The organism is Paenibacillus sp. GCM10027628 (assembly GCF_042676385.1).
In the GTDB taxonomy this organism is placed as follows: domain Bacteria; phylum Bacillota; class Bacilli; order Paenibacillales; family NBRC-103111; genus Paenibacillus_E.
Genome location: NZ_JBHTHA010000005.1, coordinates 115,343 through 173,013, shown reverse-complemented (window position 1 = coordinate 173,013; position 57,671 = coordinate 115,343). Strand labels below are relative to the sequence as shown.

Sequence of the window (57,671 nt, the reverse complement as noted above, 5' to 3'; positions counted from 1 at the left end):
ACGACCGTCAAGAGCTGACAGTCTCGGTAGAATGGACTCCGACCATTGCACCTGGAGCTACGGTAACAGCTGGGGCAGCAACAGCAATAGCCGCTGGCACTTTAACGCTTCCTTTAACGGTAACCCAAAGCATTACTTTCCAAATTTGGCGCGATGTGGTTGGCGGTACGCTGTGTGGACAATATACCGATTCCAGAGCATTAAGTGTCCCGCTTGTTCTTGGAGCATCTGCCGCAGGCTTAACAGCCGCTACATCAATACCTACAACTGCATTAGCTGGTCTTTTGGCAACTAGCACGTTCGAAATAACTGACAAAGCAGCTCCAACGGGTACTCACACTTATATCTTGACAGCTACTGCAACGCCAGGCACACTCTTAACTGGTGGATTAACAGCTGCTATTGGAACTGTGATTCCGCTTCTTACTGCGCTTACGATCTCCACAGGAGCCGTTGGAGCACCAGTTGTCACAAGAGTTCACTATGACGGCGGCGTTATTGACGAGAACGATTAATAGTGCCGGTTAATTAGTGCCTGTCGCCTCAATCATCTCTTACGATTGAGGCCATTTTTACTTCAATTGTCCGGCATGTCCAATCAATAATCTCTCATAACTATTAAGGAGGAATGAAAGAATGGCAAGAAATGCAAGAGTGAAGTATCTGGATTTCTCAAACGGTGCAGGGCTTGTACCACCCCTTCCGGCGACTCTGACTGTAGGTGTCCCCGTTAATCTGGGTTCTGTAACTGTAAAAGGTGCCAACAGCAACGACCGTGAAGTTGTGACGGCGACGATCAATCATGTGATGGATCTTGGCGGAACGGCAACAGCCGGCGATTACCAGATCTCATTTCAACTCAGTCGGAAAGTGGGTTCAGGTGCAACGGTTCCTGTGTATACAACAACCGACGGAGGCAGCAACGCTACCGGCGTAGCGGCAATTCCTCCCGTAGATCCCAAAGGGACAACAACAACCTTTGTTTATGCTGAAACGGGTCTCTCAGGAAGTTCGATCACTTACTCGCTTACAGCAACTTTAACTGCTGCGGCCGCAACTGGCGGGACGATTGCCGTAAGTATTGTTAGCCCAGTCTTCCTGGTTGGCACGCTGTACGACGAAAACGAAGATTAATAGGATTGGAAGGGCATTCCGACGGTCGTGCAGACCGATAGGATGCCCTTTTAATTTCGTGAAAATCAGCTGTAATTTCAGCAGGCGCCACAGGAGAAGCAGGTGGATTATCCCAATACTGTCTCCTGGCTTTTTTGATTCATCAGGTATAACGGCAACTGGAATCACCCAAGCTCCTGGACCTCTTAAACTTAAAAACCATAATGTGGACCTTAGATACCGTCGATTGGCAAAACCCAAAGCCGGAATCTATTATCAAAAATCAAAAAATGGCATTAGACGGCATTGAAATAACGAAATGTTGTTGATGGTTTCTATATGCATCGATAATGTGAATAATCAAAAGAAGTTATTTCAGAGAATGGGATACTGAGGTTTCCGATTATTCCTTAAAAAAGCTTTATGTAGTGAAATCAGAGATTAGAGCCAAAATTAAGCTTTAAAGTAGTGCAAAGCAGTTAATCTAGTTGGTTACGGAAAATTTGATATACGTAATCGTGAAGCACCAAGGGAAGAAGTTCGAAAAACTGGTGAAGGATGAAAGTAACATACTAGCTTTTGTTCCGGACAAACTGACACGCAATCAGTCTGTCCGGTTGCAATTTTAAAGGGAATCGTATAGAAGAGGCTCATACTCATTAGGTTTTTTTCGTACCCGAAACGCGGCTAATCTGGAAAAGCCATCCCTTTCTCAAGCGTTCCTCATGACGAGAATACCCATTTCTATTTCTAACTATGCGATTTGCGTGATAATAAGGTGTGCAGAAACAGGCCGTGTTCCTCCAGCGAGAGGAGTGATGGTTAGTGCCGTGGAATTGCCGGCAGGATTTCGTACTGTGAGAATTGAATTGATGACTGTCGTTTGCACAAGAGCCATTTCTACGATCTGAGAAGTACCTGTTGCTCGCCCGACTACTGTATAAGCTAGGTCAGCGCCATTGAGAGTTAAAATCAGTTGACCTGCTTCAGTCACACTCACCTGAAACAAGACCTGATAGGTGCCAATTGCAGCCAAGTTAAAGGAACTGGGACCAATACGTAAAATAGTAGTCCCACTAGTAGGTCCATCTTGCGGAAAACTAACGTCTGTGCCGGGAGCCACAGTTGCTGCATTATCAGGAGGCATCAGCGCAAAAAAATCAGCAAAGCCTAATACGCCACCCGTTGCACCTGTTGCCCCCGTCGCACCTGATGGTCCTGTTGCACCTGTTGCTCCTGCAGGCCCTGCAGATCCTGTTGCGCCCGTTGCCCCCGCAGGTCCTGCAGGTCCCGTTGCCCCCGCAGGCCCTGCTGGTCCCGTTGCCCCTGTAGGTCCTGCCAGTCCGGCTTCGCCAAGTGCACCTGCAATTCCTGCCAGTCCAGTCGGTCCAATTGCACCTGCAATTCCTGCCAGTCCAGCCGGTCCAATTGCACCTGCAATTCCTGCCAGTCCAGCTGGTCCAAGTGCTCCTGCAAGTCCTTGCGGTCCAGCTTCTCCAATTGCTCCTACAAGTCCTGCCAAACCAGCTGGTCCAAGTGCTCCTGCAAGTCCTTGTGGTCCAGCTTCTCCAATTGCTCCTCCAAGTTCTTGAAGCAGTTGCTGTCCTTGTGGTCCAGGAGGTCCTGGAGGTCCAGTAGGGCCAGGAGGTCCAGGAGGTCCTGGTGGACAATTACATCTTCCCATAGTCTCATCTCCCTATTTTCAAACGTAATTTATCATATTAAAAGCTTAAAAAGGTAAACACAGCAAGTACCTATCAACTGAAAAATAGGCAAATAGAATAGTAAATTCGCTGATTTTCTGTTCATCTATGTTCTTGTCCTATAGCAATATGTCTATTCTTGCATTAGATAATAAAAAAGATCGAAGGCATGGGAGTGATGAGTTTGGAGAATCGCCCTTTAATAGGTATTCTGGTAACTAAAAGGAACAGTAGAAAAAGAATTTTGGAGCTTTATCAACGTAATCACAATCTAAACCTGAAACTTTACGCCTTTACGCCGGCAGATATTCTTTGGAAGGAACAACGTATTATTGGACTTAGCCTGACAAAGGGCATATGGAAACAAAGTTCGTTCCCTTTTCCTCATGTCGTTTATAACCGAAGTTTTAACAAAACATTAATAACCATTGAACGCTTGGAGAAGGCGATTGGCAGGAACAAATGTTTTAACAATATCAATTTTTTTAATAAATGGGATCTTTATAGCCTATTAAAACAGTCAAATCTTAATCCCTATGTACCAGACACATTTTTATATAATGAAGCGAATGTATCGGAACTATTAGAGAAATATAAACTAGTATACATTAAGCCTTCTTACGGATCTAAGGGGGAGTCTGTGTACCGGGTTGAACTAATGGATAATAGTGATATTCACATCTCTTTGCATAGCTCGGCACCCAGATATATTTGCAGAAAAAATGAAGGTTTTCAGGAGATATTAGATGAACTTCTCGGGCTAAAAGAATTCATAGTTCAGCAAGGGATTCGTATGAGTCAATTAAATCATAAGTATTTTGATATCCGGGTCCTTGTTCAAAAAGGTATTCTTGGAGAATGGACGGTTTCTGCCATAACATGTAGAGTGGCTCATGAACATTACTTTAACACAAGCATGTGTGAAACCATTTATGACTTTGCCAAAATTCTTCCGCGATTATTTACGCCGGAAACAATGAATGAAATCCTCCGGTCTCTATATGAGGTAAGTGTAAAGGCCGCAGAAGAAGCAGAAAATCATATGGGTTCATTGGGAGAATTGAGTGTCGATTTTGTATTAGACAAGCAAAGTAAGCTATGGATTATTGAACTTAATGGAAAACCCCAAAAAGATATATACAAAGATCTTAAGAGTTTTAAACGCAAAATTTATAGCAGACCATTAGAATATGCGTATTTTCTCTCTCAAACTTAGGCTCCACATAGGGATGTCTTTTCGAATATACCTATTACGAGGTGAGCATTTTGATTTCAGTTAGTCTTTGTATGATTGTTAAAAACGAAGAGGATATCATCGAGAGATGCCTAAATTCCGTTTGTGATGTCATAGATGAGATTATTATTGTAGATACCGGATCGACCGATCAAACCAAATCCATTGTACGAAAATACACGGAGCGAATTTACGATTTTGTTTGGGTTGATGATTTTGCAGTAGCCCGCAATTATGCTTTTAATCAAGCGAGTAAGGACTATATTTTTTGGCTGGATGCGGATGACATTTTGACGGAAAAGGATCGCATTAAATTTGCTGCTTTAAAAGAGACGCTTGATCATCGTGTTGATTCTGTCACGATGAATTATCACCTAGCATTCGATGAATTTGGTGAGGTTACGTCAAGCGTAAGACGCAATCGGCTAGTGAAAAGAAGCAATCAGTTCCAATGGATCGGCTCCGTGCATGAGTATCTGGAAGTGTGGGAATTTATCATAAATAGCGATATAGCTGTTACGCACAGCAGCCTTCATCATGACAATGATAGAAATCTCCGAATTTACGAAAAACGATTAAGCCTGGGTGGAAGACAATATTTCAGCTTGTGGAAAACTAGCGGATGCCTTTCATAAACTCGGAGATCAGCAAAACGAGCTTCTCTCCTCTTTAAGATCGTTTCAATTCGGTCCTCCTCGCCCAGAGTTTTGTTGTCGGTTAGGTTATCACTTTTTACAAAAAAACGACATGCAGACATCCATATTTTGGTATACGTTAGCTACTCAATTGGAACAACCTAAAGAATGCTGGGGATTTGTAAATCCTGTGTGCTCCACTTGGTAGCCCCACTTGCAGTTGTGCGTTTGTTACGACCGAATTGGCAAACACGAGTTGGCTTATCAGCATAATGAAGCTGCTCGTCGTTTTCGGCCAAATGATGAGCGTATCCTACAGAACAAGCGTTATTTGGAGTCCCAATTAGAGAGGAGTTAAGTGGAAAAAGTGAGGTAGGGTGCCTAAATGGCGGCTATTTCGTATTATCAGGTTAACCAGAAATAGCTGGTTGGCCTTTTTTTATGGTCGGTATAAGATGGCGGTAGCCCTAAAAAACCTCCATACTTTGTCCTGATCAATTATCACTTCTACGTTGTACATTATTATATTAGCAGATACATGTAGGAGGTGGAGAAACGGGCGCAACTAATACAGTTATTGCTAATGATCCTGTAGGGGTTACTCACCAGCTACTTGGTTAGGCGGAGTATTTGAAAAATGAGACCCGGGGAAAGAGAATTGCGGATCAAACTGGATTTATTAGACTCATTAGCACGCAGTCAACATGCCTTGTCCCGCATTATTGAGAGCGTGGCGCAATCCGTCGAAGCTTCCCCGTCACTAGCTAGACAAGTTGGAGAGAATCTCGCGTCCATCGTGAAGTATCAGCACATCCTGGCGAGGAAAATAACGGGTATCCATATCCGTGAAAAACAAATAGGGACTCCAGCGCCTCCGTGGTTGAATCCGCAGGTTGGTGCCCATCGGCGGTTCGCAAGCCCCCCTCCTAATCCAAAAATTAGATGAGGAGGGGCGTTTTTGTTTGTCCCGCTTATTTGTTAAATGGCCGAGTGTATACTTCTTTGCCCGTCGTTCCGCCCCATTTGGCAATGTAATAGTCGTGGTGAACCCTGATCGCAGATCGATATACTCTTAATCGGTATGGATCTGATTTGGTCGTCTGTCCGCCATGATGCGTCACAGGCAGATGCGTCCAAGGCACGCTGTAGCCTGCCAATTTCATTCTTCGGTAGTATTCGCAATCCGCGAAGAAGTTGGGCATGACCGTGTCCCATAACCCCACTTCCCGCACCGCTTTTAGGTTGAAGGCGCACAAGACATCGTATTGGGTTAAGGCCACCCCCCACTTATCTCCTCTTGCTTGCCACGATTCCAATATCTCCAAAAATTTCTCCGGTGTACCTTCGCGAGCTTCCGCGTCATTATGCATGAACAGGACGACATCGCAGCCTTCCTCCATGCCTCGTTTCAATAGGTAATTGAGCATTTGGGTAACGGATAGCGGGACGGGGGGTTCAACGATGTTCACTTTGCTGTGCAGCTCCAGTTCATCTCTGAGGTCCTGCGAATCCGAGTTATCGACAATAAGGGTATGAGGCCAGTAAGGCTTAATACTTTCGACAGCTTTGCGGAGGAGATCCGGACGATTGGCGTAACCGATACCGACTATATATTTCATAACACTTCTCCTTCTCATGTAATTTGTAATAATAGGTGGTGGTTATTTATCCATATGTCTCCATCGTATGACCATGTCCTCATTTTTGCTATAAACGAATTCATCAATCTGAACCTAGTCATTCGCCAATTTCTAGCCAAGCTGGGTTAATGCATATGAATCTGCTTATGGGTATTCATAGTATGGAAGCAGGTCGAGCAACACTCACAGAAAGGAGTGAAGGTGGAATGAACAAAGCGGCGAATAGCGTCAAAACCACACAGCCTTTGAAATCCTCACATAAACGCAAGCAGGCCATTCGCAAGGCAATTATCCGCTCTAAGGTTAAGCAAAGACGTTTGCTTAAGCTCAAGAGAGCGCTCCTGTCGAGACGAAAGAAAATAAAGCAAAGCTTATCCCTCAAGAAGCTTAGATTACGGAAAAGAAGAAAACACATCGCACAGGAAACGCCAGTCGGAACCCAAGAAGCGGTAGGAACAACTGAAGAAGCGCCGGAGCCTGCTGAACCCGGTGAAGCACAAGAACCTGTTGCAGCTTTACCTGCAGTGGACCTGAAGCCCGGCGTGAATCTTATCGGATATATCCGTACCGAAATCGGACTCGGTGAGGGGTGCCGTTTAATGGCAAAATCATTAGAAGCGGCTGAGGTTCCGTTTGGCATCATGAATTTTACGGATCCGGGAGCCAATTCAGCAAGAAATAATGATAGGACTTGGATTCATAAGGAATCGGAAAAAGCATCGTTCAAGGTGAACTTTTTTCATATGAACGCGAATAATTTACGGGCGGCATACGACAATCCGGTGCCTCCACTTGTAAGGGACGTGTTTCAACATCGGTTCAATATCGGTTATTGGGCATGGGAATTGCCTGAGTTTCCGGATGAGTGGTGCAACAGTTTTGAGTTAGTGCAAGAAGTATGGGCCCCATCGCAATTTATCGTCGATTCCGTTAAGCCAAAGTCTCCTCATCCAGTTGTAAGAATTCCTCATGCGGTCCATGTACAGCGTGCGAATTCGTTTGATCGGCGTGCGTTTGGCCTTCCGAATGACCAATTCCTCTTTTTGTCGATGTACGATACGCATAGCTTAAAGGAGCGGAAAAACCCTCAAGCCGTCATTAAAGCATTCAAGCAAGCGTTCCGGTCCAGCGATTCCTCCGTCGGTCTGGTTATTAAGGTGAATAATCCGAACTCCAAACCGGAGGATATGGAATGGCTGAAGCAGCAAACTGAGGGCTACTCAAACATTTATATGATTCATCAGATCATGGACCGCGATAAGGTAAATGCCTTAATCAATGCTACGGATTGCTTCGTTTCGCTGCATCGTTCGGAAGGCTTCGGACTTGTCATGGCTGAGGCGATGTTCTTGGGCAAACCCGTCATCGGCACGAATTGGTCGGGGAATACGGATTATATGCATGAAGGCAATGCATGTCCGGTAAAATACAATCTGATTCCGGTAGGCCAAGACGTTGGACCGTACAAAGCCCATCAGATTTGGGCGGATCCGGATATTGAACACGCCGCCTATTATATGCGCAGATTAGTACAGGACTCAGTGTGGAGAAAGTCGATTGCAAGTAACGGCAAACAAACGATTCATACGGAGTATTCACCTTTGGTCATCGGACAGAAAGTGAAGAATCGGTTGGTCGAACTTGGGCTTCTGTAAATCGGAGGTGAGCAGAAGATGATACGAAAGAAAAGCGTTGTGCTGGCGAAACCCCAAATTGGCATCTTAAAGAAAAGAAGTAAGAAAAGCCTCTCACTCAACATTTTAATTCCGCGAAAAAGAAGAAAGAGCTCGGCCGTCAAGTTGAGACTGCGCAGTAAATTCAAACCGGCCAAGAACAGTCAGAGACCGTATGCAAAGAATGCTGTGTCGCCAACCGCCCCGAGTATCATTCAAAACAAAGACGCTTCTTTTAAGCAACTCCCGAACCCCGATTCTACATCGGCGGAGCTGATGGAACAGACACAGATGGAACAAGGGGAATCGGGTGATCCGGTACAGGAGCAGGGACAGTTTCGACCTACTTGGTACGTAGTTGTCGTTGGATATGTCAATCGCCCGGATATCCTTTACCAGGCACTGGGCAGCATTCAATCTTTCTGGCCGTCTACCCTGGTGATCGATAATGCCAACGAAGCCAGCCTGATTAAGAATGCCGTCGAATTGCCCGTTAAAGTTTACCAACCCCCCGACCCGCTCTCGTACAGCCAAACATTGAATTTGATGCATCGCATTGCAGCCGAGAACGGTGCAGAAGTTTGTATCTTCATGCATCATGATGCGGAGCTGCAGCCGGAAATGGCCGACCGTTTGCTGAGTGCGCTGGAGGATCTCAGACGATCGGACCGCAGATGGGGGGCTTTCCGAACGGAATCAACCTCACTCACTGCGTATAACATGAAGGCGATCCGCACGATCGGTCCTATGGATACGATTCTGCCTCATGATTTTGCCGAGCAGGATTATTATCGACGCATGAACTTGCTTGGTTTTGACATTGTGGAAGATGCCACAATCTCGGTTGCGCATTGGAGCGACGTCAGCTCAACATATAAGTCGGATGAGGAGCTTGATTTTGTACGCAATAAAACGAGACCTTTTTATTTGAACTATTATCAAGATAAGTGGGGAGGTCCACCGGGCTCCGAAACGCATGAGCTGCTATTCGGGGAGTTCCCCTTGAACCCGGTTCCGAACTATTTATACAGATTTCAATGAGAACGACAATCGAGCACGGATAATAAGCTCTTGGCTGGTGTTTGTGATAGATGTACCAATTTACTCATATCGCAAAGAGGGCTTAAACGTATGCCGTGCCCTTCGTGATGGATGCTCATACAATGGGACGATAATGAACGGAATTCAGTATGGGAGGGTGTGGGCGAAAGTGCAGCGTGGAAAACGGAAGTTGCTGAAACCGAGAGCAAAATCTCGCCCCGTATTCAAACCTATAACTTTAAGGGAAAATCCAAAAGTATCTGTTGTGATACCGGCGATGAATGAAAGGAAAACGATCGCTGCTGTCATTCGCGAGGCACGTATGGTCCATCCTTCCACGGAAGTCGTTGTTGTCGTTAACGGTTCCCGTGATGGAACCGGGCACATTGCGCGCAGAATGGGTGCCAGAGTCGTTACGTTCAAGAAGCCGTTAGGGCACGATGTAGGGAGGGCGATCGGAGCGATGCACGCAAAAGGAAATATTTTGCTCTTCACCGATGCGGACATCGTGATTTCAGCGAGAGATCTAAAGCCTTTTATTCGTGCAATAGAGAGAGGCGTCGATGTAGCGTTAAACAGTTATACAGGCCATGTCCATACGGATCGGGTGCACCCTGTTGTATTAGCGAAGCATGCACTCAATCTTGCGCTGGCACGCCCTGATCTGCGAGGCTCTTCCATGACGACGATTCCACATGCAATAAGCAGAAAGGCGCTGGAGCGAATCGAAGCTCAAAATCTATCCGTGCCACCGCTGGCGCAAACCATCGCGATTCGTAAAGGTCTGGATCTTAAGAAAGTGCATGAAGTGGATGTGGGGCGGGTGAATCCGAGAAAAAGGAGAGGATTCAAAGTGGATCCGCTGCGGAATCTAATCGTCGGAGATCACCTGGAAGCCATTGAATGGTTGTTGAATGAGACGAACGAGCGAGGCCAGCAGACGGATTTATCCCGGGATCGATCTTTTGTGGGGTGAAGATATGAAGCGAAGAGGTATCCTTCTGAAATTCCGCAAGAAGAGTTCAGTAAGAAGAAACAGAATGCAATTGCCGTTGAACAGACGAAGACGGACTGCGCTTTCGCCCATCTTGAAGTTGTCCATTGGGCGAATTGGAAGAAGGTATGCGGCGCATCATCCGCTTCCTGAAGGGGAGCAGTCCCTCCCTTTTATTAACGCGCTGTGGTACTCCTACTACAGGAGGCACAAGCGACGTATTTCCAGAGTGCAGTATGCTGCATGTGCGGAAGCTTTTCTCGAAGGTTACTGCACGCAACTGGGTATCGACAAACCTGACGGCGTGCTGATTCCGACGACTAAGCAGGTGGCGGCTGTCATAACCGTCTTTAATGAAGAGAAGACGCTTGGAAAAGTACTGGAGCAATTGCGACGTCTTCCGCTGCAAGAAGTCATCGTCGTGATTAACGGTTCTACGGATAAAAGCTTTGCCATCGCAAGACAGAGCAGCCCGGCAACGATTATCCATTATCCAAACGCCTTTGGGCATGATGTGGGCCGATCAATTGGCGCTAGACTGTCGACTGCAGATATGGTGCTGTTTCTAGATGGGGATATTGTTGTCAAAGCTGAACAATTGATTCCGTTTATCAGTGCAATGGATCGTGGAGCGGATGTTGCGCTTAATGACCTGACTCCATTCATCGGACCATTCGCGAATCGCGATAGCGTAACGATGATGAAAGAATTTTTGAATACCATTCAAGGCAGGCCGGACCTCAAGTCGAACTCCATGACGGCCATTCCTCACATGCTTTCACGTAAAGCGATTGAGCGAATAGGAGCAGCCAACCTGGTCGTTCCGCCGAAAGCCCAGTCACTCGCCATTAAGCTTGGTTTAACGATATGCGCTCCCGCCAGTATCGATGTCATCAAAGAGAACAAGTTAACCCGGCTCAACACGGGTTCTTTCAACCCAGTCTCGAATCTGATCCTTGGCGACCATCTGGAAGCTATGCATATGTTAATGAAGATTCAAGACGGCCGGCTGGGTTTTGGGGATCCGATCAGGGAAAGATCCCACTTACGGAGGGATTAACATGAACGTCACCAGTATTATTATTCCGACTTACAATGAGAAATCCATGCTGAAGGAATGCATCCATTCCATCAGGAAGCACACGGATGTCCCTTATGAAATCATTGTAGTCGATAACGGATCGACCGACGGGACGACCAAGTTTTTACTTCAGGAAGCCATCCCCTTTGTCTCCAATTATGAAAATAGAGGCTTTCCCGCAGCCTGTAATGCGGGGATGAAGCTTTCGAAGGGCGACACTATTCTCCTGCTGAATAATGACGTTCTTCTTACTCCGAACTGGTTAAGCCATATGCTGAGCTGCCTTTATCACCAAAAAGATGTCGGCATCGTCGGACCCATGACCAATTACGCCAGCGGGAGCCAAAGAATTCAGGTGGCTTACACAAGCTTGGATGATATGATCCGTAAATACAACATTGAAAAATTAGGAACATATACCGAAGTTAAACGCCTGATCGGTTTCTGCTTCTTGTTTAAACGTGAAGTCATGCAGAAGATCGGACTGCTCGACGAGCGCTTCAGTCCGGGCCATTATGAAGATGACGATTACTGTTATCGGGCAAGACAAGCGGGCTACCGGCTTATGATAGCGGAGGATACGTTTGTTTTTCATCATGGCAGCGTCAGCTTTGGCAAGAAAAAGGAAGGGCAGTTTCAGCAAATTGTGGAGCGCTCCCGCTCCTTGTTTATTGAGAAATGGGGGGTGGATCCCAGTTCAATAAGCTGATAGGAAAGCGGTTCTCTCATCTATGAAAGCTGAAGAAAGGATGGCGTTGCTATGAAGGGAGTCATTCTTGCAGGGGGAATGGGAACACGTATGAGACCTTTAACGAAGATGATCAATAAGCACCTTCTTCCTGTCGGCAAATATCCCATGATTTACTATGGTATTGAAAAGTTGCGTGCAGCAGGGATTACGGATATTTTGCTGGTGACGAATAAACAATCGGCTTCCCTTTACACCGATTTCTTAGGCAGCGGGAAGGACTGGGGGGTTAAGCTTGCCTACACAATCCAAGAAGATGCGGGCGGCATTGCCGCAGCGCTGGCGCTGGCCGAAGGTTTCGTGCACCCGGGCGACAAACTGTTGGTTCTGCTTGGAGATAACCTGTTTGAAGAGTCGCTCTCCGACTATGTGAAACAATTCGAACTGCAGCCCGAGGTGGCCAAAGTGTTTTTAAAGCAGGTTGAGGATCCGAGGCAATATGGTGTTCCCGTTATGGACGAAGGGCAGATTACACGGATTGAAGAGAAGCCGGAGCATCCGCTCTCCTCCTACTGTGTCACGGGCATCTATATGTACGATTCTTCGGTGTTCGACATGATCAGGTTGATCAAGCCGTCCGAACGCGGTGAACTGGAAATAACGGACGTAAACAACTTGTATGCGGCCAAAGGCATATTGACCTATCACATTCTCACAGGCTGGTGGATTGACGCAGGTACGTTCCCATCCTGGTTCGAAGCGTCCGATAAATTGCGTCAATATTCGACTCTGAATGCGCATAGTCCGGGTGAAGAGTATTGAATAAGCTTGAATGAGGAGGATCCGTTTCATGAAAGTCATTTCTACAAAGCTGCCGGACGTTCTGCTGTTCGAACCGAGGTCACATATTGACCATCGCGGCTTTTTCATGGAAAGCTACAACCGACAAATGTTTGCAGAGCATGGCATCCATCATGATTTCATTCAGGATAATCATTCCTTGTCCGTTCAAGCCGGCGTTCTGCGCGGACTTCACTATCAGCTCGAGCCCAAAGCACAAACCAAACTGGTCCGCGTCTTGTTTGGAGCCGTCTATGACGTGGTCGTTGATATCCGCCAAGGCTCGCCAACTTACGGTGAATGGGTCGGCGTCGTACTGAGCGCTGAGAATAAGCGGCAGATCCTGGTACCGAAAGGCTTCGCTCATGGCGTCTGCACGATGGTTCCGAATACGCAGCTTCTATATAAAGTCGATCAATATTATTCGTCCGAACACGACAGAGGCATTCTGTGGAACGATCCGCAGCTCGGCATTGATTGGCCGGTATCCGATCCTATTTTATCGGATAAGGATCGTCAGCATCCGCCCTTGCAGCAAGCGGAGATCAACTATCGATAGACACCTAACATTCTCTTCCGAATAAACTATCATGAAGCTTTATTTTTTGAATTGAATGGAGGAGCGCTGAGTGGCAGATCGGTACCATAAAGAATGGTTTCAAGATATCGCGAGCCATTATGGATTGCGTATTCGCCGTATTAAATCATATGACTCCCTGTACAAAAAAAATGTGGTTTATCGCGCAACAACGGATAAAGGCAAATTCCTGATTAAACCTTTGAATACTAGAATGCAGAATAAATATTTAACCAAAGAACAACAAGCCGTCAAGCTCTTTTCATTTATTCGAAAACTTAGGAAACGCCATTATCCGAATTTCCCCGGTTGGCTAACAACCAGCTCTGGCAAGTACTATGTGAACAAAAATGGAAAGCCGTACTATATGACTGAATGGATAAACGGGCGCAGCATTCAAATCGATGCTAAAGATTATGAAGCCTTAGGCAAAGCGCTGGCTACCCTTCACACCATCTGCAAGGATCGCCTCCCGCCGATGTCCCCCTTTACGAGACAACAAATCAACCTATTTAAACGGGAGGAACGCCTCTTCCGACTCAGGTTGAAGAATGTTCAAAAGAAAAGATCGAGCGCCAAAAGATGGTTTGAGAAGCATGGTAACCGGTGTATCGAATTGGCTAATGAAGCATGGAGGATTATTGAAACCCATGATGTCAGAAGAATATTGTCCCATGAAAAGAATCACCCCGCATTAATTCATGGCGACGTCACGATCCCCAATATTGTTATTAATGAAAAAGGATTATTCCTGATTGACTGGGACTCTTTGAGGATGGGTTCAACCTATTATGAGCTTGCGAAAACGTTATCAAACACAACCTATTATAATCCGGATCTCCTCTCTGCCATGCTGCGCGCTTATGAAGAAGTAAAACCGTTAAAACCTGCCGAACGCTTATTAATAAGCGCTTTATTCCGTTTACCGCGGGAAGCCTGGATTGCAGTCCGGAACCTTACATTCGGCAGAAGTCAGCACTATTTCCGCTTGCTGGAAAGATCATGGGATATACGATTGCAAGCTATTCATACGGTGGATGAGTGGGCTCGGAAAAAATAACGTGGATCGGGTGATAGGAATGTTGGAACGATCAGATGTTGAACAAGAGTATGGCATCCATATCTTGGAACAAGTGAAGGTTCGAGACGTGTACCGGTTAATCACCCAAGACCATGGAATTTTGTGTCTGAAAAGCTACTCGATATCCAAGCGGGAGATCCGCTTTATTACGCAAATCTATAACCATTTGGAGAAAAACGGATTTATTTATGGTCCCAAAACGCTACTAACGCAGAACGGGCGCAACTGGATCACCAGAGATGGCGTTCATTATATGTTAACCAACTGGGTAGAAGGCGGTAGTCCGGACTTCAATCATAGAGACATGTTCAAAAAAGCGCTTCGGAAGCTCGCCCAGTTTCATCAAGCCGCCCAGGGGATGCTTGCCGAAGGTGCGCCGGAAGCAAGAACAAGGTACAACAAATTGGTTGAGCGAATGACATCGTACCAATCCCTACTGGATGAAAATCCGGATATGGATCATTTTATTACGATGAATCATAAGGCAATAGAGTATTTAGGCCATCCTAAAGTCATCAAAGCGATCGAACAAGAACAAGCCGCGGGTGCCTTCGTGCACGGAGACTTCAACTATCCGAATCTTGTTCTCGATGGGTCCGATTCCTTACATTTGATAGATTTCGAGAATACGTCACTGCATGTAAGGATGCTGGACTTCTCTCATATTTTGCATCGGAATTTTCCGTGGCAGGGGAAAGAAATATTGCATTGGGTCGAATATTATGATCGCAAGCGCTCGCTCAGTGCAGAAGATCTGCACCTTCTTTATGCTTTACTGCTGGTGCCGTACCCGATCATCAGGGAGTTGAAACGGATCAAGAAGGGGCAACATGTCAAAATTATGGTCCCGTCGGATGAACAAATCAACCATTATAAGAAGGAACTGAGAGCATTGCGATGATAGGGTCACTCCTGCTGGCTCGGCTATACGAAGAGACTAGCTGGAGTGATCTCACGGCGGTATTTCTAGTTATTAGTGGAAAATCATATAGCGTAGATTCCAATCTATACATCCCTCATTAACATTACGTATACATAGTGTATAAAACGTATAATGAGGCTTTGATTCCATCGAGATCAATATACCGGGAAGTGAGGTTGAATGTTGGATACCACTACGGCAATAACGTTAAGTATCTTCATGGTGACCCTTGTCTTCTTGTTATGGCGCCCCTGGGGCATGAACGAATCGATCCCTCCGGCGATCGGTGCCGCGATCATTCTTCTTGCAGGTATAGTCCCTTTCTCTGATATGGCTTTAATTTACAAAACGGTTAGCGGAGCTATTATCACGATCATATCGACTATCGTAATGTCCATTGTTTTGGACAGCATAGGTTTCTTTAGGTGGACAGCCTATAACTTGGTCGTGAGGGCGAAGGGGTCTGGTAAAAGGCTCTATTGGTACGTTACTCTTTTGTGCTTTCTGATGACTTTATTTTTTAACAATGATGGAAGCATATTAATTACTACGCCAATTATCATTTATATCACGACACTTTTAGATTTAAACATGCGTCAAAAGCTGCCTTATCTGGTTTCAGGGGCTCTCGTGGCAACAGCGTCCAGTGCCCCTATAGGGGTAAGCAATTTGGCTAACCTTATCGCGATGAAAATCGTCGGGCTCGACCTTAATTCGTATGCGGTTTTGATGTTTGTACCGGCGATGGTGGGGATTGGCAGCATATCGTTGATGCTGTATTTCTATTTCCGAAAGGATATTCCGCGGGAGATTCGCCAAGTGTCTACGGACAACACCTCTCCTTCTTACTTGAAAGTTCCTCGAGCGTATTACGATGCAAATACTGTAACGCGGATGGTTCAAGATCGCGAAGTCCGCAAGAAGCTGCCACCGCAGCACAGAAGTCCGTCAACGCCGCATTCTTCGAAGGAGGAGTACCGTACGCCACCGCCATCGCATCTCGCGGAGAGGAGGCATGGAGGACCGCTGAAGGCGTCTGCAAACGATGATCTGGGGATCCAAGAAACTGTAGACTGGCGATTGTTTCGAATATCGATAGGCATCGTAATTCTGATCAGGCTAGGTTTTTTCGTTGGTTCAAGCTTAGGGATTTCAATCGAATGGATTGCCATTACCGGTGCCCTGCTGTTGATAGCTCTGCGGTGGTATTTTACGGGAAGAGGCGTCAAGGATCTGCTCAAAAAAACGCCGTGGCACACCCTATTGTTTGCTTTCAGTATTTATGTGGTGGTTTACGCGCTGCACAATGTGGGGATGACGGCATGGATGGTAAACCAGCTGAAAGGAATTATGACGCAAAGCGAATTTCATACCGTCATGGGTTTTGGTCTGCTGCTCACTATCATGTCTACCTTACTGAATAATTTACCTTCCGTGATGATCGGTACACTTGCGTTGACAGAGATGGGATTGGATACGCATAGCTTGCAAATCGCGTATTTGGCGAATATTATCGGCAGCGATATCGGCTCTCTGATTACGCCTATGGGGACGTTGGCATCGCTCATGTGGATGTTTATTTTAAGAAAGAATAATTTGAAAATAACTTGGACACAGTATATCAAAATTACCATTGTGATCATTCCGCTCGGGCTTATAATCAGTCTGTTGAGCTTGTACGTTTGGATCCGTATCATTCGCTGAAAAAAAATATATAAATTTTTGTCTCTATGCTTTATTCGCCCATGCCATTTGTCTCCTCCGCGCATTTATTACATTGTAACGATAATGTAGGTGAAGGGAGATTACGCAGATGGCTGACTCATTCAAAAGAGCACAACATAAGTTTAAAAAACGGTCGAGGGAAGCTCGCAGAAATTTTAAGGGAGTAAAGGACAAAAAATTGGCATTTGGCTTAGTCCGGTTAATTAGAGGCCTAAAACAAATCAATACCAAATTAAACGTAATCAACGATAAAGTATCTAGACTCCTTAAAAAATAATGCAAGCGCGGAGCAACTTTCAATGATGTACCGGATGCGGTGTTCGTCGATCTCCTTGGGGTAAGTTCATGCCTCAACTCCGCATCCGGTAATCATTTTCATTCACTTCATCTTTATTATCCCCAATGAACCACCAATCCCGCATGTGTTAAGCCGCCTCCGAAACCATACAATAGCAGCGTATCTCCTGGAAGCACCTTGCCTTCCTTGATGCCCATATCCAGTGCCAAAGGAATCGATGCGGCGGAAGTATTGCCGTAATAAACCAGACTGTAAAGCGCTTTTTCAAACGGAATTCCGCTCTTTTCGCAGATCGACTCAATAATGCGGAGGTTCGCACTGTGGGGGATGAACCAGTCGATGTCGCTGAGCTGCATGCCGCTCTTTGCGAGCAGCTTATCAATGCCTTGCGGCACGGTTGTCACCGCGAATTTATAGACTTCCCGGCCATTCTGGACAAGTTTCCCGCTGCCGCCCAGCGGCAATCCATTCAAGTCTGATGCAAGGCCGGTACGATACACATGCTTGCCTCCGTTACCGTCCGAGCCGAGATAGTGCGTCAGAAAAGCGGGCCCCTCGTCTTCTCTTTCGACCATAACCGCACCGGCGCCATCTCCGAACAGGATGCAAGTGGAACGGTCGGTATAATCTGTAATCTTGGACACGGTATCTCCTCCGAGGACAAGCACTTTGCGGTGTACGCCTGCGGAAATCAGCGCACTTGCCGTGTGAAGCGCGTAGGTAAACCCTGCGCAAGTGGCGTTCAGGTCGTAAGCCCCCGTCGCGGGAATACCGAAGTGCGCTTGCACTAAGCAGGCTGCGGAAGGGAATGGAAGATCAGGTGTATGGGTAGCCACGATAATGAGTTCAACATCATCGAGCGCGGTCTGATACCTTGCGACCATGTCTTCTACGGCGCGAATACAGAGGTGGCTCGTATATTCATTGTCCGCGGCAATCCGGCGTTCCCGGATGCCCGTGCGCTGTACGATCCATTCATCGTTCGTATCAACCATGCGCTCCAGTTCATCGTTTGTTAAAATTCGATTCGGTACATAGCTCCCAATCGCCGTGATGCGGGCGTGCAGGGCTGATAGGTTTTCCATACGGGCTCACTCCTTGGAAAATAAATAGTATCAAGTATTAGGATCAGGTACTAATTTTACTTTAGATGAATCCCGATGCAAAGTCAATGGTCAGTTTATTTAGTATGGATTCGCGGAAATAGTTGATAATCCAATTTTTGAATCAGAGGTATTCGTCCAATTTTCACCAATGATAAGAGCATATGATTAAAGTACGGTTACAGGTAGGAGGATAGCTAATGTCAGTGATACTAGTAACTGGAGGTATGGGGTTCATAGGTAGTAATTTTATACATTATTGGCGAGACCGTCATCCGCAAGATCGCATAATCAATGTGGATTGGCTGACTTATGCGGGAAATCCAGATAACTTAGCTGCTATCGAAGAGCAAGCCGGTTATCAATTTGTGTATGGAAATATCTGCGATACGGCTTTGATCCATCGGATTATGGAGCAGGGTGTCGATGTCGTTGTTCACTTTGCAGCGGAGTCCCATGTAGATCGAAGCATTCAGAACCCCGGTGCCTTCGTACTTACCAATGTGCTTGGCACGCAATCCTTGTTGGAGGCGTCGCGGCAGCACCAAGTGAAGAAATTCATTCATATATCAACGGATGAAGTATATGGAACTCTCGGTCAAGAGGGGGCCTTTACAGAAACGACCCCGCTTGCACCGAACAGCCCTTATTCAGCGAGCAAAGCCGGTTCGGATTTGTTGGTCAGAGCCTATTATGAAACCTATGGCTTTCCTGCTGTCATAACTCGTTGCTCCAATAACTATGGACCTAGACAGTTTCCGGAAAAGCTGATCCCGCTCATTATTACAAAGGCGCTTCGCGATGAGTTCATTCCGCTTTACGGTGATGGATTACACGTACGCGACTGGTTATATGTGGAGGATCATTGTGCGGCTATTGAACGAATTATCGAGGAGGCTCTTCCCGGCGAAGTCTATAATATCGGAAGTCAAAACGAGCGGACGAACATAGAGGTTGTTCAGTACATTCTTAAAGAGCTTGGTAAATCGGATGATCTGATCCAATTCGTACCCGATCGGCTTGGGCATGATCGGCGATATGCCATTGATTCGGCGAAGATTCGCCGAGAACTTGGATGGACGCCGTCCTATTCCTTTGAAGCGGGAATGAAGAAAACCATTGCTTGGTATTTCCAGGAGCGTGGGTTGTCGGAACGAATTTCCGACGGGTCTTATCGCTCACCTAAGCGAGATGAATGGCCATGAAAGTGTTGATTACCGGAGCTGGAGGACAGCTGGGTTACGATCTCGCGCGTGTTCTTGCACCTATACACCAAGTTACGGCATGGACGAAGGAGCAATTGGACGTTAGCGATGAGAAGAAGGTAGCGGACATACTTGCCGGCGAAAGCCCTGATGTCGTCATTCATGCCGCAGCCTATACGAACGTAGATGGGGCGGAATCGGAGACTGAGCTTGCTTATCAAGTCAATGCCATCGGAACGCTGCATATAGCCCAAATTTGCGAGCAAATTGGCGCCAAACTTATTTACGTAAGTACGGACTACGTATTCGATGGAACGAAGGGAGCTCCTTATGAGGAAGTAGATGTTACGAATCCGGGTAATGTATATGGGAGATCCAAGCTTCTTGGAGAAAAATTTGTCAGCATGATCTGCACAAAGCATTTTATCGTGCGGACTTCGTGGTTGTACGGAACCAAAGGAACTAATTTCGTTACTAAAATATTGGAGAAGGCTTACACAGGCGGTCCTCTTTCCATTGTTGATGATCAGTTCGGTTCCCCCACGTACTGTTTGGACTTGGCCAGCTTCATAAGAGATCTCATGGAAACGGATAGGTATGGCATTTATCACGCATCCAATCAAGGTTCGTGTTCTAGATACGAATTTGCTTCTGAAATCTTAAAGTACGCTCAGATGGCTCATGTTCCTTTAGAACCTGTTCATTCTGATTTGTTTCAATCACCTGCCCCAAGACCCAAGTATTCGGCGTTTGACCATAAAGCGATTGCGGACAATGGCTTTACACCAATGAGGGACTGGAAGTCGGCGCTTCATCATTTCTTGCAAGTTGACTATATATACCCGAGGGCGGCAGAAGAGAGGGTGCGAGATGAGTAAGAGGATCAGGGCTGATCATGCGCTCGGCAGGAAGCGGGGATTTCAAACAGGTCAAGAGCATGGAGTCCGTATGGGGCGCTGCCAAGCGATTCTTGACGATGTTAAACCTGCTTCTCTACTACTGAGAGAAGCCAAGGTTTTATTTATTGCCCAAGGCTTCGAGGCCATCGATGGAGGCATTAGTCAAGCGCTGGAGCAGACGGTCCGCGAAGCTTATACGGGAACCGCTACTGATATGGTTCGCTTGGCGGAAGAGCTTCGACCTGATCTCGTTCTTGTTATGAATGGGCTGCATGTATTTCCGGCCGAACATAAAGACCACGTAGACCAAGTAAATCTTATGGGAATTAAGACTGCCATATGGTTCGCAGACGATCCTTATTTCACCGATTATACCGCTTCTCTCGCTCCCCATTATGATTATGTGTTCACGCATGAATTAAGCTGTCTGGCCTTTTATCGGGATGCTGGTTGTCGGCAAGTTCATTATTTGCCGCTTGCAGTCAATACCTCTGTCTACAAACCGCTGTATGTCGCTCCCGAATACCGCAGCGATATATGTTTTATTGGGAATGGGTTTCCTAACCGAATTGCTTTATTTGACCAGATCGCCCCTTTCCTGGCTAATAAAAAAGTGATTTTGGCCGGATCGCGCTGGGACCAGCTGCGTCATTATTCGCTTTTGGAACAAGGAATCAAACTTCAGTGGATTCCGATTGAAGAGTCAGTGAAATATTACAATGGGGCTAAGATCGTCTTGAATGTGCATCGGCATGCTTACGATGAAACTTTCAATAAAAATAGCAGAAACATCCCAGGTCACTCGATTAATCCGCGAACGTATGAAATTTCGGCATGCGGTACCTTGCAGATTACGGATTACCGACATGACCTGGATCGGTATTACACGCCGGGTCACGATATCGAGACCTTCGATAGTGCGGAGGAGCTCATTCAGAAAATGCTGCATTATCTGGTTCATGAAGAAGATAGAATGCGAATAGCCATGCGGGGCTTGCGAAAATCGGTTAGCGAACATACATTCTCGAATAGGCTGTTAAAGCTATTCGATATTGTGTTTGCTTAGAAAGGAGAAGCAGCGTGGCTATGGTGGATAAGAAAAAAAATAAGCAACTTGGATATACAAAAGGTTATGAGGCTGGATTTGCCAGCGGAGTTCGCTTGGGACAATGTGAAGCCGTTGTTCACAAGGCGCTGCAGGATCGTCCTCCAAGAAGATTTTGGGACGTGCGCGTGCTGTATGTACCATCGGGGAAAGGGTTTCCTTACGAGCCGCTGGATCATGCTATTATCAACAGTTTACGTCCTTTGGTTCGTGAATTAATCATTGGCAATGGCGAGAATGCACTGATCAAGTTCGGGGATCAGGAGGCAGGTTTGGAAAAACTTGCTGCGATTCACAGCCCTGACCTGATGATTGTGCTGGATGGGATGAATCTATCTCTAAAGATTGTGGATCGCATTCGCAAGAAAGGTATCCGAACGGCAATTTGGCTAACGGACGATCCCTATTACACGGATTTTACAGTATCCATGGTACCTCACTACGATTTCATATTCACACTCGAAATGAACTGCCTCTCTTTATATAAGGAATTGGGATGTCCGCAGGTTCATTATTTACCGCTTGCCTTTCAACCGGAAATATTCCGTCCGAAAGCCGTGCCCATTAGGCAAAAACGCGATATTTCTTTTGTCGGATCGGCCTATTGGAATCGGGTCGCCATGTTCGATCAGCTTGCTCCTTATTTGGCAAATAAGCACATCCTCATCTCCGGGATTTGGTGGGAGCGTCTGAAGAACTATGGTATGCTGGCACCTCAAATTCAGTTAAATACGTGGCTCGGACCGGAGGAAACAGCGAATGTTTATAACGGAGCGAAATTGGTTATTAACATGCACAGGTCCTATGACGATGCGGCTCATAATCGTAACAGCCGAAAAATCCAGGGGGCTTCGCCCAATCCGCGTACGTTCGAGATTTCCGGCTGCGGTGTCCTTCAGATAACAGATTTCCGCGAAGATTTGGTCCGTTTCTATACGCCAGACTATGATATTGTGACTTATAGCTCGGCGGAAGAACTGTTAGATAAGCTGGACTACTACTTGCAAAACGAAGAAGAACGTACGCAAATCGCTTTGCGTGGACTGTACCGGACAATGCGGGATCACACCTATGAAAATCGTTTATCTCAAATGCTGGATATCGTAGTTTCAGGCATAAACGATTCGAAATCTGCTAGAAAGTAGAGGTGCGTAGATCATGCTAAAGAAGAAAAAGGGGAACATGAGAGAAAGCATTCGGAAAAAGAAAAAAGGAACGCTGAAGAGAATGCAGCCGAAGAAGAAAAAACTGATTCCGAAGCGAAGACGACTGACAAATCGTTCAGCAAAAACGCTTCAGCGAAAGCATGAGCGTAAGCATAAGCATAAGCATGAGCGTAAGCATAAGCATAATCGTAAGCGCAATCGTAATCGAGAAGATAAAGCACACAAAGCCTCCAAAACTACCAGTGGATATAATAAAGCTTTCGATCAAGCTTATAACCAGGGTTTTGATGCGGGCTTCGCGCAAGGATACCTTCAGGAACAACAGCAGCTGGTGAAGCAGCTTGCCGGATAAAAGGCGAAATAGGAAAGCGACCTGTCTTGGATCAGCCAAGGAGGGTCGTTTTTTTTGAGGTGATCTTCAAAAAGGAAGCAAATGTACGAATGTACGAGGGTAACTGTCGTGCCCTTCATGAGACCTGTCTAATATATTGTACTACCCAGGAAATAGGAGGTGAATTCCATACCTGTGATAATGAAACGGGTATGTGCATATGTCGACTCCACCTAGACCGAGAGCGTTACTATTTTCACATATCTGTAATCCGGATCATATTACAGGAGCGGAGAAACTGCTGCTCTTTACAATCCTGGAACTCGGGAGGCAGTACGACTGCACCTTAGTGGTGCCGAGAGAGGGGCTTCTGGCCGTTGAAGCAAGAAAGCATGGCATCAAGACGGTCATTCATTCATATCCGCTTTTATACGCAATGTATCAACCATCGCCTGAGCTGCCGAGTATGTTACAAACGATGCTTAAAAAGCCTGAATACGGCTCTTTACTCGATATCCTTTTGCTGCATGAGCCGGATGTTGTCATCACGAATACGTGTGTCAACATTTTACCTGCGGTTGCTGCCAAGAAGCTAGGAATCCCAGTCGTCTGGATGATTACGGAGACGATCCAGCTGAATGAAGCTACACCGTACGCGGTTGGATTCGTAGATCAATACTCGGATTGGATTGTCGGCATCTCCTATGCCACTTTGGAGCTATTCCAGACGATAGGACTCGATCATAAAAAGTTTAACATACCCCCTTCTTGGCGAACGGATGAGTATGACGTCAATCAATGGCCGGCAAGAAGGCAAATCACACGTGCCGATATGGGTATTCATGATGACGAAAAACCTATTATTGGCTATATTTCTTCCGACATTTACGCAAATAAAGGACTGGATCACTTTATTCAAATGGCTATTTCCGTCTGCCGCACCAACAATAACGCCCATTTTATGATTGCAGGGAAACCGGCTGATCCCGCTTATATGGAATCCTGCATCCAAATGATCCAACTCTCCGGTTATTCATCTCACTTCTCCTTCTTCTCTTTTAACCGAGATATCCAATCTCTCTACCCGGCCATGGATGTAGTTGTGATCCCAAGTTTAATGAACGAGGGGTTCGGATTAACTGCTCTTGAAGGGCTGATCTTCGGTAAACCTGTCGTTGCATATCGTTCAGGCGGACTGAGCGAAATACTGAACGCAACAGGCAATGGCGCTTTTCTGGCTAACAAAGGTGATGTTCAAGACCTGACAGTCAGGGTTCAGCAGCTATTATCCGATCGCTATCTTCGTCAGGGGGTTGGAGAACATAACAGTCAGGTTGTTAGGAAAGTGTTCGGGCTTGAGGCTTATCAATCCAGGCTGGAACACTTCCTTTCCCAAATCGGACCCCGCATCGAAGCAAGAGCTATAGCCTTGCAAAGCGCACCCAGGTTTCCGGATGGTTATCTCCTGAAAGGGAAATCTTCGAATACGGTTTTCCTCGTGGAGCAGGGTAAGAAGCGCCCCTTTTACAATATGGATGCTTTTCATTTCTACAAATTCAAGTGGCGTCGGGTAACTACTATTTCAGATGATAAGCTTGTGAATCATCCGACAGGAGGGGCAATTCGCGCTGAAGAGCCCTTTTTGCATCATGCGCCAGCGACTTATGTAGCTAAAGGATCGACGACAACCGTTTTTTTGCTGAAGCAAGGCGTCAAGTATCCATTTCCTTCGGTACGAGCGCTTAGACGCTATGGGTATGAGATGACGCAGGTTGTCACGCTGCCAGAAACGGCGCTCGCTGCTTATACATTTGGTGACTCGATTGCAGATGAGGGCGATCGTTCTGCAAGGGGACGTTTGCGGCGCAAGCGCAAGAGAAGGTTGATCGCGAAGAGAAAACTGATTATGAAGAGAAAGCTCAAGAAAAGGGTAAAGCTGCGCAAAGGCATACTCAAATCGGGTAAACGGGTTAAAAAGAAAACGACAGTTAGAAAACCAGTTTCCATGATGAAACTGAGTAGGTTGAAGCGTCTTAAACCTCGTGTTAGAAAAGCGGCATCCGCTGCGCGTAAAGCAAAGAAAAAGAGCATCGTGAAGAAGGGGGGAGGTAAGCGATGAAAATCGCGACGGTTTTGGGAACGCGACCCGAAATTATAAGGCTAAGTCGCATTATTCAGAAGCTGGATAAACTGGCAGAACGTCATGTGCTCATTCATACGGGACAAAATTTCACCTCTACCCTCAGCGACGTTTTTTTTGAAGAGCTTGGACTGCGCCAGCCTGATCATATGCTGCTGCACCAGCAAAGCACACTAGGAGGACAGCTATCTGTCCTATTTGCGGAGTTAGAACGTATTTTTACACGTGAACGTCCAGATAAGGTGCTTGTCCTTGGCGATACGAACAGTGCGCTCAGCGCCATCCTCGCCGAACGAATGGGTATTCCCGTCATTCATATGGAAGCGGGAAATCGCTGTTTCGATCTCGCCGTACCTGAAGAGAAGAATCGGAAGGTGATTGATGCGATATCTACGATCAATATGCCTTACACCCGTTATAGCCGGGATAATTTGCTTCGGGAAGGTGTTCCAAGCCACCGGATTATTGTAACCGGCAACCCGATTAACGAGGTCTTAACCCATTATAAAGAGCCGATCGAAAAAAGTGCGATTCTGGAAAAACTGAAGTTGGCAGGAGAACCTTATTTTCTTGTCACTACACACCGTGCTGAAAATGTAGATCATCCTGAACGATTGGCGCAAATTCTCAAGGGTCTTAATCTGGTCGCCGAAACCTTTGGTCATAAGGTCATTTGCAGCATTCATCCCCGAACGAAATCAAGGCTCGAACAAGATGCACAGGTAACGATGCACCCGCTCGTCGAGTTTCACGAGCCTTTTGGATTTTTTGATTTCGTCCACTTGGAGAAGCATGCTTTTTGCGTATTGACGGATAGCGGTACGGTCCAAGAGGAATGTTGTATCTTTCATGTGCCAACAGTGACGATAAGAACGACTACCGAACGGCCTGAGACTGTTGATTGCGGCAGTAATGTCGTATCCGGTCTTCGCGCTGAACAAATATTGAATGCGGTTCGGGTTATGGTCAATTTCCCAGCTGAGTGGCGCTGTCCGGACGGCTATTTAGATACGAATGTATCCCAAAAAGTCGTTAAATATTTATTAGGAGGTAAAGAGCATGTTTACTAATACGACTATTCTAGTCACAGGAGGGACTGGATCCTGGGGCTATGAGCTCATCGAACAGCTGCTTCCGGAAAATCCCAAAAAAATCATTATATTCTCTCGGAATGAATCCACTCAGGTTGCAATGAAACGAGCGTTTGATGATCCCAGACTCATCTTCTGTATCGGGGATGTAAGAGATAAAGAGGCTTTGATGAGAGCAAGTGAAAATGTCGATTATTTATTTCATTTGGCGGCGCTCAAGCATGTTCCTGTGTGTGAGGATCAACCTTATGAAGCATTAAAGACGAACGTGCTGGGAACGCAGAACGTCATTGAAGCGGCTATCGAGAACAAAGTGAAGAAAGTGATCAACATTTCGACCGATAAGGCTGCAAACCCGTCCAACTTCTACGGCATGACGAAAGCGATCGGCGAGAAGTTAATCGTATATGCCAATCTGTTAAGCTCGCATACGAAATTTGTGAACGTCCGCGGTGGTAATGTGCTGGGGACGAATGGCAGCGTCATTCACTTGTTCATGAAACAGCTTCAGGAAAAAAAACAAATCGGGATCACAGACAAAAATATGACGCGTTTCTTTATGACGAAAAAGGAAGCCATTAAGTTAATGCTCAGGGGAGCTGAAGCCGGTCAGGGCGGAGAGATATTCGTCATCACCATGCCTACTTGTAAAATTATAGATTTGGCTGAGGTGATGATCGAAGAGCTCGGAAAAGAGGATGTAGGAGTCATCGAGCTCGGTGTGCGCCCTGGGGAAAAGATCCATGAAATTTTGCTTTCCGAGTTTGAAAGCCAATTTACCGTATCCTATGACGATAAATATTTGATCATTTTGCCGACCATCGACATTCCCGGGCTCAAAGAGCATTATGCGAATTTAAAGAAAGTGCCTTATGCAAGCTTCAGTTCCGAAGGACCTCTTATGACGAAAGCGGAGATTAAAAAGATGCTCCTGAAAGGGGGGTTCCTGGGATGACAAGGAAGCTGCTTATCTTCGGCGGGCAAGGAATGTTAGGTCATTTACTGGTCCGTTTCTTGAGCGAATACGGCAGCTATCATATCCACTACACAACCAGGGATAAACAAGATCCGAAGGGACTTTACGTAGATGTTCGGGACCCCGTGCTCGTCGATAAAGTGATTGAAGCCGTGTCTCCCGACGTTATCATCAACTGCCTCGGCGTCCTCAACCGGTTTGCCGAAGAGAATCCGCAAGAGGCTTATTGGGTCAACGGTCTGATGCCTCACCGGATACGTGCAGCTGTTGAACGCGAAGGAGGCAAGCTGATTCATATTAGTTCGGATTGCGTATTTTCCGGAAGCCGGGGAGATTACAAGGAGAACGACGAACCGGAAGGCACGACGGTTTATGCCAGATCGAAAGCGCTCGGAGAGGTTATCGACTACCCGCACCTGACCATCCGGACGTCGATTGTCGGGCCGGAAATTCGCAAGCAAGGGATCGGCTTACTGCAATGGTTTTTGCGGCAGGAGGGTACTGTCAAGGGCTATACCCGTGTGATGTGGAACGGCGTCACGACATTGGAGCTGGCTAAAGCTATCCACTACGCGATTGAACATCCGGTTTGCGGGCTGCTTCAACTTACCGCACCGGAGAAGATAAGCAAATACGAATTGCTGCATTTATTTCAAGATGTTTTTGATAAACGGGACGTTGTGATCGTACCTGATGAGGAAATCTGTCTGGATCGAACGCTGGCGAATACCAGAGACGATTTCAATTATGTTGTAACGGAATATCCAACCATGCTCAGGCAGTTGGCGGATTGGATGCGATCTTCTTGAATACGAATGCGGAGAAAGGCACGATTCTTATTACCGGTGCAAACGGCTTTACGGGCAAGCATGCCTGCGCGTATTTTACCGCCAGTGGTATGAAGGTGATCGCGGTTGTCAGGAACAAGAACAGCTCAAGCGTTCAAGCCGATCAAGTTGAAGAATGCGATTTGACGAATCGGGTACAGGTCCTGCAGCTGATTCAGAGAACGATGCCGAGCTATGTGCTGCATTTGGCCGGAAGAAATTCGGTGCAAGATTCATGGGATGATCCGATCGCACATATGGATATGAATATGATGGCGACTCTGTATCTCTTGGACGTTCTGCGGAACGTTCCCGAATGCCGCATTGTCATTGCGGGATCGATGCTAAGCTTTGCGCCATCCGACAATCCGCGCCCTTCGCACCCCTATAGTCTAAGCAAAACGTTTCAAATGCTGGCTGCCCAATCATGGGCTCATTTATTTTGTCAACAAATTGTCGTGGCAAGGCCTTCCAATTTAATAGGTCCCGGACACTCCAACGGTCTTTGCGGGCTTTTGGCAAAGAAAGCGGTCAAGGTTGAAAGAGGCTTGGAGAACACACCCTTCCGACTCACTTCCTTGATTGAGGAACGCGATTATCTGGATGTGCGGGATGCAGTCAAAGCTTACTCGTATCTCCTACAGTTCGGAACTTCGGGAAAGGTCTATTCGGTAGGTTCTGGAAGCAATCGAACTATTCAGGATATTGTGATTGCCTTCCAGTCGACGATCGGTTGGGATTTGCCTTTAGAAACCGGGCATATCGAAGGCTATGTACCACCTCAACCCATAGAGCTGGCACCTATGACTGCCTTAGGGTGGAAACCGGAAATCTCTTTTGAATGCTCTATTGCGGATATTATCCGGTTCTATCGAGCCGAACCCATCATTAAGTAAGCATTTAAAGCGGAAAGGGTGATAGGTTAATGGCATGCAATCAAAATCCGTCAGGCACCTGCTCGACATCGGAAGGGTTTAATACGACGTCCAGCGGCCCTTCTTCACATGCGGAAGGCTCCAACACGACGGCCAGTGGAAATGCTTCTCACGCAGAAGGCGGAAGCACGCTCGCCAGCGGGGAGGGTTCTCATGCTGAGGGAATTGGCACAACCGCAAGTGCCCCGGCTGCTCACGCTGAAGGGTTCAACAGCATTGCCAACGGTAATGCCGCCCATGCGGAAGGAGGCAGCTGCACGGCCAGCGGATCGGCCGCCCATGCGGAAGGTCAGAACACAAGTGCGGGCGGCAATGCTGCACATGCCGAAGGGTTTCAGACAACAGCGACCAAAGATTCCGCACATGCCGAAGGTGCGCTGACCCAAGCGACTGCCGAGTCGGCCCATGCGGAAGGCGTCAGCACGATTGCCAGCGCCAATGCGGCTCATGCCGAGGGATTCTCGACGGTTGCCAATAAAGACGCAGCGCATGCCGAAGGAACTACAACGACGGCAAGCGGTGTCGCAGCGCATGCGGAAGGCGCACAGACGACAGCAAGCGGCAACGCCTCCCACGCTGAAGGGATCGGGACGCTTGCCAATGCCGAATCTTCCCATGCCGAAGGTTTGAATACAAGTGCAGGCGGATTTGCAGGGGCCCACATCATGGGCCGTAACGGCACCGCAACGGAAGCTTATTCCTGGTTTATCGGCAACGGAACGAGCACCGGCGCGCCCGGACTTGGTGCGAAATGGCTTGCTTCTTCCGGCAACATGTTTGTCGATGGCGCATTCGTACCGGGCGGAGCGGATTATGCCGAATTATTTGAAACGACAGACGGCATGCCGATCGAACCCGGTTATTTTGTGGCCGGCAGCGGGAAGAAAGTCCGAATCGCTGCTTCTGAGGACGACTACATCGTAGGGATTACGAGTGCGACCCCGGCCATTATCGGAGACAGCGGCGAAATGCATTGGCAGGGCAAATATGTCACTGACAGCTGGGGCAGGGTGCAATTCCATGAAGTCAGGTTGTCAGCGGAAATAGACGCAACAGGGAAGGAATGGATGCCGGCACGAACAGAGATGCAACCTGTTCTCAATCCGCGCTGGAATCCCCAGCAGGCGTATATGCCACGCTTAAAACGGCCGGAATGGGTCGCCGTTGGACTGCTGGGCAAGCTGCTCGTCCGGGACGACGGTACCTGCGAGGTTGACAGCTACTGCAAACCCAATCGCGATGGCATTGCCACGAAAACCGGTTCGGGATACCGGGTTCTGGAACGGACGGGGGATAACCAAATCTTAATTTTGTTCCGATAGAGGTGTAGTGATGCAACCTAGAGTATCGATCATCATTCCTTTTTACAACTGTCCCTATATCGAACATGCAATTCTTAGCGCACTGAACCAGACTTACCCGAATATCGAAATCATCGTCGTCGATGACGGGTCAACTATGCATACAGACAAAATAGCTCCGTTTCTTTCCCGTGTTCATTATTTGGGGAAGGCGAACGGAGGAACAGCTAGTGCGCTAAACTGCGGTATCCGATCCGCATCCGGAGCCTACATCGCTTGGCTTAGCTCCGACGATATGTTTTATCCGGATAAGATTGAGTGCCAGCTAAATTTCATGCTGGCCCATAATTCTTCCATCAGTTATACGGCCTTCGATGAAATAGACGCGCATAACCATGTGACGAATCGTAAAGCTGGAGCACGGTTTCCAAGCCAGGCCCAATTTATTCGTTCGCTGATCAACCTCGACCCTATTAACGGTTGTACCGTTATGATGAAGAAGAAGAAGTTATCGCGTATCGGCCTTTTTAACGAATCTCTTCGATATACGCACGATTACGATTTGTGGATTCGCTTTGTTTTAGGGAACGTGTATGTTCATTTTCTTGATCAGCCGCTGACGATGTACCGGTGGCATGAGGAAATGGGTACGCGCAAGCACTGGCCGGCTATCCAGCAGGAAATTGCTTATGTTCAGGGTTTATATAAAGTACGGCTTGAAGCTTACGCTTAGCAGCTTCGTTACAGGGAGGGTATTTCGTGAAAATTTTGCTGGCCACATACTGGCTGCTTCCCCATCTTGGAGGCGTATGGCCGTATATGAAACAAATTAAGCAAAGATTGGAGGCATTGGGACATAGCGTAGATATGATGGGAAATAGCCCCGATTTTACCAAGTTCCATATGGTATCCGATCAACGCGAGATCGCGAAGGATCTCTTGAAGCCTTTGCTGTTCGCGAAGCTCGATGCTTCGACATTTCCTGATTTGAATTTCGATCGATGGGTCTACGATATTGAAATAGACCGCTATTCGATGGAACTGTCAGCGGCCTTTTTCGGCATGGACCAATACGATCTGATCCATACCCAGGATGTCATTTCTGCGCGTGCACTTAGCCGAGTAAAGCCGAAAAAAACGCCGCTTATCGCTAATATCCACGGTTCGATTGCCAGAGAGGTGATGCTTGCGGTCTATAATCAAAGCCCGAACCGTGAATTGCAGAAGCTGCCAATCTGGAACTATTACAGAACGATGGAATATTACGGCGCCACCTCGGCAGACATCACCCTGACTTCGACGCATTGGCTGAAAAACCTGATGGTCCAGGATTATGGTGTCCCGGCAGCAAGCATCGACGTCTTCCAATACGGGCTGGATACGGCCACCTTCTGGGAGAGATATTCGGCAGGCACTGACTTACAGAAGCCGCCTGGTAAAAAATTGATCATCTGTCCGGCACGATTGGTGTTTATTAAAGGGATTGAGGTATTGCTGTCAGCACTCGGCTTGGTAAAACAGTCTCGCTCCGACTGGGTTTGCTGGATTGTGGGGGAAGGGGAGTTAAAGGGGGCGCTCGAAAAACAGGCGGCATCCCTTGGCTTGCAAAACGATGTACAATTTATCGGATATCGTGACGATGTTCCTGCTTTGCTCGGATTAGCAGATATATTCGCGCTGCCGAGCATTCAGGATAATCAGCCATTTTCCGTCATGGAGGCGCAAGTTTTCGGGCTGCCTTCGGTCGTCTCCGATGCAGGAGGGTTGCCGGAAATGGTCGAGCACGGCAAGACGGGGCTGGTTTCCCCTGTAGGGGATGCGAATGTGATGGCGGACCATCTTAACTTGCTGCTTCAGGACGATGCGTACCGGCAAATGTTGGGCGCAAACGCCAAAGTATGGGGAGAATCGCATTGGTCGCTGGATCTTATGATTACACGTTTGCTGGACGTTTATCAAAAAGCGATGGGAAAGGTGGTTTGAACAGGTGGAATCTTTTAAAGTCATCGGTGATCTTTACAATAGGCTTTTTTTGGTACAAACATCCAATCCGGACGTATTGGTAGATTACGTGGTTTGGAACAAAATCAAAACTTCTCTGCCTAAGGACTACAGGCTTCCTGATGCTCCTTTTGTAGAAACGTTCTCCAAAGCATTAATTAAGGAATAAGAATCCTTTTGGAAAAGCAGGGTCGACCTATGGTCCGGCCCTTTTTAGATTTGAAGAGAGTTAATTCTATCTATCTTTATACAAATCAACGCATGTCCATGACCGTATTCATAGATTTGGCATTTAATATAGGGTAACACATTCCAAGTAAAGGAGATGATTGAATGGCAACTGTTCTTGATTTTCGTTCGAATGAAGCTGCACAAGGTACTTTTGCATTACCAATTACGTTGACAACAGGGGTTGAAGTTTTCTTAACTTCGATCACGCTTAACATTTCGGCAACGACCAATGAATCTGTATTTTGGTCTACTGTCGGATGGCAAGGCGATACCATAGCTTTGACACCGGCAAATCCAACGCTGACTTTCAGAATTCGCCGTGGCAGTCCGAGCGGAGCTATTATTTTTGAAACGAATGACTCTCAACTTATAGGCCTTGGCGCTATTTTGTCTACGGTTCGTACTTTTTCAAGTGTCCATACGGATTTATCGCAGCCTCCTTTTGTCGTCGGCACTACGCAAACCTACTTTTTGACTGTCGTATTAAGTGGTATAGGAAGCGCATCGATAATAGGTCCAGTTAACTTAACCGGATTTGTAATGGGTTAATTATTGTTTATTCTATGAATATGAAGGGGCTGTCGCTAGGTCGATCATAGACTTGGGACAGCCTCTTCGCTCTCTTCATAGCAAATGTATGATTGCCATAGGGCAACTATCGTTCCCATTGGTAGGGCTGTCTAATATATTGGTCTAGGGGGAGTTATTGAAAGTCTGCCTCTAAGGAGGAGGATTGCATGCAGTCCAAAGTATCGATCATCATTCCATTCTTCAACTGCCCGTATGTCGATCAAGCGATCATCAGCGCTTTAAATCAAACTTATTCAAATATAGAGATTATCGTCGTTGATGACGGTTCCACCATGCACACCGATAAGATCATACCCTTTAGAGAGCGTGTGTATTATCTCGGCAAAAGCAACGGCGGGACGGCCAGCGCATTAAATCACGGGATTCGGCACGCTTCGGGAGATTATGTGGCGTGGCTCAGTTCCGATGATATATTTAAACCCGATAAAGTAGAGAAGCAGTTAGCGTTCATGCAGGCAAACCTGGCGATGATCAGCTATACCGCATTTGATGAAATCAATGCAGATACTCAACTGCTTAACTGTTCTGCGGGAAAACGTTTCCGGACTTATATCGATTTCGTGAAGAGCTGGCTGCAAACAGATCCCATCAACGGTTGTACGGTGATGATGCATAAGCAGATATTTTCGCTTGTCGGGTATTTCGATGAAGCCATGCTGTATACGCACGATTACGACCTTTGGCTGCGCATTTTGTTAAATCGGGTGCCAATCCATTTTCTGGACGACTCTTTAACCCTATATCGTTGGCACGAACAAATGGGGACCAAAAAATACTGGCCAGCCATCGAAAACGAAATTCAATTTACTAAAACAAAATACCGTGAACAATTACTGGCGCTAATTGCCGAAATGGGGGGGTGAAGGCATTGTTTCCAAAGGTTACGGTGGTCATACCTTTTTACAATTGTCCTTATGTCGATGAAGCGATTCAGAGCGCACTGGATCAGACCTATTCCGATGTAGAAATTATCGTTGTCGATGACGGTTCGACGACCTACACCGACAAAATCGCCCCTTTCAAAGACCGGATCCGTTACCTCCGTAAAGCCAATGGGGGCACGGCAAGCGCACTGAATCATGGAATTCGTCACGCAACCGGACAGTATATAGCTTGGCTCAGTTCCGACGATTTGTTTCATCCGGACAAGATCGTCAGGCAGTTGTCGTTTATGCTGGCGCAAGATGCATGGGTCAGTCATACCAACTATGATTTGGTCAACGCTCTAAACGAAACCATAGAATCTTCCGCTGGCCGCAGTTATGTTTCAAGACTCGAATTTCGCAGAGCCTTTTTAAAGAGTGTTCCTGTGCACGGATGTACGGTCATGACCAAAAAAGAATTGTTCGAGCATGTCGGGTTTTTCAACGAACATCTGCTTTATACGCAGGATTATGAAATGTGGATCAGAATTGTATTGTCTCCCTTCGAATTCCATTATTTACAGGAATCGCTGACCCGTTTCCGCTGGCATGGAGGCAATGGCACGCTCCTTCATCAAGCCGGAATGGAGAAGGAAGTCAGGTATATACGTGAAACGTACAGCCCCTTGATCCTTAATTTGTTACAGAAAAATGTGTAGGAACTGCACCAAAGCGAGAATGCCACACCGGGAAAGAAGGTGACACATGAGAGTACTGCTTGCAACTTACTGGCAACTGCCATATGTAGGCGGGATATCGACTTACACGGAGCAGCTCAAACAAAGGCTTGAAGCCATGGGGCACGTGGTGGACATACTGGGGAACGGTATCGACCGATTCCATATACTTCATAATTACCGTGCTATCGGTAAAGAGAAGATCATGCCTATGTTACATGCGAAATTGCATGCTCAAATCGCTCCGTACTTGCATCATAATGTTACGGTCCTGCATTCGGAATTCGATCGGTACTGTCTTGAATTATCGGCAGCATACCTTGGTTTATATCAATACGATGTGATTCATTGCCAGGACATTCTATCGACGAGAGCTCTAAGTCGCATAAAGCCGAAAACGACACCGTTGATCGCCAGTATTCACGGTTGCGCCGCCAGAGAGGTGCTGATTGACCAATCGAAGTATTATCCAGAAGAAATGATCAAAAGCTCGTTTGTCTGGGATTACTATTCGAGCATGGAACGTTATGGTATTGCCTCCAGCGATATCGCTACCACATCCTCAAATTGGTTGAAGCATTTGCTTGTTAACGAATTTTCCGTCCAATCCGAGAAAATCACAGTCTTCCCATATGGAATGGATATTCCGGCTTTTCTTCAAAAAATGGAGGTTGGCTATCCCGTTGAACGACCGATCGGGAAGAAAGTGATCATTTGCACTTGCCGCCTTGAACATATCAAAGGCGTACATCATTTGCTCCATGCCTTGGCTATCGTTAAAGCACTCCGGGACGATTGGGTCTGCTGGATCGTAGGTGACGGACAGCAAAACGGAAATCTCCAGCAGCTTGCTTCCGATCTTGGTCTGCGGCAGGACGTGCTTTTTCTAGGGAAAAGGGACGATGTTCCTTTTTTGTTGCGGCATTCCGATCTATTTGTACTGGCAAGCCTTCAGGATAACCAGCCTTTTTCCGTTATGGAAGCGCAAATTGCCGGCTTGCCGGTCATTGTATCCGATGCGGCCGGACTTCCTGAAATGGTCCATCACGGTCAAGACGGATTGATTTTTCCGAGTGGAAACTGCGATGCGCTGGCGAGTCATATTGTCGCATTATTGCAAAATGACAACTACCGGCGGATGTTGGGAGAGCTTGGCAGGCAACGGGGAATGAAGAGCTGGTCGATTGATACGATGGTTGAGCGCTTGCTGTACTGTTATGAGCTGGCCAAGAGCAAGTATCCCAACAAGGAAAAAGTTCATTCCCAGCGGAAACCGGACGTGCCGGAAACCGCAGGACAGAATGTTATGGGGGATACTTACAATCGGCTGTTTGCCGATCCGGTGTCCATTCCCGATCTTACTGTTGACGGCTTTATTTGGAACAAGCTGCGCGATGCCCTTCCGACAGATTACTTGCTGCCGGATCAGGACTTCCTGGCGTCTTTAAAGAAATAGGTACTACCATTTTGGAGGGGGTGGAAGAATGATTTCCGAAACGGACAGCAAGGATTTGTCGGCGAAGCTGAAGGAATTGATCGATCGGCAAGGCTACAGTCTGCTTGATGTCGGATGTGGGCTGTGCTTGTCGACGGACTTTGAATGCCCGGTCCTCGTCGGGATTGATGTGCATCGGCCTTATTTGGTCAATCGCGTTAACCGTTCTGCCAGTTTGATTCCGCTTCATATGGATGCAAGAGAGATGCATCGCTACTTTTTGCCCAAGACGATTTCCCTGATCCTCTTCAATGATACACTGGAACACTTTCATAAATTTGAAGCATTGAATCTGTTGAAACAAGCGGAGGAAATTGCTGTAAAGCGGGTCATCATCTTTACCCCAAGAGGCTTTTTTCCGCAAGAAGGGTACGATTATTTTCAACTGCAGGGCGAGATATTTCAAAGCCACCGCAGCGGTTGGGAGCCCGAGGAATTGGTGCAGCTGGGCTATCAGGTTCTTGTATTTAAGGATTTCCACGACGCAAGCAATGTATCGTTTCGCCAAGCGTACGGGGAAGATCATCCTCCTGTCGATGCGCTGTTGGCCTGGAAAGATTTATAAAAGAGGAGTTCTTCCGTAAAAAAGGAGTGCGCGAATGTTCAACATCGTCGATTTCGGCAGAAGCGTGCCGGCCCAATTTGTTTCCTCCATCGCCCCTATACTGATCGTTGGCGCGCCGAGCAGTATCACCATCGCACAATTCGGCCTGCTTGGGCAGCAAGGCGGGCAAGTGCTGCTTAATGCCACGGTAGGCACACAAGCCACATTAGGCCAGCCCGATTTATTGTACCGCATATTCCGGGGGAATACGCTTATTTTTACGTTAAGCGCAGCTTCGGTTCAAGCCGGAGAGTTCAGTGAAGCATCCTTCACTTATGTGGATTCCGTCGCCTCCGGATATTTCGCTTACAGCCTTAACGTCGAGATGCTCAATTCCACCGAAACGAATCAGGCATTTGTTGTTGGTCCGATCGTTTTCAGCGGACTTTCCCTTGCTCCGTAACATATGCTCACAACAAAGGGCTGCCCATCGGGCAGCCCTTTGTCAAGTGCCGAAATAAACGTCTAGCTTACCGGTTGGCGGCGTCGTTGCCGCCCAAACTGCCGCCAGCGTTTGAGGCTTAATGACGGAGGCGGTAATGTAGTCGCCGATCAAATCAAAACTGTCGGGATCAAAGGACGTTTGCGTCACTCTCCGATTCGTGAAGCTGGTGCCGCCATTAAGCGACTCAGCCACAAATACGTCCAGCAGAGGTGGGTTGAGCCTATTCGTGTAATAAACGACAAATACTGCCCCGGTATACGGGGAGACGGTTACAAAAGGAAAAAAATTCTGGGAGCCGGCAGGAGCGCCGGTAATGCTTAACGGCGTTGACCACAGCAGCCCGTCTTGGGATATCGTAAGAAAAACATCGGAATACCCTTGCCGGTTATCCTGCCAGACCGCATAGATGTTCCCCCTAAAAGGCCCTGCCGAAACATCCGTACCCAGGCTCGCCAAGGTCAGAACGCGAAATGTGTAACCGGGAAGCGGTGTCGGCACGAGGACAACATCGGCTACTTTAGCGGGAAGCTGATTGATATCAGGCTGAAAGGCAACTCCGCCGTTCAAAGAGCGCCGGATTAGAAATACGGGGGCTGTCGGCCCTGTTAAAATCCATCCCACATAGACTTCGCCGGTCAGTCCAACGGAAATGGCGGCGCGATTCTGTATGCCGAACGGCTCCGAAATCCGGATCGGTTCCTCCCAGGTTAATCCTGCATCCAGCGATCTCCGAAAAAAAATCGCCGCGTTTCCGCTGCCGAATTCAAAATCGAACAAGGGCACGTACGTGATGTAACTGAATCCCAGAAATGGACTGGAAGGAGAACTATCGGTGGCGATGAAAGGGATGTCATAATGAACGACGGTGCCATATCCTCTGGAGACGAGGATCGGAGGGCTGAAGGTCGCACCGTCGTCAACAGAGCGGTAAACGAAAATGCTTCCATCCTGAAATCCGTTAAAGGCATGGGCGCAAACAAGAAACGTATTCGGCAGCGTATAATCGATGAACCCGGCTTCCATTCCCGCAAATCCGGCCGGAAGCGGCAGCACGCCGGTAGCGAAGGTGTTGCCTCCGTCGACGCTCCGGTAGATTCCGATTTGCGTAGAGCCTGTTGAGGTGTCGACAGCGACGACGTTGATAATGTTGGGATTCAAAACACTCACAGCAATGGATGGCTCATGGTGAGCGCCAGGAACGCCGGCTGTGATGTTCACAACGGCCATGTTAATGATCCCCCCTTTTCAGGTTACGTTGCTTAATTGATCGATCAGGGTCAGTTCAGGGGTCAGGACTCGCTGAGAGGGGACTAAATTACCAAACTGATCTACGCCGACGATACTGACAGCAACGTTCGTGGCACTGAAATAATCAATCTGGACTTCATAGGCAAACGCATTGACTAGCGTATAGGTCTTAAAGAACATTTTCAAGGGACCCAGATTAACGAGATCCTGACCGGCCGGCAATCGCGTAAAAGAAGGAAAGACAACACGGAACACAATCACTTCCAGGTTGGCTTGAAATTGGGGATTATCGTTGATAGCCCCGACAATGACCGATCTCGCTATGGGATCGCCCGTTGTTTGGTTTAGCATGAGTCCTGTCGTGAATGCCACAGAGCAGAGCACCGCCTTCCTCTTTTAGAACTCGCCAAGCTGCCCTAGCATCGACACAAAGTTGCGGCAGTAGGCGTCAGGCGAAAAATGTTGTTCGATATGCTGCCTGGCTTGCGTCTTTAGGGCTTCTCTCGGCTGTGGGTTCATGAGTAAAAAGTTTCCTGCCTGCACAGCTTGGTTGATATCGCCTTGTTCATACATCATTCCCGTTATCCCGGGCAGCAAAAAGCTTCTGTTGCCATCGGAGTCCGAGCTCAGAACGGGACAGCGGCAGCACATCGCCTCCACCATGGCATAGCCGAATCCTTCGGTGACGGAGGTGGAAAGCAGGAAGCCTCCAGAGTCCCCGATCATCGAGTAATAATCGCGCATCTGTAGGTTGGGCACATTCGACCACCGGACGACATGACCGGCAAGCTCCGGCTGGTTCAGCGCATTTTCATACTGCTCTTTCTCGTCTCCCATATAGGAATCCTCAAACAGCCACAGCTTCAAACCCGAATAACTCGCGACCAATTGTTTGAAGATGTCCAGCATGGCTTGCCAATTTTTGTTAGGGTCCGCCCGCCCTACCCAACCGACCACAGGATAAGGGAGCGTCGGATGCCGCTGATAAGTAAAAGTCGTGCTGTCTATGCAATTATGGAAGCAAAAATGCGGAAAAGCCGGATAGTATTTGGCGAATAACTCCATGAGGTGCAGGGTTTTCGGGTAGAGCAGCGCATTTGCTTGATTGGTAATGTAAGGAATTGCATTAAAGAGTAAATAAGGGACCGCATCTTTCGTCCCTAATCCTTGAGCTTCGAAAATAATCGTCTTCGAATAACCCATTTGTCGCAGCCTGGGCAGCAAATAATAGTTGGAGGTGACAATAAGAGCGTCATACTGCTCCTGTTGCATTAAATTTCCTATAGAGATGTCGTCCGTCATTACGTAGGTGCGGATGCCCTCGATATTTTGCAGCCCTGCGCCATGTTCCAAATATAGCAAGTGGCAGTCGATTCCGTGCTGTTGAAGAGCTTTGGTTCTTTGACGATTGAGTGTTTCCATGCCGCCGCTCGGCGTATAGAAAATAAACAGCACTTTCATTCGATCGCCACCCATATGGTTAAAATATGAAACTAATCTAAATTTCATGAAACAAATTGTTTGCATTTTATATTATCATACGTAGATCATACGCGAATTGTACAAGACAGTTATACGGGATTTCATCCATCAATTAAAAAAGACAGCCGCTATAAGCCGCTGTCTTCCTCATGGTTGCGATAAAAGAATTAAAGCAAAGATATTCCGCTTAAGGTAATAGGACCGATAACGTTAGCCTGATTGGAAGCAATGGAGTTCTGAATCTCCGCTGTAACGCTATAAGCGTAATAACCGTTTACTCCGACGACATCCGTATACGAAAAACCGGCCTCATCGAATTTGCCCGCTTGCAGATCGGAAGATTTAACGGTAAAAATCGGTGTATTGCCGCGGAGAATCGTGTATAAGATGTCTGGCTGGCCTAAGGTCGCTTGTGTCCCGACAGTACCTTCCAAGACAACTTGTCCGCCTGCAAATACAGATAAACCGAATTCCGCAAGTTTCACACTGCTTGGCGAAGCGGGTATTGCAATGGAGACAGATGAAGCGAATTGGGCTGCGTTACTTTTCCCGAAGTCTTGAATTGTAAATGACATGTTGTTTCACCTCCTCTCTTTCATTAGCAGTATATGCCGAATCTATGATTTCGCGTGGTTGGATATAATAGTTTGAGGTCTATTTCTATCATAGTTTCATAGTTTGATCCAATTGCATAAAAAGCCTCCATTTCCTTGCAAACCAACCGGTTCACAGCGAATGAAGGCTCATTTTTATGATTAAACAGATTGAAGCATGTGCGTAAAATGGATGCAGTACAGATCCGGATTGAAATAGGTTTGCACATGATGTTCTGCGGTCGAACGGATGTGCTCCCTGAGGTGCGTATTTCTCATCAGCTCTAAAGCTTCTTTCACCGCATCGCTCAAATTACCGCGTTCGTAGTATTTACCGGTTTCGTTATGATATATGGAGTTCGATACGCCGTCTGAATTTGTCGTCAACACGGGACAGCGGCAGCTCATGGCTTCCAATATCGAGTAGGGCTGTCCTTCCACGACGGAAGTCGAGCAGAGGAAGCCGCCAGAGTCTCCGATAATCGAAAGGAAATGTTCCATTTCCGCATGCGGCACGTTGGAGAAAAGCTGAAGATGGGTACCAAGCCCCAGCTGCTGCACAAGTTCGTAAAAAGCTTGACGTTCCTCCGGTTGTGAAAGGTTGGCATCTTCGAACATCCACAGTAGCAAAGTAGGGTCATAGTTTCGGATCAGTAGTGAACCGATTTGCAGAAATTCCCGCCAGTTCTTGTTGGGCTCTATGCGGCCCATCCATGCCATAACCGGGCGTGGATGTTGAGGACAAGGACGATACCGGAATTGACCGGCATCAAAGCAATTATTGAACAAAAATTTCGGAGTAAGCGGATAAAACTCTTGAAATAATGCGGTAATATGCGGTGTATTTGGATTTATTAGGCCGTTGGCGTAAGCAATAACGTATGGCTGAGCGTTAAACAGCTCTTTTCTGGCTGTTTCTTTGGAGCCGAGACCTTGTATCTCCAAAAACATTTTGCCGGTAAAGCCCAAGTTACGGAGGAACTGCAGCGAATAATAGTCGGTTGTCACGATTACAGCGTCATACTGCCCATTGTCAAGGATCTGTTTGATCTCAATGGGGTTACTGGTGACAAACGTCGGTGTACCGCCAGCATTTTGCATGCCGGAGCCGTTTTGATAATAAAGACAATGACCGTTAACACCGTGTCTGCGCAGCGCGAGGCACCGTTGTCGGTTCAACGTATCCATGCCCCCGCTGGCGATGTAATACACGAATAAGACGTTCAACAGCCTCTCCCCCTAATCCAGAATGGAGAAATGCTGCTGGGTGAAGATTGCAATGACGGATCCGTTATTTTTGGCAAAGAGCGTAACCGCTGTTTTGCTGGCATCGTTAATGTTTGTAACGAGCTGTAGGGAAAACGGACCGAAATTCGTAGGGACTTCGTTGACGATTACCTTGGAATTAGACCCTGAAGAGGCAGGGTACATATGGTGCAGTTTAAGCGTATTCGCCCCAGCTTTACTTTCCCCTTGAATCAAAATATCGAACTCGTCTTCTCCCTGATTTTCTACCCTCAAATCGAAAGCTTGAATATATCGAGAATCCGCAGGAGCACCCTCATAAGCAATAAATTGAAAAATAGACGTAGCCTTCACCCTCTTTCGTTTTCTTCAATATATTACGTTTTATGGGGAAGATCTGTACAAGACAGTTCACTATTCTTCAAGTGAATAAGAACGGTAAGTTTCTTCTAAGCCTAAAGGAATATCATAGCTAGGTTCCCACTCCAGACACTCGAGCGCTTTACGATTATCGAGGCAGCTATGTTTGATGTCTCCGTCTCGCGCCGAAACATGGATAACGGGAAGCGCCGTACCGTGAAATCCTGTCAGCAGATGTACTAAATTGTTGATGGATGTTCGGTTCGCCGTGCTGACATGAATGATTTCCTGCCCGCCGTTCCGCGTAGCGGCAATATTGGCACGGACCACGTCTTTGACATAAACGAAGTCCCGGCTTTGCTCGCCATCGCCATGGATGGTCAGAGGCACCCCTTTTTGGATCCGTTCCATAAAAACGGCGACAACGCCGCCTTCTCCTTTGGCTGTTTGCCTTGGGCCATAGACATTTCCGTAACGAAGAATGGTATAGGGCAGTCCGTAAAGCTGATGGAATACGCGAATGTAGGATTCTGCAGCTAATTTCGATAAACCGTAATAGGAAATCGGGATAGCCGGATCGGTTTCCGCGATCAGCTCTTTTTGCAAGTTTCCGTACACGCCCGAAGTTGAAGCAAAAACGAATTTACTCACGGCTGCGTCGCGACATGCTTCAAGCAGGCGGATTGTGCCGATAAGATTAGTCATCGCGTCGTACGCCGGATTTTGAATCGAACGCTGCACATCGGCTTGGGCTGCAAGGTGAAAAACGAAGTCGGGACGGATATCTGCGATAAGAGGCTTTATATGTTCGCTGCTGATGTCTTCCATGTAGAGTTTCGCTTGCGGATTCAAATATTTGATTTTCCCTGAGCTCAGATTATCGATGACATGGACTTCGAATTGCCTGGCAAGAAGTTCATCCACAAGGTGTGAGCCGATAAAGCCGGCGCCTCCTGTAACGATAGCTTTCATGTTGTTTTCCTCTCCTCCTGGTAGTCTACATTATCTTACGTAGAGCAGAAGAAAGCGGTACAAGACAATGGCTAAATAGGCTGTACTGATGCCTGTTTGGCGGCCCTCATTCATTTAACGCTCAAAGCATCTGGAATATATTCCCCGATGATCGTAAATAATACAAGCGAAGTTGATCAGAGGAGTTCATGTGAAAAATGGTTACAGTGGCAATTGTAATATTTAGCGTTATTATGATGCTGACATTGAGTCTAATCGATGTTTTTTTATTTCACACCCCATTTGTATCAACTTTTAAAAAAATAACGGAACAACAAAATAATCAAGGTTCATTTTTTAAATATCTAATCGCAACAACCGCAATGGCATGGGCAATTATTACGGACATCCGCTTGCACAAGAAAAAGTCGAAATCATGATGGAGCGTTTTCATGCAAAAGATGTTACTTGAAAAAATTTCCTTAAATCAGCTGTTTTTTCTTATTTTCAGCTTTGAACTAGGTTCAGCCATCGTTATCGGCATTGCTTCAGATGCTAAACAAGATGCCTGGATTGCTGTCTTGATGGCACTCGCAGGCGGGCTTATCCTGGTCACCCTGTATTGTTCCATATCAAAAAGATATCCGGGAATGAACCTGTATGAAATCTTCGAGCTTATATCTAACAGAAAGATAGCCGTCTTTTTTTCAGTGCTATATACACTATATTTTTTTTACATTTCAGCCCGCGTCCTGCGTGATTTTTGTGAGCTTATGAAGACGGCCATTTTTGTGGTTACCCCTATCGAATTCATTGCATTAATTTTTATGATTACCATATCCTACATCGTATATATGGGTATCGAAACCATTGGAAGGACGATTGAAATATTAAGTCCTTATACCTTTATTTTAATGTTTTTTCTTATCTTTTTTCTCTACGTCAACCATTCCGTTAAATTGCAGAATCTTCGGCCTTTATTGCCTCAAGGATGGATCCCGGTTATAAAAGTCGCCTTCCCGGAAGTATTGACCTTTCCTTTTGGAGAAATGGTTGTATTTACCGTAATTATGGCGGGCATTAGCAAATTCAAATACTTGACAAGTATCAGTACGGTTTCTGTTTTAATAAGTGGAATAGCCCTGGCCTACTTTGCATTTCTAAAGGCTGCGGTTTTAACGCCAACGATGGTGAACATTTCACCATTTCCTCTCTTGAGTGCCATTAGAGAAATTTCTGTTGCCAAATTTATTGAACGGCTTGATGCCATTGTGGTTTACATGATGATGCTCGGAATTTTCGTTAAAGTGTGTATTTTCTTTCTTGCGGGACTTAAGGGCTTGGAATATTCCTTTCGTCTGCCTTATCGATATTTTGTTGTTCCATTTGCCATGCTCACCAGCATAAGTTCATTGTGGATCGCTGAAAACTTCACAGAGCACCTGGAAGAAGGTATTAAATTTGTTCCCTATTACATTCATGTCCCGTTCCAAATCGTCATTCCCTTGTGCGTATGGATGTTCTTGAAGTTGAAAGTCAAGAAAGGAATGCAGGGATAAATGAAATGGCTTAATACCATGCTTAAGATCAATAAAAAGAAACCCCAAAAAAGCGAAGTTTATGTTTCGCCGGGCAGCCAACATGTTGGTTTAACCGATGATTTGGAGCAAAACAAACGCAGTCTGCTTGAGATTTTTAGGCACACTGCTGATTTTTGCGCTGAAGAGATTTCAATTGGCGGCAAAGAAGCAGTTGCCTATTGGTTAACAACAATGACCGATTCTAAAGAAATTACCGGAAAAATTATTCAACCTTTCTTATCCATGAATGAGACCTATATATCCGACATGAACGACTCGACGCTTTCAATTATTTGCAAAGAGTATATTCGTACGTCTCAATATCAAATCCTCGATCATTTAGATCAAACGATAAAGGAAATCTTAACGGGTAATGTAGTCATATTGCTGTCTGGCAGTAATAAAGCCATTTCCATAACAATTGGGCTTTCTCAAGTGCGTTCCATCGACGAGCCTAGTACGCAAACGATTATCCGCGGACCCAAAGACAGCTTTATCGAATCAGCGGAAACCAATCTGAGTTTGATTCGGCGCCGCATTAAAAATGCAGGTTTGAAGTTCCAAAAATATACGATTGGAACCGAAACAGGGACCACCGTATATCTAGCCTATATGGATGGAATTATCAATAAGGAAATTCTGGCGGAGATTCAAAAGCGGTTAAATAAAACCAATTCAAATGCCATATTTGACTCAGGAACGCTGGAGGAATACATCGTCGATAAGACGTTAACACCCTTTCCCCTCATTTATAATTCGGAAAGACCCGATTCCATTGCAGCTCACCTCATCTCAGGCAAAGCTGCCATCATTGTAGATGGAAGCCCTTTTGTTCTAAGCATGCCGGCGGTATTTTCCGATTTTTTTCAAGTCTCGGAAGATTATTACCAGCCCTTCATGATGAGTTCATTTGTCCGGTGTTTGCGATATGTCGCCTTCTTGATTGCACTGCTTTTTCCAGCCATATTTATCTCCATCATGACCTATCATCATGAATTAATTCCTACCGAATTACTCGTTAGCATTAGCTCGCAGCGCGAAGCGCTTCCTTTTCCCAGCGTGGTGGAAATATTGATTATGGAAATTACATTTGAAATCTTGCGCGAAGCCGGTATTCGTATGCCAAGAGCAGTGGGTCCGACTGTATCCATTGTAGGCGGTTTAGTTATTGGACAAGCTGCCGTAGAAGCAGGGGTTATTTCCAGTATCATGGTCATTATTGTAGCCATTACTGCCATATCGAGTTTTGTTTCGCCGATATACAGCCTTTCTGTATCGACGCGTTTACTCCGATTTATCTTAATCATTTTAGGAACTATCATCGGTCTGTATGGCGTCATACTTGGTTTGATTATTTTGCTGGCACATATGTGCAGCTTACGCTCTTTTGGCGTTCCATTCATGGCGCCATTTGCGCCGCTTATTTTGGAAGAACAAGATGATGTCATCATTCGATTCCCTGCCTGGAGCTTGAAAAAAAGACCTGGTTATTTAAAACCTGAATCTATGCTAACGCAGCCCAATGCGTATCCGCCCTCCCCTCCCCCTCTTGATAAGGAGATGGATAACCAATGAGAAAGCTTCTACTGCTTTTCATCCCAGTCATCGTATTAAGCGGTTGTTGGGATCATAACGAATTGCCGGATGTATTTCTTGTAACAGGTATGGGGATAGACAAAGGCGTTCATTCTAAGTACAAATTAACCGTAGAAAATTTGGTTGCAAGCGAATTAAACCCTAAGACCTCCGGGAAAGTCGCTCCTTCCATTGTTTATTCCGAAGAAGGAGATTCCATAGCGGAACTTAGCAGAAAAATGAATATCGGAGTCTCACGAAAATTGGAATTCTCCCATATGAGACTGGTGGCAATCAGCAGCGAAATCGCTAAAAGCGGGCTTTTAGAATTTTATGATTTTATGGAACGAAACAGAGAAATCCGGGATAACTTCAGTATTGTTGTTGTCAAGAATGCCGCTGCGTCAGACTTGCTCAAAATTACAAATGCCAGCCAAAAGTATTCCACAGGGAAGATACACAAACAACTGGAGACGATGGTGAAAGAATGGGGCGGCGATCCTGACGTGAGATTAAAAGATATCGTAAATGCATTGCTTTCTCCCGGCAGAGAACCGATCGCTGTAGCTGTCCGTATCGCGGGAGACCCGGAAAAAGGGAAAACGATGGATAATGCCAAACTAACACAGCCCTTTAGTAACATTGAAATTTCCGGATTAGCTATATCCGAAGACTTCTTCTTAAAAGGATATTTAGATCTGGACGACACCCGAAATTATATGTGGACGCAAAACAAGATTCGGAGCACTACGATCAATGTCTCATGTGATAAAGATAAAGTGGCCACCTTTATCATCTCGAACTCCAATTCATCTATCAAAGCATGGTATGAGGACCATACCCCCCATATTAAGATCCTTATTGGAGGGGACGCTTCTCTGGAAACCATTCAATGTAAAGATAATTTGACCCAATTTGACGTACAAGATAAATATGAAAAGCTTGTTTCCAAAACAGTTAAAGAACAGGTGAAAGGAACGATTACCAAAGCTCAACAAAAGTACAAATTGGATATTTTCGGTTTTGGGGACTCTATGTATCAGCAAGATCATAAGCACTTCGACGTAGTAAAAAATGACTGGAACGAGGAATTTAGCAAAGCCGTTGTAGATGTTAATGTAAATCTAAAATTAAGACGTAACGGACTTAAAGTGGATTCCGTTTTTAGGAAATTGAATAAAGACTAGACTGAACCATTTTACATAAATTTCGGATATTTGGGAAAAATAGTTCATATGCACATACGATTCTCCCCTTGAAGATACATGTGCTTAAAAGAGGCTCCACGAAAGAGGGGTCTCTTTTTTAGACCATTTTTACGAATATCTGACAACTGATCTCTGGAGGGGCCAATGGCTTATAATACCGAAATGCTTTGCCAAAAAGCACGTGAACTTGCATTGCAGCACACTCCAATTATCGTGCAAACCCATCCAAGGTACGAATGGAATCAATTTGAAGAAAACATACAGAGTTTAAGGGAATTTGTAAATTCTTTGCACAATAGTCCCGCAAGCTGCGCGCAACCGGCGGAAGAATGGCTGCTCGATAACGCTGAATTTATTGAGGAACAAGCGTTAGAGGTTAAAACCATTTTAGCTGAACGCTCTCATGGGCGGTTACCGCGCCTTAAAAAGAATGGCCTATTACGCATTCAATCTGTATGCGATGACTATTGGGAGCATGTCGACGGCGTACTCAATGAGGAAACCTTGGTATCCTATATGAACGCTTATCAGGAAGTTTCCGCTCTCATGCTTGCCGAGGCTTGGGTCCTCCCGCTCATCCTTCGACTGACCTTGATCGGAAGGCTATCCGAAACCATGGCGCTCGTGCGTGAACGTCGTGAGGTTTGCATGGAAGTTGACCGGCTGCTTACGCGTATAGGTCCGTCCGGCTTAAACGCTGAAGCCCTTAATACGGAATTGGAAGCTGCAGGTCAGACGGTTCCGCTGTCCGGTTCCTGGGTCGTCCATTTGATCGGTCATTTGCGGGAGTGGGCAGAAGATTCCGCATCCGTGCGGGAATGGTTGGCGTGTAAATTTGAGAACGGCTCTGACGACCTTGACCGCATCATATCCTACGAGCATCAGCTTCAAGCTGCCTACCAGGTAAAAGCAGGCAATTTGATCAGCAGTTTGCGTGGCAATGAGCGGCGGGATTGGAACGACTTGTTCGAGCGAATAAGCTTGCTTGACCAGACGCTTCGACAAGAAAGCACGGGTACTTATCCGCTGCTTGATTCTTCCAGCAGGAATGAAATGCTAAAGCGCGTTGAGGGTTTAGCCGGTCGCATGCGTGTACCCGAAACCTTGATCGCAAGTACAGCGGTCGCTCTCGCGAGGGAAGAGAAAGAACGGGTGTGCGGGGAGGTTTCGGTCTCTCATCCTAGTGATGATGAACTGCCGCGCCCGACGTTTGCGGCGTATTATTTATTCGAACCGGCCGGGATCAGGAAGTTAATGCAATCACTCCGTACATGCAGTAAGCCCCGACAGTTGCCTGAAAGCGGTATTTTGCAGCGGGCAAGCGGTGCTTATTTTGCTTTATTAATAGTAGGATTGGTGATCGTGCTTATAGCTTTAGCTGCTTGGATCGGCGGTGGGCGCGGAATTACGCCTGCAGGATGGGTCATCGTTGTTCTGATGCTTTCTATTCCTGTGAGCGAATGGGTCGTCACATGGCTTCATTTTGGAATTGAGCGCTTTTTCCGCCCTCGGCCGTTACTGCGGTATGATTTTTCGAGCGGTGTGCCTTCGGATGCAGCGACGATGGTTGTCATTCCAGCCATTTGGTCTACACCTGAAGAAGTGGAAGAACTTGCAGACCGACTGGAAATACATTATTTAGCCAACCGGGATCCGAACATTCATTACGCGCTTTTGGGGGACTTTACCGATGCTCCGGAGGAAATGCTTTCGGGAGACGAAGCGCTCGTAGCTTTCGCCAAAGAAAGGATCGAGGCGCTCAACCGGATGTATGCCAAACCGGAGGGAACGACCTTTCATCTGTATCAGCGCCGCAGACAGTGGAACCCGCGTGAGGGCGTATACATGGGTTGGGAACGAAAGCGCGGAAAACTGGTGGAATTTGTCGAGCTGATGAAAGGAAGCAAGGACTCGAGTTACGGCTATATGACTGGCGATGCGGCTGTCCTTCCGCACATTCGTTATATCATAACGCTGGACGCGGATACACAACTTCCTATGGGGAGCGCGCAGCGGATGATTGGTACGATGCACCTTCCTTATAATAGACCGCGATTAAATCAGGCGCGAACTCGGGTCATTGAAGGGTATGGCGTGCTGCAGCCTCGAATTGGAATCAGCCACGAGTCGGCCATGCGGTCCAGGCTCGCCTATTATTGGTCGGAGCCGGGACTGGATCCATACGCGTTTGCAGCCTCGGATCCTTATCAAGATGCCATGGAGCAGGGCATTTTTACGGGAAAAGGCATTTTCGATGTAAATGTTTTTGCTGAAGTTTTATGCGAACGCATTCCAGAAAATGCGGTGCTTAGCCACGATTTGCTTGAAGGAGGTTTTTTGCGGGCAGCCTTGCTGTCGGATATCGAGCTCATCGATGACCACCCTTCCAAGTTTCTCGCTTATCAGAAGCGGATACAAAGGTGGGTACGCGGTGATTGGCAGCTGCTCTGTTGGCTGTTGCCCCGCGTTTGCGATCGCCGGGGAACACTAAGGCCAGTCGATCTATCCGCGATTACACGTTGGCACATTATCGACAACTTGCGGCGCAGCCTGCTTCCGATCGCTTGTCTGGCGATTCTGACGCTTGGCTTGACCGTTCTTCCCGGCTCGCCGTGGAGGTGGTTTGCCGTTGCTTTCGCCACGATCCTTTTGCCGGTTATCCGTCAGATCTTTCTCATTCGGCAAGTGATATGGCATCCCCAGAGGGCGTTATCTACGGTTATACACGTTGTGATGTCTATCTGGACACTGCCGTTTCAAAGTGCTGTTATGCTGGGTGCGATCAGTAAAACGCTCTACCGGCTGCTGATCAGCAAACGCCGTTTGCTCGAATGGACAAGTTCTTCTCATATTGAACGAAGCAACAGAGGAAATCATCAGTCGGCGCTGCTCGGTACGCGAGGCGGTTACGTGTGGATTCTTCTCTTTGCATTAGCTGCGGTCTTGCAGCACGAGGCAGGACCGAGATGGATGGGCCTTACACTCTGTTTGATTTGGGCTGCAGCTCCACTGGCTGTCCGCTGGCTTGACCAGCCTTTGGCAGGGGACGAGCAGCCGCTCACCACGGAGGAAGAGGGACAATTGCGCGCGTTAGCCAAACAAATTTGGGCGTTTTATGAGGATTTTGCCGGGGCGAAAGATCACTTTCTACCGCCTGACAACGTACAAATTGAACCTCCTAACGGAGTTGCGCATCGTACGTCGCCGACCAATATCGGTTTTCTGCTAACCGCTGCCCTAGCGGCGCGGGATTTCGGTTTTATAGATACACCCGAGCTCGTTGAGCGGGTCGAGCGTACAATCGGTACGATCGAGCGGTTAGACAAATGGAACGGCCATCTTTACAACTGGTACGATACCCAATCACTCGGAGTGCTGCCTCCGGCGTATGTATCCACAGTCGACTCAGGGAATTTCGTTGCCAGCTTGATGACGGTCAAACAAGGGTTATTACATTGGCTTAAGACCGACTTGACTCTCAGTAAGCAGCCGAACCGCACGAGTGCCGGAAGCGGATTGGGGTTAAATGCCGAGTTTGCCGTAGAACTCGATCAATCAAGACCTGGAGAAACAGCTCCTATCGAGATGATATTCCCACCCGCTAAGGATTGGTTGGAGCGCGGCCATAACTTGATCGACCGTCTTGAAACATTGATCACAGCGACTGATTTCAGGCCGTTATACGATCATAAAGCCAAATTATTCGTTTTAGGGTACCATGCTGCATCCGGTGAACGGGATAACATCCTCTACGATCTGCTCGCTTCCGAAGCCCGGCAGACAAGCTTTGTTGCGATCGCTCTTGGTCAAGTATCCATATCTCACTGGCTGGCGCTCGGCCGGACGGTGAAACGGCAGGGGAATCATACCACGCTCGTGTCTTGGTCCGGGACGATGTTTGAATATTTGATGCCATGGCTGATCATGCGTACCTATCGGAACTCTATTTGGGATAGTACCTATCGAGGTGTCGTAAAACGGCAAATCGAATACGCTCGTCAGCGAGGCGTTCCTTTCGGCATTTCGGAGTCCGGCTATTACGCTTTCGATTATCAGTTGAATTACCAATACCGGGCCTTCGGTGTTCCAGGTCTCGGTTTCAAACGCGGACTTGAGCAAGATTTGGTTCTGGCGCCTTATGCGACGGTCATGGCGCTGCCATTTGCTATTCGTGAAGGTTTGAAGGATTTACGCCGGATGGAGGAACTCGGGGCGCGCGGACAATATGGTTTTTACGAGGCCATTGATTATACCCCCGGAAGAATGCCGGAAGGCGAGACTTGCAAGATTATCCGCAGTTTTATGGCGCATCACCAAGGCATGAGCTTGCTGACGCTTGCCAATGTGCTGCTGCCTAATATTATGGTTGATCACTTTCATCGCGATAAACGCGTGCAAGCGGCAGAACTATTGTTACAAGAGCGGATTCCATCCCGGGAATTCATATTGGATCGGGAACTCTCGGGACAATCGCGGTTAGAAAAACCGAAACCGGCACAAATGGCCCCACTGCGTGAATATGCTTCGGCCGATACTGCTGTGCCTGAAGTGAATGTTCATTCGAATGGGGCTTTCACGACGGTGGTCTCTAATAGCGGCAGCGGGTTCATCCGCTACGAAGACATGGATGTCTCACGCTGGCGGGAAGATCCGGTGGCGGATCCATGGGGAAGCTTTTTATATATCCGGGATGTGACAAGGGATAAGGTATGGTCGCCGGCTTTTCAACCGTGCCGAGTACTGCCCGACAAGCAGCTGGTGCAGTTTTCGCAAGAGCGATCTACGTTTATTCGTGAGGATGAGGGGATACAAACAACGTTTGAAATTTGTGTATCGCCCGAATCGAACGCGGAAGTTCGCCGGTTAACGCTTTCCAACACGGCAAGCGAAGAGCGGATCCTTGAGGTGACGACCTTTCTCGAAATCGCGCTTGCCCCGCATGAGGCGGATAAAGCGCATCCGGCTTTCACCAAATTATTCGTCGAAACGCAATATGACTCCGGTGCAGAATGCTTGCTCGCCCGCAAGCGTCCCCGTGACGGCGGAGAAAAATCTGTTTGGGCGTTTCATACATTAGCGGCCGGAGACAGGGCTTTTGGGCCGGTCGAGTTTGAAACCGACCGGGTCCGCTTTATTGGCCGGGGCTGCACATTAGCCAGACCAAGGGGAATCGATACCCGGCTTGGCAGTACGGTCGGCTCAGTCGCCGATCCTGCATTTATTATGCGGCGGCGTTTAAGCATTGCGCCTGGTGAACGCGTCTATATGGTCGCAGTTACGGGGGTGGCAGAGACGAAGGAACAGGCTCTAGCTATGGTTCAGGGGCTGTCCCAAGAACAACAAGTCGAGAGGGTCTTTCAACTTGCTTGGACAAGGAGCCAAATCGAACTGCAGCATTTACACATCACACCTGCCGATTTGGCGGTTATTCAATTATTTGCGAGCCGCGCGCTGTATACGGCACCTCTGCGGACAGAGCGTGTGAACGGCATTGCCGCAAATCAAAAAGGACAGCAGGGACTTTGGGCGCATGGCGTCTCCGGGGATCGACCGATCATCATGGTACGGATTGAGAATATCGCCAATCTGCCTTTTATTAAAAAGCTGCTCGCCTGCTATGAGTATTTGCGCCATAACCGGCTGTTCTTCGATCTTGTCATTTGGAATGAAACGGCAGGGGGGTATCAACAGGATTTGCAGGAAGCTCTCAGGCGGATGGTAGAGCAAGTTGCCGGACGCAGTAGTAGTGGACAAGGAGGCGTACACATCCTGCAAGCCGCTCAAATCTCGGATGAAGATAAGTCGTTGCTGTTCGCGGTATCCCGCTTGGTGCTTCGCGCAGATGGCCCAAGTCTGAGAGCGCAGCTCAGAGTCATTGTCCCGGGCCGTACGTCGGATGAACCGCTGCCTGTAACGGCTCAGCCGGACCGTTTTCCACCGGCAAAAGCTATGGAGATCGGCGATCTCCTATTCTTCAACGGTTGGGGAGGCTTCACGCCGGACGGCAGGGAGTACCACATCAGCCTAAAAAACGGCAACTACCTGCCGGCGCCATGGATTAACGTGATGGCCAATCCGACATTCGGCTGTTTGACCTCGGAACTTTACACAGGCTATACGTGGTGGCGCAACAGCCGCGAATGTAAATTAACACCGTGGTCAAACGATCCGGCACTCGACCAGCCCGGAGAAGTATGCTATTTGCGGGATGAAGAAAGCGGAGAATATTGGCCGGTGGCGCCGACCCGCACACACGTAGCCTCTCCTTATAAGGTAGCTTATGGCCGGGGGTATACGCGGTATCAGCATGAAAGTCACGGTCTTCAGCAGGAAATGACCGTTTTTGTTCCGCTGGATGATCCAATCAAAGTGATCAAATTACGGCTGCATAATACGTCGTCCGAGCAGCGGAGTCTATCCGTCACTTATTATGCAGAATGGGTGCTTGGCGTGCACCGTGAAGGGAATGCTTCGTTCATCGTCACGGAATGGGATCCACTGAATGAGGTATTGCTGGCCAGAAATGCGTACCAGGAAAATTTTCGGGATGCGACTGCCTTCTTAGCCGTATCTCCAAAAACGATAACTCCCAACATGGAATGGACAGGGGAACGCTTGGAATTTTTAGGCCGCAACGGCAATCTCGAACATCCTGCTGCGATGAGCAGGCTGCACTTATCGGGAACAACCGGACCGTCGTACGAAGGATGCGGAGCCGTGCAGGCCAAGTTCGAGTTAGAGCCTGGTGCGGAACAAACCGTCTACATCCTTCTTGGTTGCGAAAATTCCCGCGAATCCGCCGCTCAGCTTGCTCAAAAATACCGTGAGCCCCATATTTGCGAACAGGCCATGGAGGATGTACATAAGTTTTGGGATGGTGTGCTTGGGACAATCACCGTTTCGACACCTTGCGCCGAGATGGATATCATGCTGAACAACTGGTTGCTCTACCAGACGCTTTCCTGCCGGATGTGGGCGCGTTCCGCCTTTTATCAAGCGGGCGGTGCTTATGGCTTTCGCGATCAATTGCAGGATTCGCTGGCCTTGCTACATAGCCGTCCCGACCTTACACGGGCGCAAATTTTGCTTCACGCAGCGCACCAATATGAAGAAGGGGATGTACAGCATTGGTGGCACGAAGAGACACATCGAGGTATCCGAACCCGCTTTTCCGATGATTTATTATGGCTGCCGTATGCCGTGGCCAGATATCTCGAACATACCGGAGATGAAAGCGTGCTGGATGAAACGGTGCCGTTTCTTCGCAGCGAACCTCTAGGTGAAGAAGAGCATGAACGCTATGAGCCAACTGTATTATCCGAACAGAGCGGTACGATATTCGAGCACTGTTTACGGGCGCTCGACCGGAGCTTACGTTTTGGGGAACATGGGCTGCCGCTGATTGGAATCGGAGACTGGAACGACGGGATGAGCCGGGTAGGAGCTGAGGGACGCGGCGAAAGCGTGTGGCTCGGCTGGTTTCTGGGCGATGTATTGCGGAGGATTGCTCCTTGGTGCGATCACCGCGGCGATCCCGAGCGGGCAGCTCAATATCGAAGTGCGCACGATAATCTTGCGGAGGCGCTCAGTGATAAGGGTTGGGACGGACAGTGGTACCGTCGAGCATCGACCGATACCGGACAATGGCTGGGTTCCATCCATAATGCGGAATGCCGCATTGATTCCATTGCCCAGTCATGGTCCGTCATATCCGGAATGGCGCCGCAGGACAAAGCTCTGCAGGCGATGCGCTCCTTTGACCGCGAGCTAGTGGACAGAAGCTTAGCGGTAGCGCATATTCTGTACCCGCCGTTTGACCGAACGGATCCAAGTCCAGGATACATTCAAGGCTATCCCCCTGGTATTCGGGAGAACGGAGGTCAATACACACATGGCGTTATCTGGAGCATTATCGCTTGGAGCGCGCTTGGGGATGGGGAGAAGGCATTTGAGCTATTCCACATGCTCAATCCGATCATGCATACGAAGACATCCGCAGAAGTGCGGAAGTATGTTGGCGAACCTTATGTCATGGCTGCCGACGTCTATACGGAGGAGCCTCATAAAGGCCATGCCGGATGGACTTGGTATACGGGTGCATCGGGTTGGATGTATCAGGCGGGCATCGAATGGATTATCGGGCTGCGCCGTCGTGGAGACCGATTGTTCATCCGTCCATGTATACCGAGTGAATGGCCGGAGTTTTCTGCCAGCTACCGTTTCGGGAGATCAGAGTACCGCATCACCGTTCAGAATCCGTCTCACAAGTCAAGCGGACAATCCAAGTTATCGATCGACGGGCAAGAGGTCGACCTTGCCGATTATTCCACAGGGGACGGTCCTTTCGTTCTTTTGCGCAACGATAGTCAAATCCACGATGTAGTCCTGACGTTGTAAAAGCCAAAGTATGATGACGAGGAGTGAAAGTAAACTCATGTTAAAGGGCAGCAGAAAACATGTCTGGATCGTGCTCATCTGTGTCGCATTGTTTCTCTCGTCCACGACCACTGCTTTTGCATTCGGCAAAGGCGCTAAAGGCCCGGATGTCTACGCAGTACAGGGGATGCTGAAATCGTTAGGTTACTATAGCGGACCGATTACAGGGTACTATGGCAACCAGACGCAAGCAGGCGTAAAAGCGTTTCAAAGCAAATACGGTCTTCCTGTTACAGGAAATGTGGACGACCAGACCTTGCAGTCTATTTTGTGGGCGTACGGCAATTTGAAAATTGCCAAAAAGCCGGTACCGGCACCAACCCCGCCGCCATCGGAACCGAAACCGACACCGACACCGACACCGGCGCCACAAGCGCCAGCTGCACCAAGCTTGACGGTGGAAGAGCAGGAGATGCTGGATTTGGTGAACAAAGCCCGCGCTGACGAAGGGCTGCCACCGCTGGCGGTAGATCAGGCCATCACCAAAACAGCCAGACTGAAGAGTCAGGATATGGTCGACAACCAATATTTCTCCCATGATTCACCAACGTATGGTTCGCCCTTCGATATGATGAACAAGTTCGGCATAAGTTACAATGCCGCCGGAGAAAACATTGCTTGCAATCAAAATGTGCCTGCCGCGCAAGAGGCGCTGATGAATTCGCAGGGGCATCGCGCTAACATCCTGAGCAGAGACTATACGCATATCGGCATTGGCATCGCAGACGGTGGCCCTTGCGGTAAAATGTTTACGCAGCAATTCATTGGCAAGTAGCGGATACCGGCACCGCCCCTCAATACGAAAAGCCCTAATCGGGAGCTTCCGTTCATTCGGAGGCATCCTAATTAGGGCTTTTAATTCGGAGGAGGGACCTGCGGCTCACCATTCTGAGCGAGTTCGACCCAATGGGAAGCTGAGTGAAGCGGGAACGATGTTATTCAGCGTTACAGACGTAAGAGTAAATGGAAACGAGTGAATAGCGATGATTTCCATCGTTACAGAGTAGATGTTGCCAGATGCCATGTCTAATTTCCTCCTCATTCGCAAACGTATGGATTTACACGCAAAAGGACCGTCAGAAGATCCTGACGGTTTTCTTTGTGATGAAAGGAAAGATTACGTTGCGGATACCGGTTTAATGGCTTCCGTCCACTCGGTAAACTTGCGCAAGGCGTTACCTTGCTCGATCGCGTGTCGAGCCAGATAGATGCCTTCCTCGATAGAGCCGGCTTTTTGCGCGACCCATAAGCGGACTGCGCTGTTGAGCAGCACCATGTTCAAGTAGGGCAGCTCAGCTTCTCCACGCAGTACAGCAAGTGCGGTTTCACCTTGCAGTTCCGCGGTCCACACCACTTCCGGAACTTCGATCATCAGTTCATATATTTCAGGATCGACGATGAAAAGCTCGCTTGCGCCGTCTTGAATCACATAGGTGCGGGTGCGTTTGTCGACGCCAAGATCCTCGGAGCCTTCCATGCCCTGAACGACGATCCCGCGGGAAACACCCAATTCGAGTAGCAAATTGGTGATTTTCTCGAAGACGGTGCCGTGGAACACACCCACGGCCATGTAAGGCGCTTCCGTGAAGCGAAGCAGCTTCTCGGCGGTGTTGAACACGGTGCGCAGCCCGAGTTCCTGGCGCAATCCGCGCAGCTCGCCGAGCGGTGCGCACCAGCTCTCCGTCGGCGTGAACAGGAACCC

General features: G+C 47.6%; 52 protein-coding genes and 1 pseudogene (2 of these 53 running past the window's edge). 41 read left to right on the top strand and 12 right to left on the bottom strand.

The window, feature by feature from the left end; all coding sequences use genetic code 11:
• Window positions 1–515, top strand: the 3' portion of a protein-coding gene (locus ACFQZT_RS08955; protein ID WP_379298797.1) for a hypothetical protein. The gene continues 148 nt to the left of window position 1, outside the view; 515 of the gene's 663 nt are visible here — the last part of the coding sequence; the start codon falls outside the window, past its left edge; it ends in the stop codon at window positions 513–515.
• A 121-nt stretch (window positions 516–636) separates the two neighbouring features.
• Window positions 637–1,134, top strand: coding sequence for a hypothetical protein (locus ACFQZT_RS08950; protein WP_379298795.1), 498 nt, complete (start codon window positions 637–639; stop codon window positions 1,132–1,134).
• Window positions 1,135–1,867: 733 nt separating this feature from the next.
• Here the strand turns inward: ACFQZT_RS08950 and ACFQZT_RS08945 are convergent.
• Entirely contained in the window at window positions 1,868–2,797 is a 930-nt protein-coding gene (locus tag ACFQZT_RS08945) for a collagen-like domain-containing protein (protein ID WP_379298793.1), read from the bottom strand.
• 197 nt (window positions 2,798–2,994) lie between these two features.
• On the opposite strand from ACFQZT_RS08945, the gene ACFQZT_RS08940 reads away from it, so the two are divergent.
• The 3 genes and pseudogenes from ACFQZT_RS08940 to ACFQZT_RS08930 all read left to right on the top strand — a co-directional run bounded on the left by ACFQZT_RS08940 (window position 2,995) and on the right by ACFQZT_RS08930 (window position 5,631).
• Entirely contained in the window at window positions 2,995–4,032 is a 1,038-nt protein-coding gene (locus tag ACFQZT_RS08940; protein WP_379298791.1) for a YheC/YheD family endospore coat-associated protein, read from the top strand.
• A gap of 50 nt (window positions 4,033–4,082) precedes the next feature.
• Window positions 4,083–5,043 (top strand): annotated as a pseudogene (locus tag ACFQZT_RS08935) (glycosyltransferase family 2 protein).
• 279 nt (window positions 5,044–5,322) lie between these two features.
• Entirely contained in the window at window positions 5,323–5,631 is a 309-nt protein-coding gene (locus tag ACFQZT_RS08930) for a hypothetical protein (protein WP_379298789.1), read from the top strand.
• 25 nt (window positions 5,632–5,656) lie between these two features.
• Here ACFQZT_RS08930 and ACFQZT_RS08925 read toward each other — a convergent pair whose 3' ends face one another.
• Entirely contained in the window at window positions 5,657–6,304 is a 648-nt protein-coding gene (locus tag ACFQZT_RS08925) for a glycosyltransferase family 2 protein (protein WP_379298787.1), read from the bottom strand.
• A gap of 227 nt (window positions 6,305–6,531) precedes the next feature.
• On the opposite strand from ACFQZT_RS08925, the gene ACFQZT_RS08920 reads away from it, so the two are divergent.
• The 10 genes from ACFQZT_RS08920 (at window position 6,532) to ACFQZT_RS08875 (ending at window position 16,926) form a co-directional block, all read left to right on the top strand.
• Entirely contained in the window at window positions 6,532–7,980 is a 1,449-nt protein-coding gene (locus tag ACFQZT_RS08920) for a glycosyltransferase family 4 protein (protein ID WP_379298785.1), read from the top strand.
• Window positions 7,981–7,998: 18 nt separating this feature from the next.
• Window positions 7,999–9,039: a glycosyltransferase family 2 protein gene (locus ACFQZT_RS08915; protein ID WP_379298783.1), complete on the top strand. Its 1,041-nt coding sequence runs from the start codon at window positions 7,999–8,001 to the stop codon at window positions 9,037–9,039.
• Window positions 9,040–9,172: 133 nt separating this feature from the next.
• Complete coding sequence (locus ACFQZT_RS08910; RefSeq protein WP_379298781.1) at window positions 9,173–10,015, top strand: glycosyltransferase family 2 protein; 843 nt, start codon at window positions 9,173–9,175, stop codon at window positions 10,013–10,015.
• A gap of 76 nt (window positions 10,016–10,091) precedes the next feature.
• Complete coding sequence (locus ACFQZT_RS08905; protein ID WP_379298779.1) at window positions 10,092–11,093, top strand: glycosyltransferase family 2 protein; 1,002 nt, start codon at window positions 10,092–10,094, stop codon at window positions 11,091–11,093.
• Between the two features lies 1 nt (window position 11,094).
• On the top strand, window positions 11,095–11,823 hold the full coding sequence (locus tag ACFQZT_RS08900; protein ID WP_379298777.1) for a glycosyltransferase family 2 protein: 729 nt from the start codon (window positions 11,095–11,097) through the stop codon (window positions 11,821–11,823).
• Between the two features lie 51 nt (window positions 11,824–11,874).
• The gene (locus ACFQZT_RS08895) at window positions 11,875–12,624 is read left to right on the top strand and encodes a sugar phosphate nucleotidyltransferase (protein WP_379298775.1); all 750 of its coding nucleotides are present in this window, start codon (window positions 11,875–11,877) and stop codon (window positions 12,622–12,624) included.
• A gap of 28 nt (window positions 12,625–12,652) precedes the next feature.
• Window positions 12,653–13,201, top strand: coding sequence for a dTDP-4-dehydrorhamnose 3,5-epimerase (gene rfbC, locus ACFQZT_RS08890; RefSeq protein ID WP_379298773.1), 549 nt, complete (start codon window positions 12,653–12,655; stop codon window positions 13,199–13,201).
• A gap of 70 nt (window positions 13,202–13,271) precedes the next feature.
• The gene (locus tag ACFQZT_RS08885) at window positions 13,272–14,279 is read left to right on the top strand and encodes a phosphotransferase (protein ID WP_379298771.1); all 1,008 of its coding nucleotides are present in this window, start codon (window positions 13,272–13,274) and stop codon (window positions 14,277–14,279) included.
• A gap of 19 nt (window positions 14,280–14,298) precedes the next feature.
• Window positions 14,299–15,201 (top strand): phosphotransferase, encoded by a 903-nt coding sequence (locus tag ACFQZT_RS08880; RefSeq protein WP_379298769.1) that lies wholly within the window; start codon window positions 14,299–14,301, stop codon window positions 15,199–15,201.
• A gap of 201 nt (window positions 15,202–15,402) precedes the next feature.
• Entirely contained in the window at window positions 15,403–16,926 is a 1,524-nt protein-coding gene (locus ACFQZT_RS08875) for an ArsB/NhaD family transporter (RefSeq protein ID WP_379298767.1), read from the top strand.
• A gap of 414 nt (window positions 16,927–17,340) precedes the next feature.
• Here ACFQZT_RS08875 and ACFQZT_RS08870 read toward each other — a convergent pair whose 3' ends face one another.
• On the bottom strand, window positions 17,341–18,330 hold the full coding sequence (locus tag ACFQZT_RS08870; protein ID WP_379298765.1) for a ketoacyl-ACP synthase III: 990 nt from the start codon (window positions 18,328–18,330) through the stop codon (window positions 17,341–17,343).
• A 218-nt stretch (window positions 18,331–18,548) separates the two neighbouring features.
• Here ACFQZT_RS08870 and rfbB point away from each other — a divergent pair, with 218 nt between their 5' ends.
• The 20 genes from rfbB (at window position 18,549) to ACFQZT_RS08770 (ending at window position 37,249) form a co-directional block, all read left to right on the top strand.
• Entirely contained in the window at window positions 18,549–19,553 is a 1,005-nt protein-coding gene (rfbB, locus tag ACFQZT_RS08865; protein WP_379298763.1) for a dTDP-glucose 4,6-dehydratase, read from the top strand.
• A complete protein-coding gene (gene rfbD, locus ACFQZT_RS08860; RefSeq protein WP_379298761.1) occupies window positions 19,550–20,431 on the top strand; it encodes a dTDP-4-dehydrorhamnose reductase in 882 nt (293 codons plus the stop codon). Before rfbB ends, rfbD begins: the two co-directional genes overlap by 4 nt.
• Complete coding sequence (locus tag ACFQZT_RS08855) at window positions 20,424–21,518, top strand: CgeB family protein (protein ID WP_379298759.1); 1,095 nt, start codon at window positions 20,424–20,426, stop codon at window positions 21,516–21,518. The genes rfbD and ACFQZT_RS08855 overlap by 8 nt, the downstream gene beginning before the upstream one ends.
• Window positions 21,519–21,538: 20 nt before the next feature.
• Complete coding sequence (locus ACFQZT_RS08850) at window positions 21,539–22,702, top strand: CgeB family protein (protein WP_379298870.1); 1,164 nt, start codon at window positions 21,539–21,541, stop codon at window positions 22,700–22,702.
• A gap of 13 nt (window positions 22,703–22,715) precedes the next feature.
• On the top strand, window positions 22,716–23,075 hold the full coding sequence (locus ACFQZT_RS08845) for a hypothetical protein (protein ID WP_379298757.1): 360 nt from the start codon (window positions 22,716–22,718) through the stop codon (window positions 23,073–23,075).
• Window positions 23,076–23,274: 199 nt separating this feature from the next.
• Entirely contained in the window at window positions 23,275–25,173 is a 1,899-nt protein-coding gene (locus tag ACFQZT_RS08840; RefSeq protein ID WP_379298755.1) for a glycosyltransferase family 4 protein, read from the top strand.
• Entirely contained in the window at window positions 25,170–26,264 is a 1,095-nt protein-coding gene (wecB, locus tag ACFQZT_RS08835; RefSeq protein ID WP_379298753.1) for a non-hydrolyzing UDP-N-acetylglucosamine 2-epimerase, read from the top strand. The genes ACFQZT_RS08840 and wecB overlap by 4 nt, the downstream gene beginning before the upstream one ends.
• Window positions 26,254–27,240, top strand: a complete 987-nt coding sequence (locus tag ACFQZT_RS08830) for a polysaccharide biosynthesis protein (protein WP_379298751.1) — start codon at window positions 26,254–26,256, stop codon at window positions 27,238–27,240. Before wecB ends, ACFQZT_RS08830 begins: the two co-directional genes overlap by 11 nt.
• The gene (locus tag ACFQZT_RS08825) at window positions 27,237–28,070 is read left to right on the top strand and encodes a dTDP-4-dehydrorhamnose reductase family protein (RefSeq protein ID WP_379298749.1); all 834 of its coding nucleotides are present in this window, start codon (window positions 27,237–27,239) and stop codon (window positions 28,068–28,070) included. Before ACFQZT_RS08830 ends, ACFQZT_RS08825 begins: the two co-directional genes overlap by 4 nt.
• Window positions 28,067–28,984 carry an NAD-dependent epimerase/dehydratase family protein gene (locus ACFQZT_RS08820; RefSeq protein WP_379298747.1) on the top strand — a complete coding sequence of 306 codons (918 nt, stop codon included), beginning with the start codon at window positions 28,067–28,069 and terminating at the stop codon, window positions 28,982–28,984. The genes ACFQZT_RS08825 and ACFQZT_RS08820 overlap by 4 nt, the downstream gene beginning before the upstream one ends.
• A gap of 29 nt (window positions 28,985–29,013) precedes the next feature.
• The gene (locus tag ACFQZT_RS08815; protein ID WP_379298745.1) at window positions 29,014–30,345 is read left to right on the top strand and encodes a peptidase G2 autoproteolytic cleavage domain-containing protein; all 1,332 of its coding nucleotides are present in this window, start codon (window positions 29,014–29,016) and stop codon (window positions 30,343–30,345) included.
• Between the two features lie 10 nt (window positions 30,346–30,355).
• Complete coding sequence (locus tag ACFQZT_RS08810; RefSeq protein ID WP_379298743.1) at window positions 30,356–31,057, top strand: glycosyltransferase; 702 nt, start codon at window positions 30,356–30,358, stop codon at window positions 31,055–31,057.
• Window positions 31,058–31,083: 26 nt separating this feature from the next.
• Complete coding sequence (locus ACFQZT_RS08805) at window positions 31,084–32,307, top strand: glycosyltransferase family 4 protein (protein ID WP_379298741.1); 1,224 nt, start codon at window positions 31,084–31,086, stop codon at window positions 32,305–32,307.
• Between the two features lie 4 nt (window positions 32,308–32,311).
• Window positions 32,312–32,494 carry a hypothetical protein gene (locus tag ACFQZT_RS08800; protein ID WP_379298739.1) on the top strand — a complete coding sequence of 61 codons (183 nt, stop codon included), beginning with the start codon at window positions 32,312–32,314 and terminating at the stop codon, window positions 32,492–32,494.
• Window positions 32,495–32,658: 164 nt separating this feature from the next.
• A complete protein-coding gene (locus ACFQZT_RS08795; RefSeq protein WP_379298737.1) occupies window positions 32,659–33,105 on the top strand; it encodes a hypothetical protein in 447 nt (148 codons plus the stop codon).
• Between the two features lie 188 nt (window positions 33,106–33,293).
• On the top strand, window positions 33,294–34,010 hold the full coding sequence (locus ACFQZT_RS08790; protein WP_379298735.1) for a glycosyltransferase family 2 protein: 717 nt from the start codon (window positions 33,294–33,296) through the stop codon (window positions 34,008–34,010).
• A 5-nt stretch (window positions 34,011–34,015) separates the two neighbouring features.
• A complete protein-coding gene (locus ACFQZT_RS08785) occupies window positions 34,016–34,729 on the top strand; it encodes a glycosyltransferase (protein WP_379298733.1) in 714 nt (237 codons plus the stop codon).
• A gap of 46 nt (window positions 34,730–34,775) precedes the next feature.
• Complete coding sequence (locus ACFQZT_RS08780) at window positions 34,776–36,203, top strand: glycosyltransferase family 4 protein (RefSeq protein ID WP_379298731.1); 1,428 nt, start codon at window positions 34,776–34,778, stop codon at window positions 36,201–36,203.
• 28 nt (window positions 36,204–36,231) lie between these two features.
• Window positions 36,232–36,807 (top strand): class I SAM-dependent methyltransferase, encoded by a 576-nt coding sequence (locus ACFQZT_RS08775; RefSeq protein WP_379298729.1) that lies wholly within the window; start codon window positions 36,232–36,234, stop codon window positions 36,805–36,807.
• A gap of 34 nt (window positions 36,808–36,841) precedes the next feature.
• Entirely contained in the window at window positions 36,842–37,249 is a 408-nt protein-coding gene (locus ACFQZT_RS08770) for a hypothetical protein (RefSeq protein WP_379298727.1), read from the top strand.
• 42 nt (window positions 37,250–37,291) lie between these two features.
• On the opposite strand, the gene ACFQZT_RS08765 is transcribed toward ACFQZT_RS08770, so the two are convergent.
• The 7 genes from ACFQZT_RS08765 to ACFQZT_RS08735 all read right to left on the bottom strand — a co-directional run bounded on the left by ACFQZT_RS08765 (window position 37,292) and on the right by ACFQZT_RS08735 (window position 43,191).
• Window positions 37,292–38,518 carry a sialidase family protein gene (locus ACFQZT_RS08765; protein WP_379298725.1) on the bottom strand — a complete coding sequence of 409 codons (1,227 nt, stop codon included), beginning with the start codon at window positions 38,516–38,518 and terminating at the stop codon, window positions 37,292–37,294.
• Window positions 38,519–38,536: 18 nt separating this feature from the next.
• Window positions 38,537–38,911, bottom strand: a complete 375-nt coding sequence (locus ACFQZT_RS08760; RefSeq protein WP_379298723.1) for a hypothetical protein — start codon at window positions 38,909–38,911, stop codon at window positions 38,537–38,539.
• A gap of 24 nt (window positions 38,912–38,935) precedes the next feature.
• Window positions 38,936–40,000, bottom strand: a complete 1,065-nt coding sequence (locus tag ACFQZT_RS08755) for a glycosyltransferase family 4 protein (RefSeq protein ID WP_379298721.1) — start codon at window positions 39,998–40,000, stop codon at window positions 38,936–38,938.
• A 188-nt stretch (window positions 40,001–40,188) separates the two neighbouring features.
• A complete protein-coding gene (locus ACFQZT_RS08750; protein ID WP_379298719.1) occupies window positions 40,189–40,596 on the bottom strand; it encodes a hypothetical protein in 408 nt (135 codons plus the stop codon).
• A 180-nt stretch (window positions 40,597–40,776) separates the two neighbouring features.
• Window positions 40,777–41,841, bottom strand: a complete 1,065-nt coding sequence (locus ACFQZT_RS08745) for a glycosyltransferase (protein ID WP_379298717.1) — start codon at window positions 41,839–41,841, stop codon at window positions 40,777–40,779.
• Between the two features lie 12 nt (window positions 41,842–41,853).
• Window positions 41,854–42,213, bottom strand: coding sequence for a hypothetical protein (locus tag ACFQZT_RS08740; protein ID WP_379298715.1), 360 nt, complete (start codon window positions 42,211–42,213; stop codon window positions 41,854–41,856).
• Window positions 42,214–42,273: 60 nt separating this feature from the next.
• Window positions 42,274–43,191, bottom strand: coding sequence for an NAD-dependent epimerase/dehydratase family protein (locus ACFQZT_RS08735; protein WP_379298713.1), 918 nt, complete (start codon window positions 43,189–43,191; stop codon window positions 42,274–42,276).
• Window positions 43,192–43,388: 197 nt separating this feature from the next.
• Here ACFQZT_RS08735 and ACFQZT_RS08730 point away from each other — a divergent pair, with 197 nt between their 5' ends.
• The 6 genes from ACFQZT_RS08730 to ACFQZT_RS08705 all read left to right on the top strand — a co-directional run bounded on the left by ACFQZT_RS08730 (window position 43,389) and on the right by ACFQZT_RS08705 (window position 56,744).
• Window positions 43,389–43,610 (top strand): hypothetical protein, encoded by a 222-nt coding sequence (locus ACFQZT_RS08730; protein WP_379298711.1) that lies wholly within the window; start codon window positions 43,389–43,391, stop codon window positions 43,608–43,610.
• A gap of 12 nt (window positions 43,611–43,622) precedes the next feature.
• Window positions 43,623–44,729 (top strand): GerAB/ArcD/ProY family transporter, encoded by a 1,107-nt coding sequence (locus ACFQZT_RS08725; protein WP_379298709.1) that lies wholly within the window; start codon window positions 43,623–43,625, stop codon window positions 44,727–44,729.
• Window positions 44,730–46,325, top strand: coding sequence for a spore germination protein (locus ACFQZT_RS08720; protein WP_379298707.1), 1,596 nt, complete (start codon window positions 44,730–44,732; stop codon window positions 46,323–46,325).
• Window positions 46,322–47,512: a Ger(x)C family spore germination protein gene (locus ACFQZT_RS08715; protein ID WP_379298705.1), complete on the top strand. Its 1,191-nt coding sequence runs from the start codon at window positions 46,322–46,324 to the stop codon at window positions 47,510–47,512. Before ACFQZT_RS08720 ends, ACFQZT_RS08715 begins: the two co-directional genes overlap by 4 nt.
• A 165-nt stretch (window positions 47,513–47,677) precedes the next feature.
• On the top strand, window positions 47,678–55,930 hold the full coding sequence (locus tag ACFQZT_RS08710) for a glycoside hydrolase family 94 protein (protein WP_379298703.1): 8,253 nt from the start codon (window positions 47,678–47,680) through the stop codon (window positions 55,928–55,930).
• A 37-nt stretch (window positions 55,931–55,967) separates the two neighbouring features.
• Window positions 55,968–56,744: a peptidoglycan-binding protein gene (locus ACFQZT_RS08705; protein WP_379298701.1), complete on the top strand. Its 777-nt coding sequence runs from the start codon at window positions 55,968–55,970 to the stop codon at window positions 56,742–56,744.
• A gap of 105 nt (window positions 56,745–56,849) precedes the next feature.
• On the opposite strand, the gene ACFQZT_RS08700 is transcribed toward ACFQZT_RS08705, so the two are convergent.
• Entirely contained in the window at window positions 56,850–56,993 is a 144-nt protein-coding gene (locus ACFQZT_RS08700; RefSeq protein ID WP_379298699.1) for a hypothetical protein, read from the bottom strand.
• A gap of 93 nt (window positions 56,994–57,086) precedes the next feature.
• Window positions 57,087–57,671, bottom strand: the 3' portion of a protein-coding gene (locus ACFQZT_RS08695) for an anthranilate phosphoribosyltransferase (protein ID WP_379298697.1). 447 nt of this gene lie beyond the right edge of the window; 585 of the gene's 1,032 nt are visible here — the last part of the coding sequence; its start codon lies off the right edge, out of view; it ends in the stop codon at window positions 57,087–57,089.

Bases quoted from the DNA above. Each gene is read 5' to 3' on its own strand.
- ACFQZT_RS08840 (WP_379298755.1), top strand. From the start codon at position 23,275: ATGTCGACTCCACCTAGACCGAGAGCGTTACTATTTTCACATATCTGT.
- ACFQZT_RS08815 (WP_379298745.1), top strand. From the start codon at position 29,014: ATGGCATGCAATCAAAATCCGTCAGGCACCTGCTCGACATCGGAAGGG.
- ACFQZT_RS08920 (WP_379298785.1), top strand. From the start codon at position 6,532: ATGAACAAAGCGGCGAATAGCGTCAAAACCACACAGCCTTTGAAATCC.
- ACFQZT_RS08900 (WP_379298777.1), top strand. From the start codon at position 11,095: ATGAACGTCACCAGTATTATTATTCCGACTTACAATGAGAAATCCATG.
- ACFQZT_RS08950 (WP_379298795.1), top strand. From the start codon at position 637: ATGGCAAGAAATGCAAGAGTGAAGTATCTGGATTTCTCAAACGGTGCA.
- ACFQZT_RS08725 (WP_379298709.1), top strand. From the start codon at position 43,623: ATGCAAAAGATGTTACTTGAAAAAATTTCCTTAAATCAGCTGTTTTTT.
- rfbC (WP_379298773.1), top strand. From the start codon at position 12,653: ATGAAAGTCATTTCTACAAAGCTGCCGGACGTTCTGCTGTTCGAACCG.
- ACFQZT_RS08940 (WP_379298791.1), top strand. From the start codon at position 2,995: ATGAGTTTGGAGAATCGCCCTTTAATAGGTATTCTGGTAACTAAAAGG.
- ACFQZT_RS08730 (WP_379298711.1), top strand. From the start codon at position 43,389: ATGGTTACAGTGGCAATTGTAATATTTAGCGTTATTATGATGCTGACA.
- ACFQZT_RS08790 (WP_379298735.1), top strand. From the start codon at position 33,294: ATGCAGTCCAAAGTATCGATCATCATTCCATTCTTCAACTGCCCGTAT.
- ACFQZT_RS08750 (WP_379298719.1), bottom strand. From the start codon at position 40,596: ATGTCATTTACAATTCAAGACTTCGGGAAAAGTAACGCAGCCCAATTC.
- ACFQZT_RS08825 (WP_379298749.1), top strand. From the start codon at position 27,237: ATGACAAGGAAGCTGCTTATCTTCGGCGGGCAAGGAATGTTAGGTCAT.
- ACFQZT_RS08925 (WP_379298787.1), bottom strand. From the start codon at position 6,304: ATGAAATATATAGTCGGTATCGGTTACGCCAATCGTCCGGATCTCCTC.
- ACFQZT_RS08895 (WP_379298775.1), top strand. From the start codon at position 11,875: ATGAAGGGAGTCATTCTTGCAGGGGGAATGGGAACACGTATGAGACCT.
- wecB (WP_379298753.1), top strand. From the start codon at position 25,170: ATGAAAATCGCGACGGTTTTGGGAACGCGACCCGAAATTATAAGGCTA.
- ACFQZT_RS08700 (WP_379298699.1), bottom strand. From the start codon at position 56,993: ATGGCATCTGGCAACATCTACTCTGTAACGATGGAAATCATCGCTATT.
- rfbB (WP_379298763.1), top strand. From the start codon at position 18,549: ATGTCAGTGATACTAGTAACTGGAGGTATGGGGTTCATAGGTAGTAAT.
- ACFQZT_RS08810 (WP_379298743.1), top strand. From the start codon at position 30,356: ATGCAACCTAGAGTATCGATCATCATTCCTTTTTACAACTGTCCCTAT.
- ACFQZT_RS08715 (WP_379298705.1), top strand. From the start codon at position 46,322: ATGAGAAAGCTTCTACTGCTTTTCATCCCAGTCATCGTATTAAGCGGT.
- ACFQZT_RS08795 (WP_379298737.1), top strand. From the start codon at position 32,659: ATGGCAACTGTTCTTGATTTTCGTTCGAATGAAGCTGCACAAGGTACT.
- ACFQZT_RS08830 (WP_379298751.1), top strand. From the start codon at position 26,254: ATGTTTACTAATACGACTATTCTAGTCACAGGAGGGACTGGATCCTGG.
- ACFQZT_RS08880 (WP_379298769.1), top strand. From the start codon at position 14,299: ATGTTGGAACGATCAGATGTTGAACAAGAGTATGGCATCCATATCTTG.
- ACFQZT_RS08875 (WP_379298767.1), top strand. From the start codon at position 15,403: ATGTTGGATACCACTACGGCAATAACGTTAAGTATCTTCATGGTGACC.
- ACFQZT_RS08930 (WP_379298789.1), top strand. From the start codon at position 5,323: ATGAGACCCGGGGAAAGAGAATTGCGGATCAAACTGGATTTATTAGAC.
- ACFQZT_RS08765 (WP_379298725.1), bottom strand. From the start codon at position 38,518: ATGGCCGTTGTGAACATCACAGCCGGCGTTCCTGGCGCTCACCATGAG.
- ACFQZT_RS08855 (WP_379298759.1), top strand. From the start codon at position 20,424: ATGAGTAAGAGGATCAGGGCTGATCATGCGCTCGGCAGGAAGCGGGGA.
- ACFQZT_RS08710 (WP_379298703.1), top strand. From the start codon at position 47,678: ATGGCTTATAATACCGAAATGCTTTGCCAAAAAGCACGTGAACTTGCA.
- ACFQZT_RS08705 (WP_379298701.1), top strand. From the start codon at position 55,968: ATGTTAAAGGGCAGCAGAAAACATGTCTGGATCGTGCTCATCTGTGTC.
- ACFQZT_RS08735 (WP_379298713.1), bottom strand. From the start codon at position 43,191: ATGAAAGCTATCGTTACAGGAGGCGCCGGCTTTATCGGCTCACACCTT.
- ACFQZT_RS08775 (WP_379298729.1), top strand. From the start codon at position 36,232: ATGATTTCCGAAACGGACAGCAAGGATTTGTCGGCGAAGCTGAAGGAA.
- ACFQZT_RS08755 (WP_379298721.1), bottom strand. From the start codon at position 40,000: ATGAAAGTGCTGTTTATTTTCTATACGCCGAGCGGCGGCATGGAAACA.
- ACFQZT_RS08720 (WP_379298707.1), top strand. From the start codon at position 44,730: ATGAAATGGCTTAATACCATGCTTAAGATCAATAAAAAGAAACCCCAA.
- ACFQZT_RS08870 (WP_379298765.1), bottom strand. From the start codon at position 18,330: ATGGAAAACCTATCAGCCCTGCACGCCCGCATCACGGCGATTGGGAGC.
- ACFQZT_RS08770 (WP_379298727.1), top strand. From the start codon at position 36,842: ATGTTCAACATCGTCGATTTCGGCAGAAGCGTGCCGGCCCAATTTGTT.
- ACFQZT_RS08780 (WP_379298731.1), top strand. From the start codon at position 34,776: ATGAGAGTACTGCTTGCAACTTACTGGCAACTGCCATATGTAGGCGGG.
- ACFQZT_RS08845 (WP_379298757.1), top strand. From the start codon at position 22,716: ATGCTAAAGAAGAAAAAGGGGAACATGAGAGAAAGCATTCGGAAAAAG.
- rfbD (WP_379298761.1), top strand. From the start codon at position 19,550: ATGAAAGTGTTGATTACCGGAGCTGGAGGACAGCTGGGTTACGATCTC.
- ACFQZT_RS08915 (WP_379298783.1), top strand. From the start codon at position 7,999: ATGATACGAAAGAAAAGCGTTGTGCTGGCGAAACCCCAAATTGGCATC.
- ACFQZT_RS08850 (WP_379298870.1), top strand. From the start codon at position 21,539: ATGGTGGATAAGAAAAAAAATAAGCAACTTGGATATACAAAAGGTTAT.
- ACFQZT_RS08910 (WP_379298781.1), top strand. From the start codon at position 9,173: ATGAACGGAATTCAGTATGGGAGGGTGTGGGCGAAAGTGCAGCGTGGA.
- ACFQZT_RS08945 (WP_379298793.1), bottom strand. From the start codon at position 2,797: ATGGGAAGATGTAATTGTCCACCAGGACCTCCTGGACCTCCTGGCCCT.